This window comes from Paraburkholderia sp. Ac-20336 (assembly GCF_017105025.1).
Classification (GTDB): Bacteria; Pseudomonadota; Gammaproteobacteria; order Burkholderiales; family Burkholderiaceae; genus Paraburkholderia.
Genome location: NZ_JAAGPS010000060.1, coordinates 1 through 42575 on the forward strand (window position 1 = coordinate 1; position 42575 = coordinate 42575).

40 protein-coding genes and 2 pseudogenes are annotated in these 42575 nt (G+C 59.7%); 27 read left to right on the forward strand and 15 right to left on the reverse strand.

The features are described 5' to 3' along the window. From GXB81_RS17845 to GXB81_RS17855, 3 genes and pseudogenes are all read left to right on the forward strand, one after another. Positions 1-489 (forward strand): annotated as a pseudogene (locus tag GXB81_RS17845) (hypothetical protein); the annotation flags it as partial. Positions 490-677: 188 nt separating this feature from the next. After that, entirely contained in the window at positions 678-1502 is an 825-nt protein-coding gene (locus GXB81_RS17850; RefSeq protein ID WP_205989906.1) for a hypothetical protein, read from the forward strand. 188 nt (positions 1503-1690) lie between these two features. Further along, positions 1691-2515 carry a hypothetical protein gene (locus GXB81_RS17855; protein ID WP_205989907.1) on the forward strand — a complete coding sequence of 275 codons (825 nt, stop codon included), beginning with the start codon at positions 1691-1693 and terminating at the stop codon, positions 2513-2515. Between the two features lie 462 nt (positions 2516-2977). On the opposite strand, the gene GXB81_RS17860 is transcribed toward GXB81_RS17855, so the two are convergent. The 3 genes from GXB81_RS17860 to GXB81_RS17870 form a co-directional block, all read right to left on the reverse strand. Beyond that, positions 2978-5680, reverse strand: a complete 2703-nt coding sequence (locus tag GXB81_RS17860; protein WP_205989908.1) for a hypothetical protein — start codon at positions 5678-5680, stop codon at positions 2978-2980. A 680-nt stretch (positions 5681-6360) separates the two neighbouring features. Continuing rightward, complete coding sequence (locus GXB81_RS17865) at positions 6361-7362, reverse strand: DMT family transporter (protein ID WP_167042795.1); 1002 nt, start codon at positions 7360-7362, stop codon at positions 6361-6363. A gap of 323 nt (positions 7363-7685) precedes the next feature. Then, a complete protein-coding gene (locus GXB81_RS17870) occupies positions 7686-8591 on the reverse strand; it encodes a LysR family transcriptional regulator (RefSeq protein WP_205989909.1) in 906 nt (301 codons plus the stop codon). A 140-nt stretch (positions 8592-8731) separates the two neighbouring features. On the opposite strand from GXB81_RS17870, the gene GXB81_RS17875 reads away from it, so the two are divergent. Together GXB81_RS17875 and GXB81_RS17880 are read left to right on the forward strand one after the other, a co-directional pair. Next, the gene (locus GXB81_RS17875) at positions 8732-10330 is read left to right on the forward strand and encodes an MFS transporter (protein ID WP_205989910.1); all 1599 of its coding nucleotides are present in this window, start codon (positions 8732-8734) and stop codon (positions 10328-10330) included. A gap of 207 nt (positions 10331-10537) precedes the next feature. Next, positions 10538-10798 (forward strand): hypothetical protein, encoded by a 261-nt coding sequence (locus GXB81_RS17880; protein ID WP_167042801.1) that lies wholly within the window; start codon positions 10538-10540, stop codon positions 10796-10798. An 80-nt stretch (positions 10799-10878) separates the two neighbouring features. Here the strand turns inward: GXB81_RS17880 and GXB81_RS17885 are convergent, their stop codons facing one another. Both GXB81_RS17885 and GXB81_RS17890 read right to left on the reverse strand, forming a co-directional pair. Beyond that, on the reverse strand, positions 10879-11874 hold the full coding sequence (locus tag GXB81_RS17885) for a 2-hydroxyacid dehydrogenase (protein ID WP_205989911.1): 996 nt from the start codon (positions 11872-11874) through the stop codon (positions 10879-10881). Between the two features lie 48 nt (positions 11875-11922). Then, positions 11923-13278: an MFS transporter gene (locus tag GXB81_RS17890; protein ID WP_167282390.1), complete on the reverse strand. Its 1356-nt coding sequence runs from the start codon at positions 13276-13278 to the stop codon at positions 11923-11925. Between the two features lie 145 nt (positions 13279-13423). On the opposite strand from GXB81_RS17890, the gene GXB81_RS17895 reads away from it, so the two are divergent. From GXB81_RS17895 to GXB81_RS17945, 12 genes are all read left to right on the forward strand, one after another. Continuing rightward, entirely contained in the window at positions 13424-14587 is a 1164-nt protein-coding gene (locus GXB81_RS17895; RefSeq protein ID WP_241016414.1) for a citrate synthase family protein, read from the forward strand. Positions 14588-14835: 248 nt separating this feature from the next. After that, the gene (locus GXB81_RS31775; RefSeq protein ID WP_277396792.1) at positions 14836-14964 is read left to right on the forward strand and encodes a hypothetical protein; all 129 of its coding nucleotides are present in this window, start codon (positions 14836-14838) and stop codon (positions 14962-14964) included. A gap of 175 nt (positions 14965-15139) precedes the next feature. After that, entirely contained in the window at positions 15140-15436 is a 297-nt protein-coding gene (locus GXB81_RS17900; RefSeq protein ID WP_167042811.1) for a hypothetical protein, read from the forward strand. A 208-nt stretch (positions 15437-15644) separates the two neighbouring features. Beyond that, the gene (locus GXB81_RS17905) at positions 15645-18017 is read left to right on the forward strand and encodes a bifunctional salicylyl-CoA 5-hydroxylase/oxidoreductase (protein WP_205989912.1); all 2373 of its coding nucleotides are present in this window, start codon (positions 15645-15647) and stop codon (positions 18015-18017) included. After that, positions 18014-18787, forward strand: coding sequence for an SDR family NAD(P)-dependent oxidoreductase (locus GXB81_RS17910; RefSeq protein WP_205989913.1), 774 nt, complete (start codon positions 18014-18016; stop codon positions 18785-18787). The genes GXB81_RS17905 and GXB81_RS17910 overlap by 4 nt, the downstream gene beginning before the upstream one ends. Beyond that, positions 18784-19356, forward strand: coding sequence for a MarR family transcriptional regulator (locus GXB81_RS17915; RefSeq protein WP_167042817.1), 573 nt, complete (start codon positions 18784-18786; stop codon positions 19354-19356). Before GXB81_RS17910 ends, GXB81_RS17915 begins: the two co-directional genes overlap by 4 nt. A gap of 42 nt (positions 19357-19398) precedes the next feature. Beyond that, entirely contained in the window at positions 19399-20250 is an 852-nt protein-coding gene (locus GXB81_RS17920; RefSeq protein ID WP_167042819.1) for an enoyl-CoA hydratase family protein, read from the forward strand. A gap of 34 nt (positions 20251-20284) precedes the next feature. Beyond that, a complete protein-coding gene (locus tag GXB81_RS17925; RefSeq protein WP_205989929.1) occupies positions 20285-21475 on the forward strand; it encodes an acyl-CoA dehydrogenase family protein in 1191 nt (396 codons plus the stop codon). Next, complete coding sequence (locus GXB81_RS17930; protein WP_167042821.1) at positions 21472-21924, forward strand: thioesterase family protein; 453 nt, start codon at positions 21472-21474, stop codon at positions 21922-21924. Before GXB81_RS17925 ends, GXB81_RS17930 begins: the two co-directional genes overlap by 4 nt. Beyond that, positions 21921-22316, forward strand: a complete 396-nt coding sequence (locus tag GXB81_RS17935; protein ID WP_167042823.1) for a RidA family protein — start codon at positions 21921-21923, stop codon at positions 22314-22316. Before GXB81_RS17930 ends, GXB81_RS17935 begins: the two co-directional genes overlap by 4 nt. Positions 22317-22381: 65 nt before the next feature. After that, a complete protein-coding gene (locus GXB81_RS17940; RefSeq protein WP_205989930.1) occupies positions 22382-24022 on the forward strand; it encodes an AMP-binding protein in 1641 nt (546 codons plus the stop codon). Between the two features lie 24 nt (positions 24023-24046). Then, on the forward strand, positions 24047-25270 hold the full coding sequence (locus GXB81_RS17945; protein WP_205989914.1) for a dienelactone hydrolase family protein: 1224 nt from the start codon (positions 24047-24049) through the stop codon (positions 25268-25270). A 31-nt stretch (positions 25271-25301) separates the two neighbouring features. Here the strand turns inward: GXB81_RS17945 and GXB81_RS17950 are convergent, their stop codons facing one another. Further along, the gene (locus tag GXB81_RS17950) at positions 25302-25682 is read right to left on the reverse strand and encodes a hypothetical protein (RefSeq protein WP_205989915.1); all 381 of its coding nucleotides are present in this window, start codon (positions 25680-25682) and stop codon (positions 25302-25304) included. A gap of 493 nt (positions 25683-26175) precedes the next feature. Here GXB81_RS17950 and GXB81_RS17955 point away from each other — a divergent pair, with 493 nt between their 5' ends. After that, the gene (locus tag GXB81_RS17955) at positions 26176-27699 is read left to right on the forward strand and encodes a DHA2 family efflux MFS transporter permease subunit (RefSeq protein ID WP_205989916.1); all 1524 of its coding nucleotides are present in this window, start codon (positions 26176-26178) and stop codon (positions 27697-27699) included. 58 nt (positions 27700-27757) lie between these two features. Here the strand turns inward: GXB81_RS17955 and GXB81_RS17960 are convergent, their stop codons facing one another. The 3 genes from GXB81_RS17960 to GXB81_RS17970 form a co-directional block, all read right to left on the reverse strand. Further along, the gene (locus tag GXB81_RS17960; RefSeq protein ID WP_205989917.1) at positions 27758-28216 is read right to left on the reverse strand and encodes a GNAT family N-acetyltransferase; all 459 of its coding nucleotides are present in this window, start codon (positions 28214-28216) and stop codon (positions 27758-27760) included. 28 nt (positions 28217-28244) lie between these two features. Continuing rightward, entirely contained in the window at positions 28245-28859 is a 615-nt protein-coding gene (locus tag GXB81_RS17965) for a LysE family translocator (protein ID WP_205989918.1), read from the reverse strand. 80 nt (positions 28860-28939) lie between these two features. Continuing rightward, entirely contained in the window at positions 28940-29761 is an 822-nt protein-coding gene (locus tag GXB81_RS17970) for an META and DUF4377 domain-containing protein (protein WP_205989919.1), read from the reverse strand. A gap of 461 nt (positions 29762-30222) precedes the next feature. Here GXB81_RS17970 and GXB81_RS17975 point away from each other — a divergent pair, with 461 nt between their 5' ends. The 4 genes from GXB81_RS17975 (at position 30223) to GXB81_RS17990 (ending at position 33207) form a co-directional block, all read left to right on the forward strand. Next, positions 30223-31260 carry a hypothetical protein gene (locus tag GXB81_RS17975; RefSeq protein ID WP_205989920.1) on the forward strand — a complete coding sequence of 346 codons (1038 nt, stop codon included), beginning with the start codon at positions 30223-30225 and terminating at the stop codon, positions 31258-31260. Further along, on the forward strand, positions 31235-31846 hold the full coding sequence (locus GXB81_RS17980) for a hypothetical protein (RefSeq protein WP_241016415.1): 612 nt from the start codon (positions 31235-31237) through the stop codon (positions 31844-31846). The genes GXB81_RS17975 and GXB81_RS17980 overlap by 26 nt, the downstream gene beginning before the upstream one ends. Positions 31847-31979: 133 nt before the next feature. Next, on the forward strand, positions 31980-32564 hold the full coding sequence (locus GXB81_RS17985) for a hypothetical protein (protein ID WP_240158972.1): 585 nt from the start codon (positions 31980-31982) through the stop codon (positions 32562-32564). Between the two features lie 97 nt (positions 32565-32661). Beyond that, entirely contained in the window at positions 32662-33207 is a 546-nt protein-coding gene (locus GXB81_RS17990; protein WP_241016416.1) for a hypothetical protein, read from the forward strand. Between the two features lie 87 nt (positions 33208-33294). Here the strand turns inward: GXB81_RS17990 and GXB81_RS17995 are convergent, their stop codons facing one another. Next, positions 33295-34167, reverse strand: a complete 873-nt coding sequence (locus GXB81_RS17995; protein ID WP_205989933.1) for an AraC family transcriptional regulator — start codon at positions 34165-34167, stop codon at positions 33295-33297. A 149-nt stretch (positions 34168-34316) separates the two neighbouring features. Between GXB81_RS17995 and GXB81_RS18000 the strand changes: the two genes are divergently transcribed. After that, positions 34317-34700, forward strand: a complete 384-nt coding sequence (locus tag GXB81_RS18000) for a hypothetical protein (RefSeq protein WP_205989921.1) — start codon at positions 34317-34319, stop codon at positions 34698-34700. A gap of 242 nt (positions 34701-34942) precedes the next feature. Here the strand turns inward: GXB81_RS18000 and GXB81_RS18005 are convergent, their stop codons facing one another. After that, positions 34943-35407, reverse strand: a complete 465-nt coding sequence (locus GXB81_RS18005; protein WP_205989922.1) for a hypothetical protein — start codon at positions 35405-35407, stop codon at positions 34943-34945. Between the two features lie 650 nt (positions 35408-36057). Here GXB81_RS18005 and GXB81_RS18010 point away from each other — a divergent pair. Together GXB81_RS18010 and GXB81_RS18015 are read left to right on the forward strand one after the other, a co-directional pair. Beyond that, positions 36058-36876 carry a hypothetical protein gene (locus tag GXB81_RS18010; RefSeq protein ID WP_205989923.1) on the forward strand — a complete coding sequence of 273 codons (819 nt, stop codon included), beginning with the start codon at positions 36058-36060 and terminating at the stop codon, positions 36874-36876. Further along, positions 36873-37346, forward strand: coding sequence for a hypothetical protein (locus GXB81_RS18015; RefSeq protein WP_205989924.1), 474 nt, complete (start codon positions 36873-36875; stop codon positions 37344-37346). Before GXB81_RS18010 ends, GXB81_RS18015 begins: the two co-directional genes overlap by 4 nt. Positions 37347-37594: 248 nt before the next feature. Here GXB81_RS18015 and thrS read toward each other — a convergent pair whose 3' ends face one another. Then, positions 37595-38710 carry a threonine--tRNA ligase gene (thrS, locus tag GXB81_RS18020; RefSeq protein WP_241016417.1) on the reverse strand — a complete coding sequence of 372 codons (1116 nt, stop codon included), beginning with the start codon at positions 38708-38710 and terminating at the stop codon, positions 37595-37597. 354 nt (positions 38711-39064) lie between these two features. Here thrS and GXB81_RS18025 point away from each other — a divergent pair, with 354 nt between their 5' ends. Together GXB81_RS18025 and GXB81_RS18030 are read left to right on the forward strand one after the other, a co-directional pair. Next, positions 39065-39562 carry a GNAT family N-acetyltransferase gene (locus GXB81_RS18025; protein ID WP_205989925.1) on the forward strand — a complete coding sequence of 166 codons (498 nt, stop codon included), beginning with the start codon at positions 39065-39067 and terminating at the stop codon, positions 39560-39562. 40 nt (positions 39563-39602) lie between these two features. Then, on the forward strand, positions 39603-39932 hold the full coding sequence (locus GXB81_RS18030; RefSeq protein ID WP_167038715.1) for a low molecular weight protein tyrosine phosphatase family protein: 330 nt from the start codon (positions 39603-39605) through the stop codon (positions 39930-39932). A gap of 32 nt (positions 39933-39964) precedes the next feature. On the opposite strand, the gene GXB81_RS18035 is transcribed toward GXB81_RS18030, so the two are convergent. The 3 genes and pseudogenes from GXB81_RS18035 to GXB81_RS18045 form a co-directional block, all read right to left on the reverse strand. Beyond that, positions 39965-40555, reverse strand: a complete 591-nt coding sequence (locus GXB81_RS18035; RefSeq protein ID WP_205989926.1) for a flavin reductase family protein — start codon at positions 40553-40555, stop codon at positions 39965-39967. A 216-nt stretch (positions 40556-40771) separates the two neighbouring features. Further along, positions 40772-41104 carry a hypothetical protein gene (locus GXB81_RS18040; RefSeq protein ID WP_167038719.1) on the reverse strand — a complete coding sequence of 111 codons (333 nt, stop codon included), beginning with the start codon at positions 41102-41104 and terminating at the stop codon, positions 40772-40774. A gap of 464 nt (positions 41105-41568) precedes the next feature. Continuing rightward, positions 41569-42575, reverse strand: a pseudogene (locus GXB81_RS18045) (PLP-dependent aminotransferase family protein); the annotation flags it as partial.

The following is a 42575-nucleotide window of genomic DNA, read 5'->3' on the forward strand; positions in this document are numbered from 1 at the left end:
AGAGGCGAATCGATTGACGGTGTGCGTAACGAGCGAAGCTCCTACTTTTCACCTCGAGGCGTAATCATTGGGGGTGACCCCGACACTGTCGATTTTGTCTATCGTCAACTACTACCACCTGATTCCCCATACGACGTGTATGTCACAGTGACATATAAAGGGAAATACGGACACGACGGTCCCGAATTCCGGAGTCTGCAAAATCCTCGCGACCTGCGCAGTATCAAGATCACCCGCTGGTATTTAACGCCGGAGCAACTTGAGCAGCGTTACCTCGACAAACGCCAGAAATACGGCATGATGAACCTGCGCACCGGCATGGTGTGCCCTGAAACAGGCCTATGGGAAAGCTGGATGCAAGCGGGAATAGTTGGCAAGGCCGTGGTACGCGCCGGCGACAGGTTCAAGCCATATCTACGACTCGACATGCCGCCTGCTGAAGTGCGCTGGATGTGGGCTGGCGAGTATCGTCCGGAGCGATTGGCTTGATCCGATCCATAAATCGCAGTGTGTCCAATTTTACTGTGGAGATATGGCCAGCTGCTATTTCATGCAAGCCGGTCGTTACGAGCTTTACACGTATGCGGAAGATAAGTGCAGTGTTCCTTGTGTTTTTTCTCATGAGTATCCCGACTCTCCGGGCACAGACCAGCCCATCGCCGGTAAAGGAGAGTGACATGCCGGACATTCCGAAACCCATGTCCGTACAGGAGCAGGCGCAACTGTTTCCGTTCTTCGAAGCCGGGCTGGCCTGGGCAACAGGTACGCTTTCATTCGACGATATAGTCCGTCGATTCGGAAAACCGAAGAAATACGATGACCCTGGCGTTAACACAGTCGACTACACCTATTTCCTCGGGGATAACGTATCGATCAAATTCATGTTCGACAGGTTATATCCCATAGACGGACAGCCCAGCGTCAAGACGGTTCTGATAGGTGTTGACAGCCTGACGACGACCGACATTCCGAAGGAGGGCTATGAGGCCAGGCTGAACCTGCATCGCGTAGTCAGAGGAGAGTCGATTGATGGTGTGCGTAACGAGCAAGGCTCCTACTTTTCGCCTCGGGGCGTGATCATTGGGGGGGACCCCGATATTGTCGATTTTGTCTATCGTCAACCGCTGCCATCCGACTCCCCATACGACGTGTATGTCACGGTGACGTATAAAGGGAAATACGAGCAAGACGGCCCCGAATTCCGGAGTCTGCAAAATCCGCGCGATCTGCGCAGTATTGCAATTGATCGAGTCTATCTGAGGCCCGAAGAACTGGAACAACGCCGCCTCGCCAAGCGCCAGAAGTACGGCATGATGGATTTGCGCACCGACATGGTATGTCCCGAAACAGGCCTATGGGAGAGCTGGACACAAGCCGGGATAGTTGGCAAGGCGGTGGTACGCGCCGGAGACAGGTTCAAGCCATATCTACGACTCGACATGCCGCCTGCTGAAGTGCGCTGGATGTGGGCTGGCGAGTATCGTCCGGAGCGATTGGCTTGATCCGATCCATAAATCGCAGTGTGTCCAATTTTACTGTGGAGATATGGCCAGTTGCTATTTCATGCAAGCCGGTCGTTACGAGCTTTACACGTATGCGGAAGATAAGTGCAGTGTTCCTTGTGTTTTTTCTCATGAGTACCCCGACTCTCCGGGCACAGACCAGCCCATCGCCGGTAAAGGAGAGTGACATGCAGGACATTCCGAAACCCATGTCCGTACAGGAGCAGGCGCAACTGTTTCCCTTCTTCGAAGCCGGGCTGGCCTGGGCAACAGGTACGCTTTCATTCGACGACATAGTCCGTCGATTCGGAAAGCCAGTGTCATATAGCTCGCCTGAAGACATCATTGTTGAATATACATACTTCCTTCAGAAGAACGTGACGGTTGATTTCCGGTTCGACAAGCTACTGCTTGTTGACGGAAAGCCGAGTGTCAAAACAGTTATGATTGATATTGACAGCCTGACGACGACCGACATTCCGAAGGAGGGCTATGAGGCCAGGCTGAACCTGCATCGCGTAGTCAGAGGAGAGTCGATTGATGGTGTGCGTAACGAGCAAGGCTCCTACTTTTCGCCTCGGGGCGTGATCATTGGGGGGGACCCCGATATTGTCGATTTTGTCTATCGTCAACTGCTACCACCCGATTCCCCATACGACGTGTATGTCACGGTGACGTATAAAGGGAAATACGGGCACGACGGTCCCGAATTCCGAAGCCTGCAAAATCCGCGCGATCTGCGCAGTATTGCAATTGATCGGGTCTATCTGAGGCCCGAGGAACTGGAACAACGCCGCCTCGCCAAGCGCCAGAAATACGGCATGATGAACCTGCGCACCGGCATGGTGTGCCCTGAAACAGGCCTATGGGAAAGCTGGATGCAAGCGGGAATAGTTGGCAAGGCAGTGGTACGCGCCGGCGACAGGTTCAAGCCATATCTGCGACTCGACATGCCGCCTGCTGACGTGCGCTGGATGTGGGCCGGTGAGTATCGCCCGGAGCGATTGGCTTGATCCGATCCATAAATTGCAGTGTGTCCAATTGCCGTAGGGATATAGTCCGTGCCTATTTTATGCAAGCCAGTCACTAGGGGTTTTACACGCATGCGGAAGACGAGTGCAGCGCTCCTTATGCTTTTGCTCATGAGCACCCCGCCCCTTCGAGCACAGACCGGTCCACTGACAACGGAGCACAGTGAAATGCAGGATATTTCGAAACTCATGTCTGTGCAGGAACAGGAGCGACTTTTCGTCTTCTTCGAGCCGGACTGGCCCTGGCAATGGGTACGCTTTCATTCGACGATGTAGTCCGTAGATTCGGAAAACCGCAGAAATACGATAATCCTGACGTTAATACTGTCGACTATAGCTATTTTTTCGGAAACAACGCATCGATCAAATTCATGTTCGACAGGTTCTACCCCCTAGACGAACAACACAGCGTCAGGAGTTGGAACCGTCACCCAATCCGGCGATTCAGCCCCTACGCATGGCCATCTTGCTAACGTCTTCCAACACACGCTCCATCAACGCAACGCCATCGTCCGAGCGGTACGCGTCCCCACCGCCCACCTTGCTTTGCGGCTCATTCTTGAAGTGGCACGCTTCCGGACGGGTCGCGGTTTCCGAGCGGTAGTGCACATGCAGTGGCACTGTCGTGACAGTCTTGATGCGCGGCTTGTCTTCCCCGGGATCGAGGTAGGCAATACGCTGCGCGTCCCTTAGCGTGATCACGTATTCGTCGAGGAAGTCGCCGTGTGGATGGGGCTCGCCGTTCGGCGCGATCCCCGCCAGTCGCTTTCGGCGGATCGTTTGGCTCACTGATACGAGGCTATTGCGATCATGTTTCTGGAGCCACTGGAACAGTTCGCGCGAAGGCTTCTGCGCGAACAGCTTCAGATTGCGGCGCTTTTGCTGGACGGCGGCCTCGTTGCGCAATGCGGCGATACCTCCCGACAACTTGTTGACATCCTGCGTCAACGCTATGCGAACAGGCAGCGCCATACGCTTTGCATCGAGGGCCGCTTGCCCATTCTCATCCGGATCGGTGAGCGTTTCGATTAGCTTATCGATCGTGGCGATCCGGGCGAGCACATCCTGACGCCCTTTGTCGAGCGCGTCTGCCGCGCGCATGAATTTGCCGTAGATGCCGAAGCCGCTCAGCAGCTTCAGGCCACTCGCATCAGCCTCGGTGCGCGCGAGATTTGCAAGCGAAGCAGCATACTGTCGTACCCTTTTGACGTCGAATGGAGTCGCGCACAGTTGAGTCAGCGACTCCTTCGCCGCAGCAAGCTCCTGCTCGCGGGCAACCTCCCGTGCCGCCTGGTTTCGCTTGCTCTCGGCGATTGCCTGCCGCTGGCGCACAGTCTTCTTGCCCTTGCCCTTGCCCTTGCCTTTGCCGCTATTCGCGGCGATCCGGCTCGACGGCTCGTCGTCCCAGTCGATCTCCGGGATTTTCACCTCAGGAGGCGCGGGCACCGCCAAGCCCTTTAGATACTTCGCCGTGTAATCGCGCACCGCAACTTCGCTGGGGGTAACAAGTGCCGCGGTGACCATGCGCGCATACTTGGGGTCTCTAGCCAGCGACGTCCTCATCGCGTTGGCAGTGGCGATGTTCCACTGCAGATTCCGCCGGACGCGCGATACTGCGACCTGTAGCTGCTCATACGCGGCGTCAACTTCGTTGCTGCTAGCAGATCGAGGGCTATCGCTTTTCATGCTGTTGCGCAGCCACTCCAGGTCGGTTTCGATTTCGCCGCAGTGTAGTGCGACCGCGTCGAGCACGGGTTGGCGCATCGCGTCTTCGCGGCGACAGTATGCTAAAGGATCGCTATCTGGAAATGCCGTGAGGCAATGTGAAACGTTATGGAGCAACTCGACGCTGATGCGAACCATCGTGCTGACTGATACCTCGTCAAACTGTGCGGTCACTGCGGGGTCAGCGGTGCCCGCAATCCTCTCGCCTTGATTCCTGTACCGGAGAGACTTACGAATATTGTCGAACAGAATGACGGCTTTGGTGTCGATGGGCATACCCGCATTGATCAGATGGCGGTGTTCGTCCAGTACTATAGAATCGAAGATGCCGGGCTTACCGCGTAGTCCATCGATCCACCGGAGATTTTCGTCCATGGACTTTGCAAAGGTGGCGTACTGGCTGCCGACATTGGACGATTCCCGCAACAGGGCAGCAAACCTGTCATCGTACCCACCGCCTATGTTCCCTGTACGTCGATCTTCGGCTCGGGTCGTTCTATTGATCACCTCGCCCAATTGACCGAATCTGCCAAGTAGCTCACTGACGCACGTAGAGACTAACGTCTTGCCCACTGTATCAGCCATTCTCCCCAAGTACAGCAGTTCCTTTATATGGCTGTCCCGCGTTTTCTTGAGAGCCCATTTCCAGGTCTCATCCAGGGAATTACCGTCAATCTTCACGTCTCGCAACGATGGCATGTCCCGGTCAATGCCCGCGAGTATCGTATCGAAGCATGCACGGCTCCTGGCTATCTTCCCGGAGATATCCTTAATATTTTTCTCGAAAAATTTCTGCGTTTCAGGCTCATTAGGATTAAGAACGAGGGATACCCCCCCTGCCATTTTCCGGAGATAAGGGTTGAACTTATTTAGCACGTCCCCGAGATCTTTCACAAGATCGGACGCACTCTGGCATTCGCGATTGAGGTCCTCCAGCTCCTCGCTAAAGCGCTTTAACAGACCGACGGATGATCGCTCGTTCGTATTGGACTTGAGGTTCTGCTTCGCCTCCCCCATAGCGATTTTTAGCGCATCTGCCAGCTTTTTAAGCGTTCTGATCAACGGCTCACTGTGGTCGGCAACTTGTGTTATGCCTGTCCGAGTTCTCGGATAAGCGACCAGTGCCCGGGTGTAATCCTCGACGCCTTGATGGACCAGTTTCATCATGAACTGCTGGCGCGATACTTCCGGTGACGCCGCGGCCCCGACTTCCCTAAGATTGGAGCGGCGAATTGGCTGTGCCATGTTGCCTTGAGCGCTCGACACGGGTCGAGACAGCGGAGAAAGCCCTTGAAGCGAAGGTGTGCGGGCAGGCGATGCCGCTTGAGTAGGCGACGGTGTGTCGATTGCCTGTTGCCGAATTGCCTGTTGCTGACTCTGAAAAGGTTCGCTGCGTCCCGTGCGCGAGATATGGCTGCTCACTCAGTACTCCCGTTGTAAGACGTGATACCTTGGAGTCTGAATACATGGCGCCGTCAAGTAGCCGTGGATGCGAATCTGCAGCGCTTATTGCGAACATGGAACGGGTTTTTCATCCAGTACCGCTCATAGCCTGTTGACGCAGACAGGAAAAACTACATGAACGAAGCGAATCCCGAAGCTGTTCGGGGAGAAACCGCGCCGCCCATCGCGAGTCTCTTTGCGTATCGCATAGCAGTCGGAATAGCACAAGGAATACTGCTGTACATCCTTCTGGAAATAGCGGGAGGCCCATCTTCGGTCATCCCCCATGCGGTTTTCTTTCCGTCCCTCCTGGTCCTCCTCTACGTCGCACCCGTACAGTCAGCACATTGGCATTCGCCGCCGGTTTGAATATCACCAACGTAAGAAACAATTTCATTTGTGGCACACGTAAGCTGCTGCTCACGTTGATGTCGTGGCTACTGCCATTGCTCGGCAGACTCGACATCGGGCCGGACTGCACGAGTGTCCGCGATGCGCTGTCTCAGGGGAGTTATCGGCTGGTGGAAGCGCGTCTACTCGACATCGAAATCGGCGGGACGCGGTTGCAAGTGGGGGCGATAGCGGAACGCGTTGTTACGTGTCGACGTTAAAAGGCATGGGTGTACTTGCCGCGGCTCGCACACCCATCACGCTGAGCCTCAACTCTCCCGACACCCCCGCGCACCACCCGTCTTCGCATACACGGAACGCACTTGCGGCGCACGCGTAACCAGCCATATCCCGCTGCAAACGAGAACGAGCGCAAGCAGATTCTTCAACTCCATGATGTTCTCGTTCAAACATATCGCGGACAACGCAGTACCGAACACCGGCACGAGGAAGTTGAACACGGTCACTCTGCCGACCTGGTTGTATTTGAGCAGCAAACTCCACAACGAAAAAGCCACCGAGGAGAGAAGCGCCAGGTAGCCGAGCAGCGCCGCCGATTCCACCGTGAATCCGCTCAGCGTACCGCCTGTCGCATAACCTGCCACGACGAGCACGACGCCGCCAAACCCGAGCTGGTAGCCCGTCATGACCATGACGTCCATGCCCTGCGAAATACGCTTGCCGTAGATCGACGCGGCCGACAGCACGAATGCGGCGATCACGATAAAGCCTTCGCCGAGCAGCGTAAACGCAAACTCGAACGAGCTATCGCTGAAATTGACCACCATGACGCCCACGAATCCCAACAGGCACCCAACCGCCTTGCGCGGCGAGATCTTGTCGTTCTTATAGATAAAGTGAGCGAGCAGCACGCTGAAGAAGGTCGTCGTCGAATTCAGGATCGAGCCGCGCACTCCAGTGGTGTATGCAAGGCCGATATAGAAGAACACATATTGAATGGCCGTTTGCGTAACGCCCAGCAGCATCAACTGTCCCGCGTTGCGGCGGGTCAAATTGAAAAGCGACTTCTTCGATAGTGCAGCGAGAATCAGCAGAAACAGTCCCGCAAGAACGAACCGGTAGCCGGCGAAAACCAGTTTCGACGGAATGTCGCCTTGCGTAATGCCGAGCAGCGAATAGCCGATTTTGATTGCCGGATACGAGCTGCCCCACAGCAGGCAGCATACGGTCGCGAGGATAACGAGTACTTTGGGTTGCGTAAAGAAACGCGCGGAATCGCGCGGTTGGATGGTCTCAATGGGCGTGGTCATATTTCAAATAACACTGTTATTACGCAACGCATGGGCTAGCCACCGGCGTGCCTGTCTTATTGCCTTGTCGTTTTATCGCGTCGCTGCGAAATGCCGTGGCAACCCCTGCTGTAGCAACCCCTGCCGTGACAAACCCCGCTCGCAGCCATAGCGAAACCGCTCGCTGCCGCCACATCGCAGCGGGCAGGCGAATCGATCGTTGCATTCGAGAAGACCGCGGAAGATGCGAAGCAGTGCATGACACCCGGCACTGCGCAATTGGCTTACGGCAGTTTCATGTAAGCGACATGAAATTATAATATGAACGGTCGAACACTGCCGCACTACTCCCCAATCATCCCCGGCACCTTCTCCTTCAACGCATCGATGGCAACCCGCGTTTTCGCCCGCAAATGACGCGCTTTCGGCCAGATCGCATAGACCTCCTGAGAGCGGACCCGATAGTTATCGAGAACCGGCACCAGCGCCCCGCTTTTTGCGTAACGCGTCAACAGCCAGCACGGTAGCCACGCCAGTCCGTAGCCGTCGATTGCCGCCGCCGCAATCGCCTGAATGTCGTCCATGCTGATACGCGAGCGGATACGTACCGGCTGCGCGCTGCCGTCCGCGTCTTTTGCGTTCCATGGAGCAACTGCGCCGGCACGCGAGAGCGCAATGCCGACGTGGTTCTCCAGTTGCTCGATACAGGTTGGCGTTCCGTAGCGCTCGAGATACGCGGGCGACGCGCCGATCACAACGTGCTGCGTACCGAGCCGCCGCGCCGCGAGTGTGCTGCTGTCGCGCAACTCGCCTATTCGCACGGCAAGATCGAAGCCTTCTTCGATGAGATCCGTGAAGCGATCGGTAAACGAAAGATCGATCTGCAACTTCGGATACTGCCGCACGAGATCGAGCAGAATCGGCGCGACGCAAAAATGCCCGAACGCTTCGGGCACGCTCACTCGCAACCTGCCGGCAGGCTCAGCCCGGCCATGATCGAGCGCGGCCTCGGCAACATCGAGTTCCGCGAGTGCTCGCACGCATCCCTCGTAATAGGCCTGCCCTTCAGCCGTGAGAGTCTGACTGCGCGTGCTGCGATGAAGCAGCCGCACACCGAGCCGCGCTTCCAGCCGGCTAATCGCCTTACCGACCGCCGAGCGCGTGAGGTTCATGCGCTCCGCTGCCAGCGCAAAGCTGCCGGCTTCGACCACCTGCACGAACGTCGCCACGCCGTCCAGATTATCTGTCATTGGATGCCCCTTCATTGGTTCCAAACAGGAATCTATCATGGGAATTTAATGGACCAATAAGGGAATCTTATTCCCCTAAACTGGATTGGGTCGTTCACCGCCATGCCATCGCAATGGCGCGCCACCCTTTGGAGTCAAACATGCAGGTATGCGACCTCGAACCGCAAGCAGCCACGAAGCAATGCCTTCCGTCCGATGCTCGACGAAATATCCTCGCGCTATTCGCCGTGTGTCTCGCGGCGATGATGTTCGGCCTCGAAATTTCGAGCGTGCCGGCCATATTGCCGACACTGGAAGGCGTGCTGCACGCCGATTTCAAGCAGATGCAGTGGATCATGAACGCGTACACCATCGCGTGTACGACCGTACTCATGGCAACCGGAACGCTCGCGGATCGCTTCGGCCGCAAGCGCATGTTCATTGTCTCGATCGTGTTGTTCGGCATCGCCTCGCTGTGGTGCGGACTCGCATCGAGTGCGCCCGTGCTGATCGCGAGCCGTTTTCTGCAGGGCGCAAGCGGCGGCGCGATGCTCATCTGTCTCGTCGCTGTGCTGTCGCATCAGTTTCCGCAAGGCGCCGAACGCGCCCGGGCATTCAGCGCGTGGGGCATCATCCTCGGTATCGGTTTGGGCTTCGGGCCGTTGATCGGCAGCGCGATCGTCGCACTATCGAGTTGGCAATGGGTCTTCTGGGTTCACGTGCTCATTTCCATCGTGACGTTGGTACTCGCGGTACCCGGCGTGCGCGAGTCGCGCGACCCGCACGCGAGCAAGCTCGACGTCGCCGGCATGGTGACGTTGTCGGGCGCCGTATTCGGCTTCGTTTCGTTTATTACGCAGGGGGCCGATATCGGCTTCACGAGTCGCTCGGGCATCGCGATTTTCGTCGCGAGTACTGCGAGTCTCGTGGCGTTCTTCGCGGCGGAAATGCGCAGTGCGCATCCGATGTTCGATTTCTCGGTGTTCCGAATCCGCAATTTCTCGGGTGCGCTGCTCGGCTCGGTCGGCATGAACTTCAGCTTCTGGCCGTTCATCATCTATCTGCCGATCTATTTCCAGCATGCACTGGGCGCAAGCCCCATGGTGGCGGGACTGTTTCTATTGGCCTATACATTGCCGACTCTCGTATTCCCGCCGATAGGCGAGCGTCTGGCATTGCGCTATTCGCCGGCTATTGTCATTCCCGCGGGCCTGTTCACGATCGGACTCGGGTTCTTTCTGATGCGTATGGGCAGTGCTTTCGATCACACGAGCGCGCTCGCGATTCTTCCGGGCTGCTTCGTTGCCGGCGCGGGACTCGGCATCGCCAATACGCCGGTCACCAATACGACGACCGGTTCGGCTTCGGGCACGCGCGCCGGCATGGCATCGGGCATCGACATGAGCGCCCGCATGATTACGCTCGCCATCAACATCGCGATGATGGGGCTCCTTCTCGTCAAGGGCGTTGCGCATCGTCTGCAAGATGCACTGCCCGCGGCGCCGCTCGACATCTCGTGGGACGCCATGGCAAACCGCATCGCCATCGGCGACCTGCATCCCGCGGCGGCGGCGCAATGGCCGGCTTTGTCCAGCGACGGATTTGCGGCCATCAGCCGCGGCGCGCTCGTCCATGGCTTCGAGTGGCTCATGCTTTATGGCGGCATCGCGGTCTGCACTCTCGCCGTCGTGAGTTACCTTATCTTTTCGGGCGGAAAAGTCACGCACGTGAAGCGAGAAACGATCGCGGACCCACGCTGACGCATATCGCAAGCATCACATCGAAAGAACTGCGCGTCACGACTGGGACCATCTATCGGCAGACCCGCTCGGGATGCCGGACGACACAAGGGTTTTCGACACGTACAGCGCCGCTTTTGGCACAATCGATTCACCACGGCGAATTGATCCGCACTGGATTCGCCATCGGCACATCGCCAAAGTCGTGTTGCTGGAGTTCAAACCACCATGAAGTCCCTTTGCTTCGCAGCAGTTCTTTTCGTACTCACTGCCGGTTGCACCTCGACGTCGTCGTCCGCGAGCGATCAGGCTGGGTGGTCGAGCCCGGCCCATGCGAATAGCTACATCCTGCACACGCCCGAGGGCGCCAGGCCCGGCGATGGCGCCTCGCGACCGCCGAGACTCACGGTCGGCACCAGCTATTCCGACACCCAATTGATCCTGCCGTGGTTCCTCAACGACATCATCGACTTTGTGAACTATCGCTAGATCGCAGGTGACTGGCGGCTGCACGCCCCAGAGAGGCATTCAACCAAACAGGCGCCGCGAAGACTCTTCCGCGACGCCCTTTATCTACGTTCAGAGTGCCGGCACTGCCGGCGCCGCATCCCGGCCTCGGCCACACGCGTCGACGTGCTGCGCGGACCGGCAATGCCGAAGTGGCTCGCAAGCATATCGACAACGTTATCCGCCATGCCCGTGCGCGTTTCTTCGGTAGCCGAACCGATATGCGGCGTGAGCACGACACGCGGATCGTCGATCAGTGCGCGAGGCACATGCGGTTCGTGCTCGAACACGTCGAGCGCCGCGCCCGCGATCCGCTTGTCCGCGAGCGCCGCGATCAGTGCCGCCTCGTCGACCACCGGCCCGCGCGCGATGTTGACGAGAAAGCCCTGCGGCCCCAGCGCGTCGATCACTCGCGCGTCGACCAGATGATGCGTTTGCGGCGAGAGCGGACAGCTCAGGATAAGCATGTCGCTATCCGCCGCGAGGCGCGCCACGTCGTCGTAATACGGCAGATCGACCGGCTTGCGGTTCGGGCCATAGTACGCAAGCCGTGAACCGAACGCCTGCAGGCGCTTCGCAATCGCCGCGCCGATCGTGCCGAGCCCGACGATGCCGATCCTCATGCGCGAGATCGAGCGGCCGAGAGGCAGCGCGCCCTGCTCGGGCCATTGGCCGGAACGAACGTAGGCATCCGCCTGCACGAGATCGCGCGTGACGGCGAGCGCGAGACCGATCGCGGTATTGGCAACGTCCTCGGCCAGGACGCGCGACGCGTTCTCGATGCGAATGCCGCGCACCTGCGCGCTTTGAACGTCGAGATTGTCGAGCCCGGCGCTATAGCTCGCGATGATCTCCAGCGCGGGCAGTGCAGCGAGAAACGCCGCGTCGATCTTCGTCTTGCGCAGCGCAATGCCGCGAATCGAGGCGCCGTGTCGCGCGAGCAGCGCGGCGGCTTCGTCCGCTTGCTGCGGCAGGTCGAGCACGGTAAAGAGCGAGGCGAGTTCCGCCTGGGTGCGCGCCGGCAACTCGGCGGCATTGAGAATGATGGGTTTCGACATGATGGATCAATCCGTTATACGTTGCGATGCGCGTGCGTTTCGCCGCGCTCAGTTCACCTTCACGCGCTCGATGCGGCCCATGAACACGAGATACACCACGGCGGCGATCAGGCAGTGTGCCGCAACAAAATAAAGTCCGGCGGTATAGCCGCCGGTTGCCTGCACGATATAGCCGAACACGATCGGCGTGACGATACCGCCGATATTGCCGACGCAGTTGAAGATCGCACCCGCGAGACCCACGGCCTCGCGCGGCGCCGTATCGCTGACGATGGCCCACGTGCCCGCGCCCGCCGCCGCGCCCTTGCCGAAGAACGCGAGCGTCATCAGCAGAACGATGGCGGTATTGCTTTCCGTAAACGCCGAGAACACGATGCAGCAGCCGACCGCCATGCCGACGATATACGGCGTCTTGCGCGCCCACGACACGCTCCAGCCCTTGCGGATCAGCCAGTCCGAAATTACGCCGCCCGCAATGCCGCCGAGAAAACCCGACACGGCCGGCAGCATCGTCGCGAGCCCCGCCTGCATGACGTTCATGCCACGCGCCTGCACCAGATAGATCGGAAACCAGGTGATGAAGAAATAGCTCAGCGCAATCACGCAATACTGGCCGATGTACGAGCACCAGAGCATGCGATTGCCGAGCAGCAGACGCAGCGCCTTGCCCGACATCACGGGACGCGAAAGACGCTCGTGGGCCGAGTCGATGTCGATCATCGCGCCGCCCGCGACGAGCCGGTCGAGTTCGGCTTGCGATACGCGCGGGTGCTTGCCCGGTTCGTGCATCACGACGGCCCACACCCCGGCGGACGCGATGCCGATCAACCCGAGCGCGAAGAACGGCGCGGGCCAGCCGAACTTCGCGGTAAGCCAGCCGGCCAGCGGCGAGAAAATCGCTACCGCGAAATACGATGCGGACGCGAACAGCGAGGTAGCCAGCCCGCGCTCTTCTTTCGGAAACCACATGACCGCCACGCGGCTATTGGCCGGAAAACTGGGCGCCTCGATCAGCCCGAGTGCGAAGCGCAGCGCGAACAGCAAGCCGAGTGCGACCGAGAGGTCCGTGGTCACATGGCCAATCAAGCCGACGAGTATCGTCGCGATGGACCAGAGAACGAGCGTGGCGCCATACATGGTCTTGGTGCCGAGGCGATCGAGCAGCAGGCCGCCGGGAATCTGCCCGACCACATAGGCCCAGCTGAACGCCGACAGCACATAGCCGAGCTGCACATGGTCGAGCCCGAACTCTTTGGCGATGCCCGGGCCGGCGATCGAGAGGATCGCGCGATCGGCATAAGCGACCGTCGCGAGCAGCAGAATCACCGCCAGAATCGTGAAGCGGGTGCGCGTGACGCGAACCGCGTCCGTCGCGGCATAGCCACCCGTCCTTTGCGTGAACATCGTTGTCTCCTGTTGGCGCGGCCGCGCCGCCACGACGGCTCGGGGGCGGCGGCGCGCTATGATTGCCGGTATCCGCGCTCGTGCGCGATGGGCGCATGCGAACGTGTGGAGCGAATTTGACGCACGCTGCCACCGTGCGTCAATCTTGATTGAGACAATCAACGTGCAAAGCTGGATGACTCAGGAGGAGGCCTGCCGCGCGCTGGGTGTGCGCAAGCAGACCCTGTATGCGTATGTCAGCCGCGGGCGCATCGAAGTGCGCTGGGACCCGGAGCATGTGAGCCGCAAGCTCTATAGCGCGTCGGATGTCGCCGCGCTGATGAAGAAACGCGATCTCGGGCGCGCCCACAAGAATATTGCCGCGAGCACGATGGCGTGGGGCGAGCCCATCATCAACACGCGCATTTCCACGATCGAGCGCGGACGGCTCTATTACCGCGGCACGGATGCGCTCGAACTCGCCGCGCGGGCCACGCTCGAAGACGCCGCGCAATACCTGTGGGACTGCGAGCACTCGCCGCTTTTTCCGACGCTGCGCGACGCGCTGCCGGCTACGCCGGACACCACGCCACTCGCGCGAGCGTATGTATCGATCTCGCTCGCGGCCACCAACCCGGGTTCGAATCTCACGACGGATCCGCGGCGTCTGCACGACGAAGCGGCCAGCCTGGTGGGCCGGCTCGCCAGCAGCTTCGTCGCGCTGAACGGCGACGGTCCCCTGCATCTGCGCATCGCGCGTGCGTGGCGCTGCGAAGCGCAGGCGGATCTGCTGCGCCGCGCGCTGGTGTGGCTGGCGGACCAGGAGCTGACGACCTCGGCGTTTGCCGCGCGCGTGACCGCATCGACGGGCGCATCGCTCGGCGCCTGCATGCTGGCGGGCCTGGCCGCGTTGTCGGGACCGCTGCATGGCGGCGCCCCGGCCCGCGTGCAGGCATTGCTCGGCGAAGTGCGCGAACACGGTGTCGCCACGGCCGTCGAGCACTGGAGGGCCACTCACGGCCCGCTGCCCGGCTTCGGTCACGAGCTGTATCCGCAGGGCGATCCGCGTGCGGCGGACCTGCTGGCCGCGTTCGACGCCCCCGACGATGTGCGCGAACTGACCGCATACGTGCATCGGACGAGCAGCCTCGCGCCGACGATCGACATCGCGCTCACCGCGCTGGCCAGGTACTGCGGCTTGCCGGACGACTCGGTGTTCTCGATGTTCGCGATCGGCCGCAGCGTGGGCTGGATGGCGCATGCCATCGAGCAGATCGCCGACGGGACGCTGCTTCGGCCACGGGCCCATTACGTCGGTCTGCTCAAGTGAGGGGCTTCGTTTCGCCCATTGTCTCCACGAACTGGATTGCGACGGGGTCGATCAATGCGCCGCATAAGCGGCCGTCGACTGCGCGGCGCAAACACGGGTCAACTGGGTCCGGTCAACCATCGAAGCATGCTTTGCCGGCACTGCGGCGGCACCGGCGCCGCGAAATCGCTGCTTCGCCTATACTGTTGCAAGCGCTTCAGGAAATCGATCCATTCGATGTTTTCCATTGTTCCTGGTATCGAGCAGTCATGTCGCCGCAGCCGCCAGTCATCACGATCTCGATCGATTCGATCGTGCATGCTGGTTGCATCAATTCGTTCGCGTCGATTCCGGTCACGCGGCGTCTCCCGCATCTGTCCCGCGACGAAATCGCATAGGGCGGACGCGGCTGAACGGGGCGGCGGCTCTGCCAGGTACAAACGAAACGCTCTGCACGACGCACCTCGTCTCAAGGTGAATAAGAGCACCAGTCACGATAATTGCTCGATTCACGATCAAGCCGATGACGATCGGCTGCGTCGACATTCCAGTCCAATCGTGGAGGCACGAATCATGAACAAGGCAATCAGCATGTCAATCGCGGCCGTCGCCGCACTTGCGCTGTCGGGCGGCGCATACGCACAGAGCCACAACACGCTCGCCACCCCCTCGGTCGTATCGCCGGCCGCCCCGCAGCAGACGAGCGGCTACGGCACGCCCGGCGCCACTGGCTCGGACAGCGGCATGGGCACCGGCTCGCAGAACTCGAACGTGCAGAAGAGCATGAGCAGCACGACGTCCGGCGGCAACGCGTACGGGAGCCACAACACGCTGGCGACCCCGTCCGTCGCGTCGCCGGCCGGCCAGTAACAGTTATCGCGAATGATAGCGAGGCGCGCATAGGCGCAAGGCGAGCACGCGCTTCGAGCTGAACCGCACCCCGAAGGCTGGACATAGGTCCGGCTTTCGGGGTGTTTGTCTTTCAGGTCCTTGCCCTTCTTCTCGAAATTTACTTGACATCTAAACTATCAAAACCTAAATTAATCTCACCGCAGAGTCCATTTTTTGGGGAACCAGCATGCGCATCGTCTGTATCGGTGGCGGCCCGGCCGGGTTGTACTTCGGTCTATTGATGAAAAAACGCAACCCGGGCTATGACGTCACGGTCGTCGAGCGCAACCGCCCCTACGATACGTTCGGCTGGGGCGTCGTATTCTCCGACCAGACGCTCGGCAATCTGCGCGCGGCCGACGCCCCGAGCGCCGAGGCGATTCTCGACGCGTTCAATCACTGGGACGACATCGAAATTCATTTCCGCGGCCGGACGGTTCGCTCGTCGGGTCACGGCTTCTGCGGCATCGGCCGCAAACGTCTGCTCAATATCCTGCAAGCGCGCTGCGAAGAACTCGGCGTGAAGCTCGTGTTCGAAACGCAGGTCATGGACGACACCGCCTACGACGCCGACCTCGTCATCGCATGCGACGGCCTGAACAGCATGGTCCGGCAAAAGTACGCAGCCACTTACGAGCCCGACATCGACGTGCGCGACTGCCGCTTCGTTTGGCTCGGCACGAAAAAGCTCTTCGACGCCTTCACGTTCGCGTTCGAAGAAACCGAATTCGGCTGGTTTCAGGCCCACGCCTATCGCTTCGACGATCAAACCTCGACCTTCATCGTCGAGACGCCCGAGCGCGTATGGCGCGCCGCCGGTCTCGACGACATGAGCAAGGAAGACAGCATCGCATTCTGCGAGAAGCTGTTCGCGAAGTACCTCGACGGCCATGCGCTGATGTCGAACGCAGCGCACTTGCGCGGCTCGTCGCAATGGATTCGCTTCCCGCGCGTCGTCAACAAGGAGTGGGTGCACTGGCGCGCGAACGCGAACGGCACGCAAACCCCGGTCGTGCTGATGGGCGACGCCGCGCACACCGCACACTTCTCGATCGGCTCGGGCACCAAGCTCGCGCTCGAAGACGCCATCGAGCTCGCCAACAGCATGAGCGCGCATCCCGGCGACCTCGCCGCTGCGCTCGCGCACTACACCGAAGTGCGCAGCATCGACGTACTGCGGATTCAGAACGCCGCGCGCAATTCGACGGAGTGGTTCGAACACGTCGACCGCTATACGTCGTTCGAGCCGGAACAGTTCGCGTATTCGCTGCTCACGCGCTCGCAGCGCATCTCGCACGAGAACCTGCGCGAGCGCGACGCGCACTATCTGTCGGGCTTCGAAGACTGGCTCGCGCAGCGTTCCGGCATCGAGCACGCGCCGGAAAAGCACTCCATTCCGCCGATGTTCACGCCGTTCACGGTGCGCGGCGTCACGCTGAAAAACCGCGTCGTAGTCTCGCCGATGGCGCAGTACTCGGCCGTCGACGGCGTGCCCGGCGACTATCACCTCATGCATCTCGGCGCGCGCGCGATGGGCGGCGCCGCGCTCGTCATGACGGAAATGACCTGCGTGTCGCCCGAAGCGCGTATCACGCCCGCATGCCCCGGCATGTACGCGCCCGCGCATCTGGCCGCATGGAAGCGCATCGTCGATCTTGTGCATAGCCAGTCCGATGCGAAGATCGGCATTCAACTCGGCCACTCGGGCGCAAAAGGTTCGACGCGCGTTGCGTGGGAAGGCATCGATCAGCCGCTCGCCGAAGGCAACTGGCCGCTTATCTCGGCATCGCCGCAACAGTACTTGCGCGGCATCAGCCAGCATTCGCGCGAAGCCACGCGTGAGGAACTGCGCGAGATCGAGGCGCAATTCGTCGAGGCAACGCGCATGTCGGTCGAAGCCGGCTTCGACTGGCTCGAACTGCACTGCGCGCACGGCTATTTCCTGTCGAGCTTCCTGTCGCCGCTCACGAATCGACGCACCGACGAATACGGCGGTTCGCTCGAAAACCGTCTGCGTTATCCGCTGCGTGTGTTCAAGGCGATACGCGCGGTATGGCCGCAAGAAAAGCCGATTTCGGTGCGTATTTCCGCGCACGACTGGGTCGAAGGCGGCAATACGCCCGACGACGCCGTGAAGATCGCCGAGGCCTTCAAGGCAGCGGGCGCGGACATGATCGACGTCTCGTCGGGCCAGGTCAGCAAGGAAGAAAAGCCCGTGTATGGCCGCATGTTCCAGACGCCGTTCGCCGATCGCGTGCGCAACGAGGCCGGTATCGCGACGATCGCGGTCGGCGCGATCTCGGAAGCGGACCACGTGAACAGCATCATCGCGGCGGGCCGCGCGGACCTCTGCGCGATCGCGCGTCCGCATCTCGCGAATCCGGCGTGGACGCTCAACGAAGCCGCGAAGATCGGCTATCTCGACGTCGCGTGGCCGAAGCCCTACACGGCAGCCAAAGTCCAGCTCGAACGCAATCTCGAACGCGAACGCGCGCAGGCCATCGCGAACGCGGGCCTCACCGCACAACAACGCGCCCAGCGCGCGGAAGGAACGACGTGAACACGCCAACCTCATGGCTCACTGGACAGCATGCCGTCGTCACGGGCGGCGGCAGCGGCATCGGCGCGGCGGTCGCCGAGGCGCTGCTGCGCGCGGGCGCGCGTGTCACGCTGATGGGCCGCAACGCGCAACGGCTCGAAGCGCAGCGCGAACGATGCGCGGCACTCGGCAACGTGGCCTGCATCAGCGTGGACGTGACGCAGGAAGAAGCGGTCGCGCGGGCGTTCGACCAGGCGGGCGCGGTCGATATGCTCGTCAACAACGCGGGGCAGGCGCAGGCCGCGCCGTTCGCGCATACCGACATGGCGCTCTGGCAGCGCATGCTCGACGTGAACCTCACCGGCGTATTTCTCGGCACGCGCGCGGTGTTGCCGGGCATGCTCGAACGTGGGTACGGGCGCATCGTCAACGTGGCGAGTACCGCGGGGCAGATCGGCTATGCCTACGTGGCCGCATATTGCGCGGCGAAACACGGCGTGATCGGCCTCACGCGCTCGCTCGCGCTCGAAGTCGCGACGCGCGGCATCACGGTCAATGCGGTGTGTCCCGGTTATACGGAAACCGAACTGCTGCACGCTTCGCTCGAACAGATTACGAGCAAAACTTCGCGCACCGAAGAGCAGGCACGCGAAGCGCTGCTGCGCTCGAACCCGCAGCGCCGCTTCGTCAGTCCCGAGCAGGTTGCCAACTCGGTGCTGTGGCTGTGCCAGCCCGGCTCGGACGCGATCACGGGCCAATCCATTTCGATCTCCGGCGGAGAAGTGATGTGAGCAAATCGACACACGCAGGCAAGCCCGCGGCGGCCACCGCCGCAGCCGTAGAAAAGAAGCCGTCGCGCAAAGGTGTCGCCCAACCCGCGGAGAACGTCGTGGACCTCGAAATGAGTACGGGCGCGGACAGCCACATGGGTCTGCGTCTCTGGCTGCGCATGCTGACCACGACGAATCTCGTGCAGGCCGAATTGCGCAAACGCCTGCGCAACGAATTCGACACGACGTTGCCGCGTTTCGATCTGATGGCGCAACTCGAACGCCATCCCGAAGGCCTGAAGATGACCGAACTGTCGCGCCGCATGATGGTGACGGGCGGCAACGTCACCGGCATTACCGATCAGCTCGAAAAAGAAGGGCTCGTCTTGCGCAGCGCCGATCCGAACGACCGCCGCTCGATCAGCGTGTGCCTCACGCCCGCCGGCCGCAAGGCGTTCGACCGCATGGCGGCCGCGCATGAGCAATGGGTCGTCGAAATGTTCGGTGGCCTGAGCATCGACGAAAAGATGCGCACGCATGACCGCCTCGGCAAACTGAAGCAACATCTGCTCGACAGTCTCAAGAACTGACCCATACCGACCCGCCGCCATTACCTTGCAGGGGACACACACATGACACGATCCAACGCCGACGCGCTGCTGGCCGGCAACCGCCTCACGCTCGCCGGATACGAAGCGAAACACTTCGGCTGGTCGGTGACGGGCAAAGTCGCGACGATCACGCTGAACCGCCCCGAGCGCAAGAACCCGCTCACGTTCGAATCGTATGCGGAGTTGCGCGACCTGTTCCGCCAGCTTGCCTACGCCACCGACGTGAAGACGGTCGTGCTCCACGGCGCGGGCGAGAACTTCTGTTCCGGCGGCGACGTACACGACATCATCGCGCCGCTGATCGATCTGCCGATGCCCGAACTGCTGCTGTTCACGCGCATGACCGGCGATCTCGTCAAGGCCATGCGCCATTGCCCGCAGCCGATCATCGCCGCCATCGACGGCGTTTGCGCGGGCGCCGGCGCCATTCTCGCGATGGCCTCGGACATGCGCCTCGCCACCGCGCGCAGCAAGCTTGCGTTCCTGTTCACGCGCGTCGGCCTCGCGGGCTGCGACATGGGCGCCTGCGCGATGCTGCCGCGCATCGTCGGCCAGGGGCGCGCCGCCGAACTGCTGTTCACGGGGCGCTCGGCAAGCGGCGACGAAGGCCATGCGTGGGGCTTCTACAACCGCCTCTGCGAGCCGGCGGCGCTGCTCGAAGAAGCACAGAAGCTCGCCGCCGATCTCGCCGCAGGCCCGACCTTCGCGCACGGCATGACGAAGAAGATGCTGCATCAGGAATGGAGCATGAGCATCGACGAAGCCATCGAATCGGAAGCACAGGCGCAGGCGATCTGCATGAGCACGCGCGATTTCGAGCGCGCGTACAACGCGTTCGCGGCGAAGTCGCGCCCCGTGTTCGAAGGAGATTGAGTTGAGCGCCGCCACTCAGGACCATAAGATCGATATGCACAGCGCACTCGCGTGGCCGTTCTTCGAGCCGCGTCATCGCGAACTGGCCGCCGGCATCGAAGCATGGTGCCGCGCCAATCTCGCGCATGACGATCATCAGGATACCGATGCGACCTGCCGCCGTCTCGTGCGCGAACTCGGCGCGGCGGGCTGGCTGAAATACGGCGTCGGCGGCGTTGCATACGGCGGCCACGGCGACACGATCGACACGCGCGCCGTCTGCCTGCTGCGCGAAACGCTCGCGAAGCATTCCGGTCTCGCGGACTTCGCGCTCGCCATGCAAGGGCTCGGCTCGGGCGCGATCTCGCTCGGCGGCACGCATGAGCAGAAGTCGCGCTATCTGCCGCGCGTCGCGAACGGCACGGCCATCGCCGCATTCGCGTTGTCGGAGCCGCAAGCGGGCTCCGACGTCGCCGCGATGGCGCTCGCCGCTCGCGAAGACGGCGACGCCTACGTGCTCGACGGCGAGAAGACGTGGATCTCGAACGGCGGCATCGCAGACTTCTACGTCGTGTTCGCGCGCACCGGCGAAGCACCAGGCGCACGCGGCATCAGCGCGTTCGTGGTCGATGCCGATACGCCGGGGCTCGACATTGCCGAGCGTATCGACGTGATCGCGCCGCATCCGCTCGCGCGCCTGCGCTTCACGAACGCGCGCGTGCCGAAGAGCCAGATGCTCGGCGTGCCCGGCGAAGGCTTCAAGCTCGCAATGCGCACGCTCGATATTTTCCGCACGTCGGTCGCGGCGGCCTCGCTCGGCTTCGCGCGTCATGCGATGGCCGAGGGTCTCGCACGCGCGTCGTCGCGCAAGATGTTCGGCCAGACGCTCGGCGACTTCCAGCTCACGCAAGCGAAGCTCGCGCAGATGGCGCTGACCATCGACAGCAGTGCGCTGCTCGTCTATCGCGCCGCGTGGCTGCGCGATCAGGGCGAGAACGTCACGCGCGAAGCGGCGCTCGCGAAGTGGCACGCGAGCGAAGGCGCGCAGCAGGTGATCGACGCCGCCGTGCAGCTTTACGGTGGCATGGGCGTGCAAAGCGGCACCGCGGTCGAGATGCTATATCGCGAGATTCGCGCGCTGCGCATCTACGAAGGCGCGACCGAAGTGCAGCAATTGATCGTCGGCCGCGATCTGCTGAAAGCGTACGCCGCCACCGTTGCCGTCGCCGGGGAGCACGCCCAATGAGCGCTTCGTTCGAAAGACCCGTACGCATCCGCTTTTCGCACTGCGATCCGGCCGGCATCGTGTTCTTTCCGCAGTATCTCGTGATGACCAATGCGCTTGTCGAAGACTGGTTCAACGAGGGCCTGCTGATCGACTACGCGCACATGATCGGCCAGCGCCGCATCGGCCTGCCGATCGTCAAGCTCGATTGCGAATTCTCGCGGCCGAGCCAGATGGGCGAGACGATCACGCTGACGCTGAGCGTCACCGTGATCGGCCGCAGTTCGATCGGCCTCGACATCGTCGGTCACTGCAACGGCGAAACGCGCTTTCGCGCGAAACAGGTGCTCGTAACGATGTCGTTCGAGACCGGCAAATCCATCGGGATTCCCGACGACATCGCGAGCGCGCTCGCGGCATACGCCCCATCGTCCCATCCATCGAAGCGCACCGAGGCGCAACGCTCATGAAAAAAGCTCTCCTTCCCGCCGGCTGGATCAAACCACGCGGCTATGCGAACGGCGTCGCGGCCACCGGCACGCAGGTGTTCATCGCCGGTCAGATCGGCTGGGACGAACAGGCCCAGTTCCATACTGACGACTTCGCCGCGCAAGCGGTGCAGGCGATCAAGAACCTGCTTGCCGTGCTGCGCGAAGCGGGCGGCAAGCCCGAGCACCTCGTGCGCATGACGTGGTACGTCACCGACAAGCGCGAATACCTCGCGGCGCTGAAAGACATCGGCCGCGCGTTTCGCGAACTGATCGGCGATTACGACATCGCGATGAGCGCGGTGCAGGTCGTTGCGCTGATCGAGGATCGCGCCAAGGTCGAGATCGAGGCCACCGCCATGATTCCTCATTGAAAGCCGCGCCGCCCCACACGCCAAACACAGTGCATTAACCGGCTCAACGACACCGGGAGACCATGATGGAACCGTCGGCACACGTCGATACTTTCGCGCGCGACAATCTTCCGCCGCAGGATCAATGGCCCGTCTTTCTGCTCGACAACCCGGACGTGGGCTATCCAGCACGGCTGAACTGCGCGACCGAACTGCTCGAACGGACCATCGAAGCCGGTTATCGCGACCGGCCGGCCATCTGGTCCGACGTGGACGGCAAGCCGCACGCGACGACCTACGGCGAACTGCTCGCGCTCGTGAATCGCAGCGCCCATGTGCTCGTCGATGAAATGGGTTTGCAGCCGGGCAACCGCGTGCTGCTGCGCGGACCGAATACCTTGCAGATGGCCGTGGCGATGTTCGCGGCGCTGAAGGCCGGGCTCGTCGTCGTGCCGACCATGCCGCTGCTGCGCGCGAAAGAACTGAAGCAGATTATCGTAAAAGCGCGGATCAGCGCCGCGCTATGCGATGCGCGCCTGACCGGCGAACTCGCGCGCTGCACCGATCCCGCCGACGAGTTCTACTGCCCGACGCTCACGCAAACGCGCCGCTTTCACGACGACTCCGCCGATTCGCTCGACACGCTCGCGGCCAGCAAGCCCGCGCACTTCACCGCATGCGATACGGCCGCCGACGACGTCTGCCTGATCGCGTTCACGAGCGGCACGACCGGCGCGCCGAAGGGCTGCATGCATTTCCATCGCGACGTGATCGCGATGTGCGATCTGTTTCCGCGCCATGTGCTGAAGCCGTCTTCGACCGACATCTTCTGCGGTACGCCGCCGCTCGCGTTTACGTTCGGCCTCGGCGGATTGCTGTGCTTTCCGCTGCGCGTCGGCGCCTCGACGGTGCTCGTCGAAAAGCTCACGCCCGAAACGCTGCTCGTGCTCGTCGAACGTTTCGGCGCAACGGTCATGTTCACGGCACCGACTTTTTATCGGCAAATGGCGCCGCTCGTCGCGCAACACAACGTGTCGACGCTGAAGAAAACCGTGTCGGCCGGCGAAGCGCTGCCCGATTCGACACGCCGGCTATGGCATGACGCGACCGGGATCGACATGATCGACGGCATCGGCGGCACCGAGCTGATCCATATTTTCATTGCGGCGCAGGGTGACGAGATTCGCGCGAACGCGATCGGCCGCGCGGTGCCCGGCTACGTCGTGCAAGCGGTAGACGACGACATGCGGCCGGTGCCGCCCGGCACGATCGGCAAGCTCGCGGTGCGCGGCCCGACCGGCTGCCGCTATCTCGCCGACGACCGGCAACTGCGCTTCGTGCGCGACGGCTGGAATCTGCCCGGCGATTCGGTCTATCTCGACGCGGACGGCTACGTGTTCTACCAGGCGCGCGCCGACGACATGATCGTCTCGGCCGGCTACAACATCTCCGGCCCCGAAGTGGAAAGCGTGCTGCTGCAACACGAAGCGGTGGCCGAATGCGGTGTGATCGGCATCCCCGACGAAACGCGCGGACAGATCGTCAAGGCATTCGTCGTGCTGAACCCCGGCTATACCGCCGATGACAAAACGGTCGCGCAACTACAGGATTTCGTGAAGAATAGCGTGGCGCCTTATAAATATCCCCGTGTCATCACTTTTGTCGGCGCACTGCCGCGCACCGAAACCGGCAAGCTCAAACGTTTCGAGTTGCGTACGATGACGTAACCCACTTCATGGGATCGAAATCGCATGACAGGCTCTTTCATCGAAGTCGTCGCCGAAGACGGCGGCTGTTTCAACGCTTATGTCGCGCGGCCCGCGCAGGGCTCCGGCCCCGGGCTCGTGCTGCTGCAGGAAATTTTCGGCGTCAACGACTCGATGAAAGCGACCGCCGACCGCTACGCTGAAGAAGGTTACGTCGTGCTCGTGCCGGACCTGTTCTGGCGCATCAAGCCGGGCATCGACCTCGGCTACGGCGAAACCGACATGCAACAGGCGCTCGGCTATCTCGGCCAGTTCGACGCCGACCTCGCGGTCAAGGACATCGCCGCCACCATCGCCACGTTACGCGGGCTGCCCGAACAGGCGGGTAAGGTCGGCGTAGTCGGCTACTGCCTCGGCGGCAAGCTCGCGTTTCTCGCCGCAGCGCGCACCGACGTCGACTGTGCGGTCAGTTACTACGGCGTGGGCCTCGACGCCCATCTGAACGAAGTGCCGTCGATCCACTGCCCGATGGTGTTTCACTTCCCCGAGAACGACGCGCATTGCCCACCTGAAACGCGCGAGCGCATCGGCGCGGCATTGCGCACGCGGCCGCACATCGAGCAATACCTGTACCCCGGCTGCGATCATGCATTCGCGGCGCCGGCGCGCAAGCAATACGACAAGCCCGCCGCGATGATGGCGTACTCGCGCACGCTCGCGCTGCTGCGCAAGGTGCTCGGCCCCGTCTACGATCTCAACGCGCTGTGGGAAGCGCATTGCTATCACGAGTTCGCGACGCGCGACGTCGATGCGGTCATGCCGACGATGGTCGCGCAACCGTATGTCAATCATGTGCCAACGATGACGGGCGGTGTCGGCCACGACAATCTCAAACGCTTCTACACGCATCACTTCGTCAACTCGAATCCGCCCGATACCAGGCTGATTCCGATTTCGCGCACGATCGGCGCGGACCGCATTGTCGACGAATTCATTTTCAGTTGCACGCATAGCTGCGAAATCGACTGGCTGCTGCCGGGCGTTGCGCCGACCGGCAAGTACTTCGAAGTGCCGATGCTCGCGGTGGTGTGCTTCCGCGGCGACAAGCTCTATAACGAGCACATCTATTGGGATCAGGCTTCGGTGCTGGTGCAGGTGGGATTGCTTGATCCTGAGGGGTTGCCGGTGGCGGGAATCGAGAGTGCGCGGAAGTTGCTCGATGAAACGTTGCCTTCGAATCGGTTGATGGGTGGGAAGTCGAAGGTGTGAGTGGTGGCCGCCGACGTCGCTGTTACTTGACTCAGAACACGCGCAAGGAAAGTTTCGCGTCGAGCCGGTCATAAAGCGACGGCGGCAGCTTCACAAACGATGTGTTGTCGCCGCCACGAGAAAAAGAAACCGCGTCGTTATTCAGCCAAACCAGTTCGGGAACTGGCGTGCTGAAGGTTCTGCGCACGAGTAACTCGCCTGAGCCGGCGTCGTAGACTCGGCCGACGTAGTCCGGATTGTTGCCGCCTCTCCATTGAAGCAGGCATCGCTCTGCGATGTAGTGGCGGTTTTCGGACATGCGTCTAATGCATTCGCTCGCACTGAGGTCGGTCGTGTGGGTGGCGAGTCGGAGAATGACGAACCCGAACAGGAATATGGGTATCCACCACTTTGCCAGAGAGCTTAATTTCATAAGTGGACTTCGTTATGGATTGGTCGTCTTGATTGTTCACGGAACTTCCGACATTGAAATGCCGAAGCGGAAAGTCTTACCTTCCACTCCAGCCGATTCTCGACGAATAAGGCAATCTGCCACAATCGGAATACGCTGAAAATTCCCATCTATTGTGGCGACCTCTCGCATCAATAACGATGCGTCAACATTGACAGTACGAGCGCGAAGCGTGTACTCGAACACGGCGGCAAGCGTAGCATTCTCCCTCCGCAATCGCCCCGACACCCCGCCCATCATTTCGTAGTTGTGTCGCACAACTCATCAGGCTAGACTCGACCATCCCCTTACAATCGACAAACGACCGCAGGGTTCGGCCCCTTGAACCTGGCCAGCAAATATCGCCAAACCACGGCCGCCGACGCACTGCCCCGGCTCGCAGCCTCGTCCAACATCGGACAGTCCCCGGCCGACTCGCCGCAAACCCGATCCACTGCGCCACAGGAGCGCCCGCATGACCCATGCCATTCACGGCCGACAACGCTGGCTCGCGCTAATCGTTCTATGCCTCGGCGTACTGATGATCGTGCTCGACACCACCATCGTGAACGTCGCGCTGCCTTCCATCGCGGCCGATCTCGGTTTTAGCGAAACCTCGCTTGTGTGGGTCGTCAACGCGTACATGCTCACGTTCGGTGGCTGCCTGCTGCTCGGCGGACGGCTCGGCGATCTATACGGGCATCGCAAGCTGTTTCTCAGCGGCATTACGCTCTTCACGCTCGCTTCGCTCGCGTGCGGCATGGCGAACTCGCAAGTGCTGCTGGTCGCCGCGCGCGCCGTGCAAGGCTTGGGCGGGGCGATCGTCTCGGCGGTATCGCTGTCGCTAATCATGAATCTGTTCACCGAACCCGGCGAACGCGCGAAAGCGATGGGCGTGTACGGCTTCGTCTGCGCGGGCGGCGGCAGCATCGGCGTGCTGCTCGGCGGCTTGCTGACGAACCTCTTGAGCTGGCACTGGATCTTCCTCGTCAATCTGCCGATCGGCATCGCCGTGTATGCGCTGTGCCTCGCGCTGCTGCCCGCCGCGCGCGGACACGCGCACGGCGAGCGGCTCGACGTGGCCGGCGCGGTCACCTTCACCGTATCGCTGATGCTTGCCGTCTACGCGGTCGTGAACGGCAACGAAGCGGGCTGGACCTCGCTGCAAACGCTCGGCCTGCTATGCGCCGCGCTTGCGCTGCTCGGCGCGTTCCTTGCGATCGAAGCGAAAGTCGGGCATCCGTTGATGCCGCTCGGCCTCCTGCGTCTGCGCAATGTCGCGACCGCTAACGTGGTCGGCGTGTTGTGGGCCGCGGCGATGTTCGCGTGGTTCTTCATCTCCGCGCTGTACCTGCAACGCGTGCTCGGCTACCGGCCGTTGCAGGTCGGGCTGGCATTCCTGCCCGCCAACCTGATCATGGGATTTTTCTCTCTCGGACTCTCGGCGCGCGTCGTGATGCGCTTCGGGCTGCGTTGTCCGCTCGCAGTTGGTCTGCTCGTCGCCGCGTGCGGCCTCGCGCTATTCGCGCGTGCGCCCGTGGATGGCGGCTTCGTGCCCGACGTGCTGCCCGGCATGATCCTGCTCGGCTTCGGCGCGGGCATCGCGTTCAATCCGCTGCTGCTTGCCGCGATGAGCGACGTCGATGCGGCCGACTCGGGTCTCGCGTCAGGCATCGTCAACACGTCTTTCATGATGGGTGGAGCGCTTGGACTCGCGGTGCTCGCGAGTCTCGCCGCGGCGCGCAGTGAAGCGATGCAGGCCACGGCTAGCGCGGCGGCCGCGCTCAACAGCGGGTATCACGTGGCATTTCTGTTTGGAGCGGTTTTCGCGGCTGCGGCTGGTGTGCTGGGTGGCTTGTTGTTGAGGCCGGGGCAGGCTGGTGGTGCTGAAGCGGCCTCTCAGTTGGACTCCGGACCTGCGTCTGATTCGACTGCGGCCACCTCTTCTACAGAACATTCGCGCGGCGCGGACAATACAACGGCGACAGAGAACTACTGAATTCACCGCCCGTCACTCGCATAACAGAATGCGGTTGAAAAGAAATCGCGCCGTCAGATCAAAGTTCTTTCGCCATATCGACGATTGTGGAATTCGTGCGCGACGGGTGCGGCCGTCGCCCTGTTTCAACATAGCCGAGTTTCGAATAGAGCGCGATGTTCCTGCTCATCAACGCATTCGTGTAGAGCTTCATGCTCGATTTGCCGTTCGCTTTGGCGCGCCGCTCGGCCTCCGCAATCAGGCGAGCGCCGATTCCCTTGCCGGCATGATCGGGGTCTACCGCGACATTGAAAATCAGATCATGTGCATCGCCGGATTCGACGACGATAAGACCCGCGACTTCGTCATGCACACACGCCAGCATCACTTCACCGCGCGCGATGTGTGGCGCGTGATCTTCCACAACGGGCTGCGGATGGAAGCCGAGAACCGGTAACCACGCTGCGTAGGCACGTTCGGTGATTCGCCGCACGACGGGAAGATCTTGTAACGTCGCGTTTCTGATTTCGGTTTGCATTGGCGTGGCCCACTTAGTTATGACGTGCTCAATTGCGGCTCGCAATAGCCACCGCCGCACCGCCGAGCGCAAATGCGCCAACACGATTGGCAAAGCGAACCGCGCGAGGCGTGCGCAGAATAAAGCGCGCCTTATGGGCCAACAATATCCAGCTCAGGTCGATCGCGGCCAACGTCACGAGAGTAACCGACGCAAGCATCGCCCACTGCCGCACACCCACCGACGAAAGATCGATCAACGCCGGCAGCAACGCAATATAGAAGACCATGATCTTCGGATTACCCAAGGTAACCGCCATGCCCGCACCGAACATCGATAGCGAGGAAGATCGGCGCGGCAGCGTATCTTCTGCTTCCGTTGCGGGTTGCCGCCACATCCGGATTGCGAGCCAACACAGGTAAGCACAGCCAAGCCATCTGATCGCGTGAAAGATGAACTGGAAGGTTTGAGCCAACATCGTGAGCCCGGCCATTGCCATGCTGAGCCAGATCACCTCGCCGATCCACATCGCCGCGACGAAAGGAATCACACCGCGCCATCCTCTCGCGATAACGCGCGAGACCAGTGCGACGACGCTCGGGCCGGGAGTCGCCGCGTTGAGCAGCAATGCACCTGCAAAGATAGCGACGGATAACAGTTCCATGCGGATTTCCCTGGCGAGTTTGTGGGATCGTCTTCGTGAAATGGCGACGATCGAAACCGGTGCGCCGAATATGAATGGCCTTACTGCCCGACTTTTTCCGACTCCACGACGATGTCCAGCACGTAAGCGACCGACGCCCCATCGGCGGGCGGGTTATTGACAGTAAAGCGCTTCACGCGCAGCACGTTGCGAATGCCCGGCGCATGCGAATAACCCTCGATATCCTGGTTCAGTGGCTGCCATTCGCCAGGCTTGCCGGTGGGCAAACCCTGCTCGTCGAAGTGGCGTTCGCGCACCAGCAGACATTGCCTGTTCGGAATCAGCGGATGGTTGCATGGCACGGTCTGCGGGGCCACTTCGAGGAAGGCCGTTTCGCCGGGACCGCCAAAGCGTGTTTGCGCGGTGGGCACACCGGTAAAGCTCAGCGTATCACCGTTATCCATGACCAGTTGCAGGCTGGGCACATTGCCGCGAGCCAGCAGGTTCACGCTGACACTACCGCGCAGGCGCTGCGAAATGGCGTCGTCGAGTGCGGCGAGATTCGGATCGGTGCAGGCCATCATCGTGCTCGCCATCGAGCCGATTTGCATGCGGCCTTTCCGGATGCTGTACGCGGCGCCCAGGTTATTGCAGCTATTCACCACGTTCAGCCGGTCAGCGCTGAAGTCCAGTTGCAGCGGTTGGTCCGGTCTCACGAACAGCGCGTCGATGCGCGTGCCCTGGCTGTCGATCGCGTTGTTAAGTTGCCAATGGTACTGCCCGAGGATGGTCGTGCCGCTGGTCGATGTCGTGCTCGCCACAGCGGCGGACGAGGCGGACGATGATGGAGCCGGATTCGTCGCTTCAGGCGAATGCGCGCAGGCGGCTAAAGCGAGCGGCAGTAATAGCGTGCGGTATTTCACGTCGGTACCTCCGGTGGTTCGGTGGATGTTCCTGGCGGCTGGCCGCGTTAAAGACGGATGAACGAGGGATTCGGGTTGCTTAGGGGAATTCCAAGGAGAACCCTCGAATGGTACATCCGACTGCGTTATACCGGGTTTTCGGGCTGATTTAGTCCTGATAGTGAATGTCGACTCGATGCTCGACAGGATAACCCAAGCGGATTGCCAATACTCGTGCGTGTGGTTTTTTGCTGGTGAGATTCTTATTCGAGGTTGAATCACAGCTGTGACCTTATTCGGCTTTATGTCGCGAAGTTCTGGATGCCGAATCTGATTCTCGACGTAGTGACCGGCATTCGATACCGCATCAATATTCGGACAGGTTTAACAGTTTGTAAAGGTTTGCGTTCAACGCTATTTTTTAGCGCGCTTCTATCTGATACGATCTGCGCTTCTATTCAGGCATACGCACCGGACTCCTAATGTTTTTCAGACGAGAAACTTTGTACATATACGAGAAGTCAGACTTCTCCTTCGACTCCTGGTTGATTTGGGGCCGTAAGCAGCTTACGCGCGAGGAACAGGATGAAATAAAGGAGGTATTGAGAATTGCGCATGAAGACTTCGTGAAGTGGTTCGATCCTGATTCGTGGACAACGAATTGTGCGGACATGCACCAGCTGCGGCATCTGTTGAGAAGCACCGATCACACATTGCTTATCCATATTATGAGCAATCATGAGGTCGCCCGGGCAGTACATGAGAAACTCAGAAGCGGTCAGCTGATTTTTATTCCGCCACGGGAGGCGGTTGGACGGTACATCGAGAACGCTCGGAGGAGGCGTGAGCAGGTGATGGGGAGAGGAAGATCCGCTGTGCCTGAAGAACAGGCCGTGGCTCTTTCCATCTCGCGTGCTGTCACATCCTACGGCAATGCGTCGCGTGGTCCGGTGGCACCATCGCCTGTGGCTGATTTTATGGCTAACGAAGTGGGTGAGGATGTTGACAAACTGGTTGGCATGTCTCCGGGTTTGCAGGCGGATTTGAAGAAGTTGGGGGATGCGGGGTGGCAGATAAACTATAGAGAGGCGGACAAAGGCTCAGATACCGATCGATCAAATAGCTTTATCTGGCTAGACTCTACTCTCAAAAATAATCCCAGGACATTGACAGAAACCCTCTCCCACGAAGTTGGGCATGCGATGTACTCGTACAAACCAGATTACTCATCAAAAGCCGCTTACGTAAGCGGAACGCTAAAGGACGAGGCGGCGGCGACCATGAACAATATTCGGACTGAACGCGAAATTCTTGAACACGGTGGTCCAGACATCGGAATACTTGGAGTCAACCATGCTGCCTACAGTCAAGCTTATGATCAGTTCCTGAAAGATGGGAACACTGCTGCCTGTCTGGATGCAATCGGAGCTGCATTCGGCAACGAAACCACCTCGAACACACGACAGACCTACGTCGACTACTATGGAAGCTGGTATGAAAATTCCCACCCGTTCAGATAATTTGTTCTGGACGTCTGCAATGCTTTGCCTCGCAATTGGGCTCACTGGGTGTGCAAAAATGACCCAAGACCACAGGGAAAATTCTCAAATTATGCAAACATCTATGACACTGTGGCAAACCATCGATGCACTCGCTCAGCATATTCCATTTAGCAAAAATAATGTCGAAAACGTACTATCGGCTCATCTTGCTGAGAAGGATACCAGTGAGAGTCCTATTCAGAACACGGCATTTCTGTTCTATATAGGCGGTCCCGTCAATCTGACTGATGGTGCTGTAATCAGCAACGTGGATTTACGTATCCGGCGCAAGGCAGGACATCCTGGCTTTCTTGTACTCAACATGAAGGGGAGATGTGTCAGTCTTGATGAGGTACGTTCACACTATAGTGACCTCAAACTAACATATCCACCTCGCCCCGATTCAACGTATGCCTTTACAGGATACTCGACCTTCCCATCGTGGGGGAGATTGTCATTTAGTTTTCTGGAGCGCAATCCAAATTGTCTTTCGTCATTGTCTTTTGATCCCAAGCCTATCGAAGCGGGCAACATGATGGCATGGCCTTCGGCAACTCGTCGATAGAGGTCCGCCTTCAGCACAGGAAATGTACCTGCAATCTGATTTAACGAGGTCGATATCTGCTTTACGCTGAACTTCGTCGTCAATCTCTGCGATTGACGCAAGCTAACTGAACTACGAGAAACCGGTATTGCTAATGTTCATTCGTTTTTCAACCATCTTTCTCAAGACACTTACCGTACTCGGCTTGACAATATTGTCCGCTGGATGCGTTCAAACAGTTGAATCACACCGGATGGATTCACAGGTCGCGCAACCATCTATGACATTGTGGATAGCTATTGATACGCTAGCGCAGCAAATCCCATTTAGCAGAAACAAGGTTGAGAACGCCCTCTCGACTCATCTCGTCAAGGGAGATACCAGCAAGAACCCGATTCAGAACACTGCATTCCAGTTCTACACAGGTAGCCCCGTCAGGTTAGCGGATGGCATCACTATCAGTAACGTAGATTTACGCATCCGGCACCGTCCTGGGCACCCCGGTTTTCTCGTACTCAATCTTGGTGGCAGTTGCACCACTCTCGATGCCGTTCGAGAGCACTATCGCGACCTTAGAATCACCGAACACCCTCATGGGCATTCGCTCGATGAGGCCACATCGTATTCGGCTTTCCTGGAATGGGGAAAACTGTCGTTCGGGTTCCTGGAACGTAATCGCAATTGCTTGGCATATGTTGTCCTCAACCCGAAGTACGATGCGGACAACATTGCACAATAGAGAAATTTACCCTTGAGCTCAATCCTAACGTACTTACCAGATGTTTTTTAATTATAGAAATCCGTTCTGCTCACATAGCTCGTTCAAGACGATTGCCATGTTCAGCCTGACAATCTGGTTTGCCGGATGTGGATCGACCACTGGACAGTACGAAAAGGATTCGCGGACGACGCAATCGTCGAGGACGCTATGGCAGGCTATCGATACGCTAACGCAACAGGCTCCCTTCACCACAGATAAGATTGAGAACGTCCTCGCGACTCATCTTGTCGTGAAAGATAACAGCAAGAGCCCTATTCAGAACACCGCATTTCAGTTCTACACAGGCAGACCGGTCAATCTGGCTGACGATGTTGTAATCAGCAATGTAGATTTACGTATCCGGTATCGGGCAGGACACCCCGGTTTTCTCGTACTTAACCTTAGCGGTAGCTGTATTACGCTCGATATGGTGCGCGCGCATTACCGCAGCCTCAGAGTTACGGACCGTCCGAGCGGCAGATCACTCGATGAAGTCACCTCATACACAACCTCGCTCCATTGGGGGGATCTGTCTTTCAGCTTCAAGGAGCGCAATCCGAATTGTCTTTCGTCGCTGGCCTTCGATCCCAAACCTATTGAAACAGACAACATGGCGAAGTGATAGAAATTTTCCTTCGAGCAGAACCGAAACTATTTACCGAGAATTTGAAAAATATCGAAGCCGCCCCATCAAGGTCGGCTCCGCCCCTCACACCAACGGAATATAAATATCCGTCTGCCACTGATCCAACGGCGTCTCCGGATACACACTCAAGTACTGAAAGAACAGCGGCTGATCCCGCAACTCTTCGCCACTCGAAGGAAGCCAGTCGCGATAGATCGGATAGATCGTCTCGCCGATATGGTCAGTCGATCCCGTATGCCGCACCACCGCGCACCGGCCGCCCGGAATCAGCAGTTCGCGCACACCATAGTCATTCGGCGCGACCGCTTCGCCGATCTCCCCGCAGATATCGAAACGGAACTCCTCGGCCGGCGTCGTATCCGGGTTATTGTGCGGGATGCCGAAAGTCCTGCTCGACGATACCGGCGATTGTCCGCTTTGCATACGCCAGTCGATAAACTTGCGCACGCTCTCGTTGACAAGTCCTGGCGCGCCGCAATGTTCGAGCGCGGCAACGCGGGTTTCAGCAAAATCGACAATTTGCACTTGCATGGTCAGCTTCCTTGAAAGATAGGGAACAACGAAATTCGCACTCCAGACATGCCATTTCGGATGCCGCCGAAACGCGCTCGGCGCCGCGCCGAACACACGCTTGAACGCACGGCTGAAGGCTTCGGGACTGTCGAAGCCCGCGTCGAACGCGGCATCGAGCACCGAGCAGGACGCTTGCGTGGCGAGGCGGCGGGCCGCTCGACGCAAGCGCATCAGCTGCACGTAGCGCGCGACCGGCACGCCGACATACGCGGCGAACTGTCGATGAAAATGAAACTTCGAGAAGTTCGCGATGCGACTCAGCGCGTCGACCGACAGATCGCCCTCGAGATTCGCATCGATATAGGCGAGGACGGCGTCGAAACGCTTCGTATAGGCAGTGGTGGCGTCGGTGTGAGCTTGCATGGTCTGGTTTGTGCGAGTTCCGATATGGTCGCCGAGGTTGGGCACATCATACCTAGCCGCGCTTGCTCGATTGCCGATCGGTGCCGCTGCCAGACCGCGCGAATTTGCGTAAACTTGGCTTCGCCTCCTCCACTAGAGACTTTCCGTCGATGCCCTCTTCGATCAGCAATTCGCTCCTCTGGATCTTCGACGCATTCGAGCGCAATCCGACCTACGTCCGCCGGCGGATGTTCGGCTGTGACGCCGCTTATATCGACGGCCTGTTGTGTCTGATCGCCGCCGATCGCGACAAACCCTGGAATGGTCTGCTGGTCTGTACATCGCACGAACGCCATGCCGCGCTCATCGCCGATATACCCGCGTTGCGGCCGCATCCGGTGCTCGGGAAATGGCTTTATGTGCCGCAGGATGATTCGGCGTTTGAGGGCACTGTGGAGAAGATGAGGGCGCTCGTGCTGGCTCGCGATCCGCGTGTGGGGGTAGAGCCGAAGCCGCGCAAGCGGCGGAGTAAGTCGGTGTTGCCGGATGATTGAGGCGGTTGGGTGGGGCTTCTTCTGCGTTTATTTTCGACGTGAGCTTCGGGTGTGGTTTGTTGGGTCGCGATGTGCGGATACTCGCAGCGTCAGGCGCTTTCATGGCCTCGTCGGTTATATGCCACATGTGCGGGGCCGATCGTAGCGATTACTACCATCGGCTCCGTTGTACTAAGGAATTGCTTTGGCGCTCATCGGCTTTGCGCGATTTGATTCGATCTGCTTCGGCCTGATGCGATCGTCTAGTGTGGGCCGGTTACCGGTTGTTGCGCGGCGTCTGCAGTCAACGTGACCGTGGTTTTCGCGGATGCATTCCTGCCGCGCGATCCTTTTGCACAAGCGATAGGCGCTTTCGCTCTCTGCGATGCCTCGGTCAGCAAGTTCGTCGCATGCTGTGCGGTGATGCGGCTGCGCGGGACACCCTTCGCATCGAGCGCGATCACCTGGAAGAGTTCGCGGTCGAATTCGAGTTCCATTTGATACTGCTCCGCTGTGTCCAGAAGCAATTCGAGAAGCTTCTGACGACGCCGTCTTTCGTCGCGCGTAATGGCAGGATTACTACATATTGACGATACGAGTGTGATGAGCGTATCCATTTGAGCCACCTGCCGATCGCACAGATCGAATGCGGAAAGAGCGAGCTTTTCGTACTGGAGTGCGTCGACGGGCGGACGCGAAGCTGGTTGACTTTTGACGGACCTGGTCATTGTGCGATCTCCCTGTTGCTTCATGGGGATGCCTGGACAACCGCTTTTTTTGAGACGGGTGAGCGGGCACGTAACGAGGTTAGCAGACCGGCGTTGAAACCAAAACCGGCGAGCCTTTCGGCTCCCCCACCACGGCCCGCCCATAGAAAATGGACGTGCAGAAGTAAGCGCACGACCTGCCTGGGCAGGCGTGCGGGTTTCAACGTTCAGGCTGCTAAACCTGATCGCCGGGTGTTTCCCAGCGATTTGGTAAGTATAAAGCAGGGAACCTTGGTTTTCGTCTATCTCGAAATTTAAATGTTTGGTTGATTGAGGAGACCAGAGCAGGTGAGACTAAAGCAGAGCCTGTTCGGCCAGCTTCCGATTTCGGTCAAGTGAATCACCGAAAACAATGACCAATTGCCTGATAACAAGAATTCATATAATAGGAGTCTCCGCCCCTAACAGGAGATTGAAGACTTTTGTCTATCACTATCACTTGCTTTTCAAACGCTCTTCGCTTACGCTGCACTGTCACTCTAGGGCCACGCCAGATTATTAGACGGGCACGTTGTACAACCCCCAAAAAAAACGAATATCAAAAAATGCGACGAGGTCGATATTATCTTGGTCGAGTTATTAAGCTAGGTACGTTAGACCAGGATCACTTAATGAATGCCATTTCAAATGCGGCAACAATCTCCGCGGGGAAAGCCAAATGGACTATAACCAACGTCATGGATCGGCGCGATGAAAATATGCCTTTTCTATTTGGCAAACTATCGAAGTTTTCTGATGAAGGTCATGTCACTGTCGTAGATACTCAAAAAAAATCAGAAGTTGATGCCATTGCTGAAAATCTGCTCATTGCCAGTGCAAATTTCGTATATCTACCCCTATATTCAGGGCTGGCATATATGCACGTTTGGAATCATATAGAAGCAGACGTTTTCGCGCGTAGATTCAAAGATATCATTGAGGCAACGTATGAAAACTTCTTTGTGGGTTGTTCTGTGGAAGCCGTCTCTGACTACCGTACATTTGGAGTTAAACTTCAAGGACTTGATCGTATTCGTGAGCTTTCAGCACGTATTCATCCCCCTAATCCATTATTTGGCCGACTATGGAGTTCTCTTAATCGTTACGTCAAAGAACGTAACGCGTCCGAAGTGACTGTAAAAGAATCACAGGATAGCGGCAGCGGTTTAGCTACTCAAATTGCAAATTTAGTAAGCCAGATTCTTGAAAATTCATCTTATGAGCCAGATTTTGATGTTGCAATGGGAGATGCAGCAGTATTAATGGCCGCCGATGGTTATGGATCGGGACGCGTTGTTGGCGACCAAGACGGCGAAGAGGTGACAATCCGAACGTCTGATGCTCAGAAGACCTTCTTGTTTTCCAAGGAACCCGTGCCTGCCGAACTTGCCGATGAGGCCGAAAGGCATTTTCGACGCATCAACTCAGAACGGGACATGAGGCATCCGTGAAAAAATTATTAGAGACGATTCGAACGTTCTTTGTATCTCCAGAATTAGCATTGGTGATCTGCGGAGTGTATCTTCAAGAAAAATTTTCAAAACAAATCGAACATGCGTTGCTTCACGTACATATACCGGACGATCTCTTTAAGTGGGCGATTGCCATCCCGGGAGTTTTGCTATGTTGGTCCTTAGTTTCAGGAAGAAAAATTCTCTTCCCTGAAAAAGACAAAAGCAGCATTCTCCAAAAATGGCCTGATTATTGGAAATTAAGAATATGCTTTCACGCAACATTATCTTGGAATATTATATTTCTTATGATATCCATTTATGCCTGGACAAATGACTGGACAAAGCCGTCTTCCATACATTTCGTTGCCTTGGCAGTATCTATTCTCGGATCAGCTTTTTGCTCCTTGAGTCTTTATAACGCTCAAACTCGGGTAGAAGAAGAGATTTCACAATATAAGACTGAGTAGATAGATAATGACAGACTGCAGGCCATCAGACTGACGATTCGGCTATAGTTAAGTATTTCGCAAATAAAATGACGGCAACATGGGTACACGCATCGCGCCGTCCATCGTTGATTCTCTTGAGCTAGATGAGGCATCGTGATTTGCGGATCATCGATACACCCGCCCCCCCTCTTCCTAGCACACTCAAATACTCCACGCCCGCCCTCAACCCAAACCCCACCGGCCTCTCTTCCCTTAACCACCTTAAATTAATCTTCCTCTCGTTCTCCTCCCTCTTCCCCCACCACCAAAACCGGCACCCTCATCCCCCGCGCATCCACGATCTTCTTCTCCAACCGCTCCGGCCGTCCATCGAGTACCGCCCGCACGCCCACATCTTCAAGCGCGCGCAAAACCTCCTCCGCATACCCCAAACTCGCATCGCTAATCGTCGCAACTGCAACCTGCTCTGGCGCCAACCAAACCGGCAACCATCCTTCATCATGCTCGAGCAGCATCGCAATGAACCGCTCCATACTGCCGAGTACCGCGTGATGAATCATCACAGGCCGCTCGCGTTCATTGCGCTCATTGACGAACTCCGCATCGAGCCGCTCAGGCAACACGAAATCGAGCTGGATCGTGCCGCATTGCCAACTGCGCGCGCGGCTATCCGTCAAATGAAATTCGAGTTTCGGCCCGTAAAAAGCGCCCTCTCCTTCGAGTACATCGAATTCGAGTCCCGCCGCTCGCGCGGCATTCGCCAACGCTTCTTCCGCGCGATCCCACGTCTGCTCGCTGCCGGCACGCGACGCGGGCCGCGTCGCCAATACAACCTTGAACTCCGGGAAGCCGAGATCCGCGTACACCTCGCGCAATAGCGCGCAGAAGTGCCCCACTTCCGCCTCGATATGCGCGGCCGCGCAGAACACATGCGCGTCGTCCTGCACGAACGCGCGCGTGCGCTTCAGACCTTCGAACGACCCCGAAGGCTCATCGCGATGACACGCGCCGAACTCGCTATAGCGCACCGGCAACTCGCGATACGAACGCACGCGCTGATTGAAAACCTGCACATGGCACGGACAACTCATCGGTTTCAGGCAGAGCGCGCGCCCTTCTTCGGCATCGGCGAGCGAATACATCGCGCCGCCGAACTTCTCCCAGTGGCCGCTCTTTTCCCACAGCGAGCGCGCCAGCAATTGCGGCGTGCGAATCTCGCGAAAGCCCGTGCGACGCATGCGCGCCCGCACATAATCTTCAAGCACGCGATGCAGCGTCCAGCCGCGCGGGTGCCAGAAAACCATTCCGGCGCCTTCTTCTTGTTGATGAAAAAGATCGAGCTTATTGCCAAGTACACGATGGTCGATGTCGTTCACGGTCATGCTCCGTCGGTTCGAATGTCACGATTACCACGAGGGATGCCGCAAACGGAGAGACCCGAAACGCCAAAGGCCCCGTCCGTTTCCGGCGGGGCCTTTGGGGATTTGCCACTGCTGCTCTGCTTCCGTACTTCCTGCTAGCGCGCGCAATCTCCAGACGACCCGCCTGTGAAGGTGGTCGTCGTGGTGGTGACGGCTGAAAGGAGAAGAGAGTGGAAGTTCATGGAGCAACAGTAAAGGAGTTCGATCCGGTACGTCAATCGTCATGGCCAGCGCAATCACGACACACTCGCCACAACGACACATTAAACGCTACGATGTACCCACGATCCCCCAACAACTCATCGAGCCCCAACCTTGACCATCCAGATCCGCCCCGCCACCGCCGCCGACGCCGCCCTGATCCTTCGCTTCATCACCGAACTCGCGGTGTACGAGAAAGCCGAGCACGAAGTCGTCGCCACCGTCAAAGACATCGAAACGAGCCTGTTTTCCGCGGGCGTTCCCGCCAAAGCGCTCATCTGCGAAATGAATGGCGAGCCTGTCGGCTTTTGCGTGTACTTCTTTTCGTATTCGACATGGCTCGGCAGGCAGGGGCTTTATCTCGAAGACCTCTACGTGTCGCCGGCATCGCGCGGCAGCGGCGCGGGCAAACAGATGCTGCGTCATCTCGCGCAGATCGCCTGCGATACCGGCTGCGGCCGTTTCGAATGGAGCGTGCTCGACTGGAACGAGCCGGCCATCGGCTTCTACAAGTCGATCGGCGCGGCCCCGCAAAGCGAATGGGTGCGTTACCGTCTCGCGGGCGATGCGCTCAAGGCGTTCGCCGAGAGCGACGTCGAGTCGAATACATAAGCCGCATGCGCTTCGCCATTGCTAAGCACTCGCTGCCATCGTGATACGCGCGTTGTTTGTCTGCGGCAAGAACCGTCTGCGCAGTCCGACTGCGGAGCAGGTGTTCGCCAGTTGGCCTGGTGTCGAAACGGATTCGGCGGGTCTCGCCGCCGATGCCGATGTACTGCTTTCGCCCGAGCAGTTGCGCTGGGCCGACGTCGTCTTCGTGATGGAAAAGACGCATCGCGCGCGGCTCGCGGCGAAATTTCGCGCGTGCCTGAACGGCAAAAAAGTGGTTTGCCTCGATATCCCCGATCACTATGCGCTCATGCAGCCCGAACTCGTCGCGCTGCTCGAACAGAAGGCGGGGAAGTTTCTGCGCGCGAAATAGGCGGCCTCACCTCAGCGAGCCGCCTCGCGCGCTCACTCCGGCTGCGCCGACGCCGCGCTCACCGGCGTCACTTCGAACGCATCGCCAGTCGCGAAGAACGTGCCGCCCGCCACGTAGTGACAGGTACGCAGGTCGGGATCGTCGCCGAAATGCCAGCGGTTGTTCGAGTACACGCGGCTGTCCGCATACGCGGCCACCACTTCGCCGATGATCAGATCGTGCCGCTGGCTATCGTCGGGAATCACCTTGCATTCCATCCACGTGATGCAGCCGGCCAGCATCGGCACGTCGATCTTTTGCGCGGGAAAGGTTGCGAGGCCGAACGCGGAAAACTTGTCGAGTTCGGTGCCCGCGTTCGTGCCGACCGCAAGCGTTTGCGCGGCGAATCCGCGGCTCGGCAGTTGCAGGCCGAATACGCCGCTCGCTTCGATCAATTGGCGCGTCAGCGTGCGGCTATCCACCACGACCACCACCTTCGGCGGATTGAAATCGAGCGGCATCGCCCACGACGCCGCCATGACGTTCGAGCGGCCGCCGTGCGCGCTCGTGATGATCGTGACCGGTCCGTGATTGAGCAGTTGTGTGGCGCGCGGCAGGTCGACGGGGTTTCGGGTGGCATTCATGCTTGAGGGGCTTGGGGTATGCGTCGGAGGACTGAAGGGAATTGCAGCGGCGCGGGTGATGCGGGTGCGAGCGCGATAACGGCGTGGCGGTGTGCGGTGCGTGCGTTCATCGGCGGCGCGGGGGTGTGCCGCCGATGAACGTCGAACGTTCCATGATGCGTGGCCCTCGCCGCTTCGCCGGTTCATACACGCGGCGAAACACCGAGGCTCGCACGCTCAATGCGGCGCCTTCCCATTCGGCAGCGCATCGAGCGGCTTGTGCTGCTCGTCCCCGAGCCCGGGGAAGAACACATTCCACGCGGCGCGCACGCCTTCGGCCGCGGCAACCTCGGCGCCGATCGATTCGGCTGCACCGTCGGCCGCTTTCGAGGGATCGGCGGACAGCCCGCGCCAGTGCGTGAACACGAGCAACGGCTTCTCGGTCCAGATGCCGTTGCCGAATTTGGCAAACGCCGTGTCGCCACTCGTCAACCGCACCTCGTACCACCCTTCGCGGACGGGGCTATGGTCGGCAAGCTCAAACCACGGGGTCGGTTCGATTTCCTTCATGTCGTCTCCGGTCGGATAGAACGTCAAAGATAAGCATAACCAGGGCATTCTTGATACCCATGCCCGTGGCGACTCGCGATGTGCCGCGCGCGATGTTGCGGCGCGGCAGGCCGTGGGCCGGACGTGGCATGCGGGGCGGGAACATCGACATGGCGAACCCGCCCCGCATAGGCAACACGATAGCGCGACATGGGCCGCGCGGACAGACGTAAAACTTACGGACGCGAAGGGGTGGCCCGGCGGGGTTTGGGCTTCGCTTTTGAGCCCGCTTTGGGCTTTGCTTCAAGCCTCGCATTGGGCCCGGCCTCTGGCCTCGCTTTGGGCCCAGCTTCCGGCGTCACTTTAACGCGCGATTTCGACGCGCCTTGCCCCGCACTTCCAGCCGTACTTTTAACGGCACGTTTCGCCATCCCTTTCGCCACCGTTCGCGCTGCTTCCACCGACTCGACCTCAACCGCCTCAGCTTCAATCTCCCCGGCCAACTCTGCCAGCACCCGAATCGCAGGCCCCAACTGCTCGGCAGGCGTATCGCCGTACCCGATCACGATTCCATTCGTGTCTTCGGAGGCATGCAACGCAAAACCCGACAACGCCCGCGGATTGAGCCCTTCGGCCCGCGCGCGCTCGACGAGCGTCCGATCGCACAGCCGCGCCGGCAAGCGCAGCGTCAGATGCATACCGCAATCGCCGCCGAGAATCTGCGCCGGCGCGGCCTGCGGCGCCGCTTGGGCAACGGCATAGGCCTCGGCATCCACCGCAAAACGCGACACGAAATGCACGGCAAGCGCATCGCGCAACGCCTGCTGCCGCTCGCGATACAAGCGCCGCATGCGTCCGAGATGCCGTCCGAACTCGCCGCTCCCGATGAAATGCGCAAGCGCCAGTTGCTCCAGCCGATGCCCGCCGCGCAGCATCTCCTGCAACGCGACGGCGGTCTCGTCGGCAATCGTGCGCGGCAGCACCACGAAGCCGATCCGCAGCGCCGGAAACATCGTCTTGCTGAATGAGCCGACATAGAGCACCGGCGCGTCGTCGACCAGGCCCTGCATGCTCGCGATCGGCTCGCCCGTGTGCCGGAATTCGCCGTCGTAGTCGTCTTCGATGATCCACGCGCCGCAGCGCCGTGCCTGCGCGATCAGCTCCAGCCGCCGCGCCACCGACAGCACCGCCCCGGTCGGATACTGATGCGCGGGCGACGTGTAGACGAGCTTCGGCGGATGCGCGTCCCACGCGTCGGCGGGCACGGCCATGCCTTCGCCATCGACGGGAATCGGCACCGTGCGCAGATCGCCGAGATTGAAGGCGGCCTTCGCGCCGCGATAACCGGGGTCTTCGACCCACGCGACGTCGCCGGGATTCGTGAAGAGGCGCACGCACAGGTTCAGCGCCTCTTGCGCGCCCTCGGTAATGACGACCTGCGTGCCATCGCAACGCACGCCGCGCGCGACGCGCAGATGCGCGGCAATCGCGT

What these genes read in the sequence shown, in the direction of transcription:
- GXB81_RS18005 (WP_205989922.1), bottom strand. Translation starts at nt 35,407, where the DNA reads ATGACCAGGTCCGTCAAAAGTCAACCAGCTTCGCGTCCGCCCGTCGAC.
- GXB81_RS17930 (WP_167042821.1), top strand. Translation starts at nt 21,472, where the DNA reads ATGAGCGCTTCGTTCGAAAGACCCGTACGCATCCGCTTTTCGCACTGC.
- GXB81_RS17955 (WP_205989916.1), top strand. Translation starts at nt 26,176, where the DNA reads ATGACCCATGCCATTCACGGCCGACAACGCTGGCTCGCGCTAATCGTT.
- GXB81_RS18040 (WP_167038719.1), bottom strand. Translation starts at nt 41,104, where the DNA reads ATGAAGGAAATCGAACCGACCCCGTGGTTTGAGCTTGCCGACCATAGC.
- GXB81_RS17950 (WP_205989915.1), bottom strand. Translation starts at nt 25,682, where the DNA reads ATGAAATTAAGCTCTCTGGCAAAGTGGTGGATACCCATATTCCTGTTC.
- GXB81_RS17985 (WP_240158972.1), top strand. Translation starts at nt 31,980, where the DNA reads ATGTTCATTCGTTTTTCAACCATCTTTCTCAAGACACTTACCGTACTC.
- GXB81_RS17975 (WP_205989920.1), top strand. Translation starts at nt 30,223, where the DNA reads ATGTTTTTCAGACGAGAAACTTTGTACATATACGAGAAGTCAGACTTC.
- GXB81_RS17945 (WP_205989914.1), top strand. Translation starts at nt 24,047, where the DNA reads ATGACAGGCTCTTTCATCGAAGTCGTCGCCGAAGACGGCGGCTGTTTC.
- GXB81_RS17980 (WP_241016415.1), top strand. Translation starts at nt 31,235, where the DNA reads ATGAAAATTCCCACCCGTTCAGATAATTTGTTCTGGACGTCTGCAATG.
- GXB81_RS17880 (WP_167042801.1), top strand. Translation starts at nt 10,538, where the DNA reads ATGAAGTCCCTTTGCTTCGCAGCAGTTCTTTTCGTACTCACTGCCGGT.
- GXB81_RS17990 (WP_241016416.1), top strand. Translation starts at nt 32,662, where the DNA reads ATGTTCAGCCTGACAATCTGGTTTGCCGGATGTGGATCGACCACTGGA.
- GXB81_RS17995 (WP_205989933.1), bottom strand. Translation starts at nt 34,167, where the DNA reads ATGCAAGCTCACACCGACGCCACCACTGCCTATACGAAGCGTTTCGAC.
- GXB81_RS17850 (WP_205989906.1), top strand. Translation starts at nt 678, where the DNA reads ATGCCGGACATTCCGAAACCCATGTCCGTACAGGAGCAGGCGCAACTG.
- GXB81_RS17855 (WP_205989907.1), top strand. Translation starts at nt 1,691, where the DNA reads ATGCAGGACATTCCGAAACCCATGTCCGTACAGGAGCAGGCGCAACTG.
- GXB81_RS17905 (WP_205989912.1), top strand. Translation starts at nt 15,645, where the DNA reads ATGCGCATCGTCTGTATCGGTGGCGGCCCGGCCGGGTTGTACTTCGGT.
- GXB81_RS17940 (WP_205989930.1), top strand. Translation starts at nt 22,382, where the DNA reads ATGGAACCGTCGGCACACGTCGATACTTTCGCGCGCGACAATCTTCCG.
- GXB81_RS17885 (WP_205989911.1), bottom strand. Translation starts at nt 11,874, where the DNA reads ATGTCGAAACCCATCATTCTCAATGCCGCCGAGTTGCCGGCGCGCACC.
- GXB81_RS17965 (WP_205989918.1), bottom strand. Translation starts at nt 28,859, where the DNA reads ATGGAACTGTTATCCGTCGCTATCTTTGCAGGTGCATTGCTGCTCAAC.
- GXB81_RS18035 (WP_205989926.1), bottom strand. Translation starts at nt 40,555, where the DNA reads ATGAATGCCACCCGAAACCCCGTCGACCTGCCGCGCGCCACACAACTG.
- GXB81_RS17925 (WP_205989929.1), top strand. Translation starts at nt 20,285, where the DNA reads ATGCACAGCGCACTCGCGTGGCCGTTCTTCGAGCCGCGTCATCGCGAA.
- GXB81_RS18000 (WP_205989921.1), top strand. Translation starts at nt 34,317, where the DNA reads ATGCCCTCTTCGATCAGCAATTCGCTCCTCTGGATCTTCGACGCATTC.
- GXB81_RS17875 (WP_205989910.1), top strand. Translation starts at nt 8,732, where the DNA reads ATGCAGGTATGCGACCTCGAACCGCAAGCAGCCACGAAGCAATGCCTT.
- thrS (WP_241016417.1), bottom strand. Translation starts at nt 38,710, where the DNA reads ATGACCGTGAACGACATCGACCATCGTGTACTTGGCAATAAGCTCGAT.
- GXB81_RS31775 (WP_277396792.1), top strand. Translation starts at nt 14,836, where the DNA reads ATGTCGCCGCAGCCGCCAGTCATCACGATCTCGATCGATTCGATCGTG.
- GXB81_RS17865 (WP_167042795.1), bottom strand. Translation starts at nt 7,362, where the DNA reads ATGACCACGCCCATTGAGACCATCCAACCGCGCGATTCCGCGCGTTTC.
- GXB81_RS17920 (WP_167042819.1), top strand. Translation starts at nt 19,399, where the DNA reads ATGACACGATCCAACGCCGACGCGCTGCTGGCCGGCAACCGCCTCACG.
- GXB81_RS17935 (WP_167042823.1), top strand. Translation starts at nt 21,921, where the DNA reads ATGAAAAAAGCTCTCCTTCCCGCCGGCTGGATCAAACCACGCGGCTAT.
- GXB81_RS17900 (WP_167042811.1), top strand. Translation starts at nt 15,140, where the DNA reads ATGAACAAGGCAATCAGCATGTCAATCGCGGCCGTCGCCGCACTTGCG.
- GXB81_RS18010 (WP_205989923.1), top strand. Translation starts at nt 36,058, where the DNA reads ATGAATGCCATTTCAAATGCGGCAACAATCTCCGCGGGGAAAGCCAAA.
- GXB81_RS17890 (WP_167282390.1), bottom strand. Translation starts at nt 13,278, where the DNA reads ATGTTCACGCAAAGGACGGGTGGCTATGCCGCGACGGACGCGGTTCGC.
- GXB81_RS17960 (WP_205989917.1), bottom strand. Translation starts at nt 28,216, where the DNA reads ATGCAAACCGAAATCAGAAACGCGACGTTACAAGATCTTCCCGTCGTG.
- GXB81_RS17870 (WP_205989909.1), bottom strand. Translation starts at nt 8,591, where the DNA reads ATGACAGATAATCTGGACGGCGTGGCGACGTTCGTGCAGGTGGTCGAA.